The sequence below is a fragment of the Kitasatospora indigofera genome, assembly GCF_014655955.1.
Taxonomy (GTDB): domain Bacteria; phylum Actinomycetota; class Actinomycetes; order Streptomycetales; family Streptomycetaceae; genus Kitasatospora; species Kitasatospora indigofera.
On sequence record NZ_BNBO01000024.1, the window covers coordinates 70,730 to 123,425 of the forward strand.

44 protein-coding genes, 1 tRNA gene and 1 pseudogene (1 of these 46 only partly in view) are annotated in these 52,696 nt (G+C 74.6%); 14 read left to right on the forward strand and 32 right to left on the reverse strand.

Annotation, left to right across the window (positions count from 1 at the left end; genetic code table 11):
* Window positions 1–17, forward strand: a tRNA-Val gene (locus IE329_RS21105) (it extends 155 nt beyond the left edge of the window).
* A gap of 291 nt (window positions 18–308) precedes the next feature.
* On the opposite strand, the gene IE329_RS21110 is transcribed toward IE329_RS21105, so the two are convergent.
* Window positions 309–500, reverse strand: a complete 192-nt coding sequence (locus IE329_RS21110; RefSeq protein WP_190212500.1) for a hypothetical protein — start codon at window positions 498–500, stop codon at window positions 309–311.
* A gap of 645 nt (window positions 501–1,145) precedes the next feature.
* On the opposite strand from IE329_RS21110, the pseudogene IE329_RS21115 reads away from it, so the two are divergent.
* Window positions 1,146–2,366 (forward strand): annotated as a pseudogene (locus IE329_RS21115) (serine/threonine-protein kinase); the annotation flags it as partial.
* Window positions 2,367–3,102: 736 nt separating this feature from the next.
* On the opposite strand, the gene IE329_RS21120 reads toward IE329_RS21115, so the two are convergent.
* Window positions 3,103–3,909, reverse strand: a complete 807-nt coding sequence (locus IE329_RS21120) for a TrmH family RNA methyltransferase (protein WP_190212501.1) — start codon at window positions 3,907–3,909, stop codon at window positions 3,103–3,105.
* 229 nt (window positions 3,910–4,138) lie between these two features.
* On the opposite strand from IE329_RS21120, the gene IE329_RS21125 reads away from it, so the two are divergent.
* Window positions 4,139–6,913, forward strand: coding sequence for a SpoIIE family protein phosphatase (locus IE329_RS21125; protein ID WP_190212502.1), 2,775 nt, complete (start codon window positions 4,139–4,141; stop codon window positions 6,911–6,913).
* Window positions 6,914–7,001: 88 nt separating this feature from the next.
* Here IE329_RS21125 and cobA read toward each other — a convergent pair whose 3' ends face one another.
* From cobA to argC, 16 genes are all read right to left on the reverse strand, one after another.
* Complete coding sequence (cobA, locus tag IE329_RS21130) at window positions 7,002–8,258, reverse strand: uroporphyrinogen-III C-methyltransferase (protein WP_190212503.1); 1,257 nt, start codon at window positions 8,256–8,258, stop codon at window positions 7,002–7,004.
* Between the two features lie 97 nt (window positions 8,259–8,355).
* Complete coding sequence (gene cobT, locus IE329_RS21135; protein ID WP_190212504.1) at window positions 8,356–12,162, reverse strand: nicotinate-nucleotide--dimethylbenzimidazole phosphoribosyltransferase; 3,807 nt, start codon at window positions 12,160–12,162, stop codon at window positions 8,356–8,358.
* Window positions 12,163–12,623: 461 nt separating this feature from the next.
* Window positions 12,624–13,985 (reverse strand): precorrin-6y C5,15-methyltransferase (decarboxylating) subunit CbiE, encoded by a 1,362-nt coding sequence (cbiE, locus tag IE329_RS21140; RefSeq protein WP_190212505.1) that lies wholly within the window; start codon window positions 13,983–13,985, stop codon window positions 12,624–12,626.
* A gap of 163 nt (window positions 13,986–14,148) precedes the next feature.
* Window positions 14,149–14,790, reverse strand: coding sequence for a GNAT family N-acetyltransferase (locus IE329_RS21145; RefSeq protein ID WP_190212506.1), 642 nt, complete (start codon window positions 14,788–14,790; stop codon window positions 14,149–14,151).
* Between the two features lie 198 nt (window positions 14,791–14,988).
* Complete coding sequence (locus IE329_RS21150) at window positions 14,989–15,825, reverse strand: MetQ/NlpA family ABC transporter substrate-binding protein (RefSeq protein ID WP_190212507.1); 837 nt, start codon at window positions 15,823–15,825, stop codon at window positions 14,989–14,991.
* Window positions 15,826–15,925: 100 nt separating this feature from the next.
* Window positions 15,926–16,657 carry a methionine ABC transporter permease gene (locus IE329_RS21155; protein WP_190212540.1) on the reverse strand — a complete coding sequence of 244 codons (732 nt, stop codon included), beginning with the start codon at window positions 16,655–16,657 and terminating at the stop codon, window positions 15,926–15,928.
* Window positions 16,658–16,665: 8 nt separating this feature from the next.
* On the reverse strand, window positions 16,666–17,691 hold the full coding sequence (locus IE329_RS21160) for a methionine ABC transporter ATP-binding protein (RefSeq protein WP_073921517.1): 1,026 nt from the start codon (window positions 17,689–17,691) through the stop codon (window positions 16,666–16,668).
* Between the two features lie 545 nt (window positions 17,692–18,236).
* Entirely contained in the window at window positions 18,237–18,737 is a 501-nt protein-coding gene (locus IE329_RS21165; RefSeq protein WP_190212541.1) for a GNAT family N-acetyltransferase, read from the reverse strand.
* A 274-nt stretch (window positions 18,738–19,011) separates the two neighbouring features.
* A complete protein-coding gene (locus IE329_RS21170; protein ID WP_190212508.1) occupies window positions 19,012–19,488 on the reverse strand; it encodes an RNA polymerase sigma factor in 477 nt (158 codons plus the stop codon).
* 294 nt (window positions 19,489–19,782) lie between these two features.
* Window positions 19,783–21,207, reverse strand: coding sequence for an argininosuccinate lyase (gene argH, locus IE329_RS21175; protein WP_190212509.1), 1,425 nt, complete (start codon window positions 21,205–21,207; stop codon window positions 19,783–19,785).
* Window positions 21,208–21,295: 88 nt separating this feature from the next.
* Complete coding sequence (locus tag IE329_RS21180) at window positions 21,296–22,489, reverse strand: argininosuccinate synthase (RefSeq protein WP_190212510.1); 1,194 nt, start codon at window positions 22,487–22,489, stop codon at window positions 21,296–21,298.
* Window positions 22,490–22,758: 269 nt separating this feature from the next.
* Window positions 22,759–23,307 (reverse strand): arginine repressor, encoded by a 549-nt coding sequence (locus IE329_RS21185; protein WP_073921522.1) that lies wholly within the window; start codon window positions 23,305–23,307, stop codon window positions 22,759–22,761.
* 18 nt (window positions 23,308–23,325) lie between these two features.
* Window positions 23,326–24,534 carry an acetylornithine transaminase gene (locus IE329_RS21190; RefSeq protein ID WP_190212511.1) on the reverse strand — a complete coding sequence of 403 codons (1,209 nt, stop codon included), beginning with the start codon at window positions 24,532–24,534 and terminating at the stop codon, window positions 23,326–23,328.
* Window positions 24,531–25,463, reverse strand: a complete 933-nt coding sequence (gene argB / locus IE329_RS21195) for an acetylglutamate kinase (RefSeq protein WP_190212512.1) — start codon at window positions 25,461–25,463, stop codon at window positions 24,531–24,533. The genes IE329_RS21190 and argB overlap by 4 nt, the downstream gene beginning before the upstream one ends.
* A 69-nt stretch (window positions 25,464–25,532) precedes the next feature.
* The gene (argJ, locus tag IE329_RS21200) at window positions 25,533–26,687 is read right to left on the reverse strand and encodes a bifunctional glutamate N-acetyltransferase/amino-acid acetyltransferase ArgJ (protein WP_190212542.1); all 1,155 of its coding nucleotides are present in this window, start codon (window positions 26,685–26,687) and stop codon (window positions 25,533–25,535) included.
* A gap of 14 nt (window positions 26,688–26,701) precedes the next feature.
* A complete protein-coding gene (gene argC, locus IE329_RS21205; RefSeq protein WP_190212513.1) occupies window positions 26,702–27,730 on the reverse strand; it encodes an N-acetyl-gamma-glutamyl-phosphate reductase in 1,029 nt (342 codons plus the stop codon).
* Window positions 27,731–28,013: 283 nt separating this feature from the next.
* Between argC and IE329_RS21210 the strand changes: the two genes are divergently transcribed.
* Window positions 28,014–28,385: a VOC family protein gene (locus tag IE329_RS21210; RefSeq protein ID WP_190212514.1), complete on the forward strand. Its 372-nt coding sequence runs from the start codon at window positions 28,014–28,016 to the stop codon at window positions 28,383–28,385.
* 32 nt (window positions 28,386–28,417) lie between these two features.
* Here IE329_RS21210 and IE329_RS21215 read toward each other — a convergent pair whose 3' ends face one another.
* Complete coding sequence (locus tag IE329_RS21215) at window positions 28,418–29,362, reverse strand: ADP-ribosylglycohydrolase family protein (RefSeq protein ID WP_190212515.1); 945 nt, start codon at window positions 29,360–29,362, stop codon at window positions 28,418–28,420.
* Between the two features lie 144 nt (window positions 29,363–29,506).
* Here IE329_RS21215 and IE329_RS21220 point away from each other — a divergent pair, with 144 nt between their 5' ends.
* Complete coding sequence (locus IE329_RS21220) at window positions 29,507–29,878, forward strand: RNA-binding S4 domain-containing protein (protein WP_073921526.1); 372 nt, start codon at window positions 29,507–29,509, stop codon at window positions 29,876–29,878.
* Between the two features lie 94 nt (window positions 29,879–29,972).
* Here the strand turns inward: IE329_RS21220 and IE329_RS21225 are convergent, their stop codons facing one another.
* Both IE329_RS21225 and IE329_RS21230 read right to left on the reverse strand, forming a co-directional pair.
* Window positions 29,973–30,482, reverse strand: coding sequence for an FBP domain-containing protein (locus tag IE329_RS21225; protein WP_190212516.1), 510 nt, complete (start codon window positions 30,480–30,482; stop codon window positions 29,973–29,975).
* A gap of 186 nt (window positions 30,483–30,668) precedes the next feature.
* Window positions 30,669–31,604, reverse strand: coding sequence for an SAM-dependent methyltransferase (locus IE329_RS21230; RefSeq protein WP_190212517.1), 936 nt, complete (start codon window positions 31,602–31,604; stop codon window positions 30,669–30,671).
* 129 nt (window positions 31,605–31,733) lie between these two features.
* On the opposite strand from IE329_RS21230, the gene IE329_RS21235 reads away from it, so the two are divergent.
* A complete protein-coding gene (locus IE329_RS21235; protein ID WP_190212518.1) occupies window positions 31,734–32,618 on the forward strand; it encodes a polysaccharide deacetylase family protein in 885 nt (294 codons plus the stop codon).
* A gap of 74 nt (window positions 32,619–32,692) precedes the next feature.
* Window positions 32,693–33,712 carry a ketopantoate reductase family protein gene (locus tag IE329_RS21240; protein WP_190212519.1) on the forward strand — a complete coding sequence of 340 codons (1,020 nt, stop codon included), beginning with the start codon at window positions 32,693–32,695 and terminating at the stop codon, window positions 33,710–33,712.
* Between the two features lie 87 nt (window positions 33,713–33,799).
* Here the strand turns inward: IE329_RS21240 and IE329_RS21245 are convergent, their stop codons facing one another.
* Window positions 33,800–34,618, reverse strand: coding sequence for an SDR family NAD(P)-dependent oxidoreductase (locus tag IE329_RS21245; protein WP_190212520.1), 819 nt, complete (start codon window positions 34,616–34,618; stop codon window positions 33,800–33,802).
* Window positions 34,619–34,850: 232 nt separating this feature from the next.
* Between IE329_RS21245 and IE329_RS21250 the strand changes: the two genes are divergently transcribed.
* The gene (locus IE329_RS21250; protein ID WP_190212521.1) at window positions 34,851–35,720 is read left to right on the forward strand and encodes a 3-hydroxybutyryl-CoA dehydrogenase; all 870 of its coding nucleotides are present in this window, start codon (window positions 34,851–34,853) and stop codon (window positions 35,718–35,720) included.
* A 256-nt stretch (window positions 35,721–35,976) separates the two neighbouring features.
* The gene (locus IE329_RS41570) at window positions 35,977–36,099 is read left to right on the forward strand and encodes a hypothetical protein (protein ID WP_268257306.1); all 123 of its coding nucleotides are present in this window, start codon (window positions 35,977–35,979) and stop codon (window positions 36,097–36,099) included.
* A gap of 453 nt (window positions 36,100–36,552) precedes the next feature.
* On the opposite strand, the gene IE329_RS21255 is transcribed toward IE329_RS41570, so the two are convergent.
* The 9 genes from IE329_RS21255 to infC all read right to left on the reverse strand — a co-directional run bounded on the left by IE329_RS21255 (window position 36,553) and on the right by infC (window position 46,474).
* The gene (locus tag IE329_RS21255) at window positions 36,553–37,284 is read right to left on the reverse strand and encodes a DUF7873 family protein (RefSeq protein WP_190212522.1); all 732 of its coding nucleotides are present in this window, start codon (window positions 37,282–37,284) and stop codon (window positions 36,553–36,555) included.
* 156 nt (window positions 37,285–37,440) lie between these two features.
* Window positions 37,441–38,277 carry a chitosanase gene (locus IE329_RS21260; RefSeq protein WP_190212523.1) on the reverse strand — a complete coding sequence of 279 codons (837 nt, stop codon included), beginning with the start codon at window positions 38,275–38,277 and terminating at the stop codon, window positions 37,441–37,443.
* A 430-nt stretch (window positions 38,278–38,707) separates the two neighbouring features.
* On the reverse strand, window positions 38,708–41,227 hold the full coding sequence (gene pheT, locus IE329_RS21265) for a phenylalanine--tRNA ligase subunit beta (protein WP_190212524.1): 2,520 nt from the start codon (window positions 41,225–41,227) through the stop codon (window positions 38,708–38,710).
* Entirely contained in the window at window positions 41,227–42,348 is a 1,122-nt protein-coding gene (gene pheS / locus IE329_RS21270) for a phenylalanine--tRNA ligase subunit alpha (protein ID WP_190212525.1), read from the reverse strand. Before pheS ends, pheT begins: the two co-directional genes overlap by 1 nt.
* Before the next feature lie 299 nt (window positions 42,349–42,647).
* Window positions 42,648–43,751, reverse strand: coding sequence for a sensor histidine kinase (locus IE329_RS21275; protein ID WP_190212526.1), 1,104 nt, complete (start codon window positions 43,749–43,751; stop codon window positions 42,648–42,650).
* Window positions 43,752–43,810: 59 nt separating this feature from the next.
* Window positions 43,811–44,677: a TrmH family RNA methyltransferase gene (locus IE329_RS21280; RefSeq protein ID WP_190212527.1), complete on the reverse strand. Its 867-nt coding sequence runs from the start codon at window positions 44,675–44,677 to the stop codon at window positions 43,811–43,813.
* Window positions 44,678–44,907: 230 nt separating this feature from the next.
* Window positions 44,908–45,303 carry a 50S ribosomal protein L20 gene (rplT, locus tag IE329_RS21285; protein WP_073921538.1) on the reverse strand — a complete coding sequence of 132 codons (396 nt, stop codon included), beginning with the start codon at window positions 45,301–45,303 and terminating at the stop codon, window positions 44,908–44,910.
* Between the two features lie 103 nt (window positions 45,304–45,406).
* Complete coding sequence (gene rpmI, locus IE329_RS21290) at window positions 45,407–45,601, reverse strand: 50S ribosomal protein L35 (protein WP_073921539.1); 195 nt, start codon at window positions 45,599–45,601, stop codon at window positions 45,407–45,409.
* Between the two features lie 141 nt (window positions 45,602–45,742).
* Window positions 45,743–46,474: a translation initiation factor IF-3 gene (infC, locus tag IE329_RS21295; RefSeq protein ID WP_190212543.1), complete on the reverse strand. Its 732-nt coding sequence runs from the start codon at window positions 46,472–46,474 to the stop codon at window positions 45,743–45,745.
* Window positions 46,475–47,022: 548 nt separating this feature from the next.
* On the opposite strand from infC, the gene IE329_RS21300 reads away from it, so the two are divergent.
* Window positions 47,023–47,403 (forward strand): DUF1844 domain-containing protein, encoded by a 381-nt coding sequence (locus IE329_RS21300; RefSeq protein WP_073921541.1) that lies wholly within the window; start codon window positions 47,023–47,025, stop codon window positions 47,401–47,403.
* 137 nt (window positions 47,404–47,540) lie between these two features.
* Here the strand turns inward: IE329_RS21300 and IE329_RS21305 are convergent, their stop codons facing one another.
* Window positions 47,541–48,299 carry an SseB family protein gene (locus tag IE329_RS21305; protein ID WP_190212528.1) on the reverse strand — a complete coding sequence of 253 codons (759 nt, stop codon included), beginning with the start codon at window positions 48,297–48,299 and terminating at the stop codon, window positions 47,541–47,543.
* Window positions 48,300–48,392: 93 nt separating this feature from the next.
* Between IE329_RS21305 and IE329_RS21310 the strand changes: the two genes are divergently transcribed.
* The 4 genes from IE329_RS21310 to IE329_RS21325 all read left to right on the forward strand — a co-directional run bounded on the left by IE329_RS21310 (window position 48,393) and on the right by IE329_RS21325 (window position 52,616).
* Window positions 48,393–49,391 (forward strand): serine hydrolase, encoded by a 999-nt coding sequence (locus IE329_RS21310; RefSeq protein WP_190212529.1) that lies wholly within the window; start codon window positions 48,393–48,395, stop codon window positions 49,389–49,391.
* A gap of 50 nt (window positions 49,392–49,441) precedes the next feature.
* The gene (locus IE329_RS21315) at window positions 49,442–50,695 is read left to right on the forward strand and encodes an amino acid deaminase/aldolase (RefSeq protein ID WP_190212530.1); all 1,254 of its coding nucleotides are present in this window, start codon (window positions 49,442–49,444) and stop codon (window positions 50,693–50,695) included.
* A 41-nt stretch (window positions 50,696–50,736) separates the two neighbouring features.
* Entirely contained in the window at window positions 50,737–51,207 is a 471-nt protein-coding gene (locus IE329_RS41575; protein ID WP_190212531.1) for a hypothetical protein, read from the forward strand.
* Window positions 51,208–51,716: 509 nt separating this feature from the next.
* Window positions 51,717–52,616: a lytic polysaccharide monooxygenase auxiliary activity family 9 protein gene (locus tag IE329_RS21325; protein ID WP_190212532.1), complete on the forward strand. Its 900-nt coding sequence runs from the start codon at window positions 51,717–51,719 to the stop codon at window positions 52,614–52,616.
* Window positions 52,617–52,696 lie beyond the last annotated feature (80 nt).

The window sequence follows — 52,696 nt, forward strand, 5'->3', positions numbered from 1 at the left end:
AATCCCAGTATCGCGCACAGTTCAGCCGAAGGCCGTGGTCCGTGAGGATCACGGCCTTCGTCGTGTTCCGGCGGCCACGGGCCGCGCCGGGAGCTGGCCCGGTCCCGCGTGCTGGTCGGCGGACGGCCCGGGCGGAGGGCCGGGTCAGGGGTGCCCCGGACATGGGAGAGCCGCGTACGGGTGCCCTCACCGGCATCCGTACGCGGCAACTCCGTCTGCCGAGGCGCTCAGCGCCCCGCTCCCCGCCCGTCCGCGTGTCACCGCGGGCGCGGCGCCTCGGCCGGCACCGACTCCCCGTCCCCAGGGGATCAGTGCCCGATCAGGTCGGCGACGGCCTGGGCCTGGGTCGCCATCTGCTCCCAGCCGCCGAACAGCATGACCAGCAGCACCGCGCAGGGCAGCGCCATCGCCAGGGCCACCGCCGGGTGCCTGGTCTGGGCGCCCGGGCGCCGGGCCGCAGCGGGCCGGCGGCGGGTTGGTCCGGTGACCTGCGGTGCCATCTGCCCTGCTCCTACCCGTTCCGGTGGTCGGTGGTGTGCTGTGCCGGCCGGGACCGGCCTGCCGTCGGTGCTGGTCGCGCTGTCGGTGCTGGTCGGTCCTCGGTGCTGGTCGTGCTGGTCCTGCCGTTCGTCCGGCCCGCAGCGCTCGCACCGGGTGCTCGCGGTGCCGCACGCGGGCCGCGGGTGCGGCCCGCGGCTGGCGCGGTGGACGGTCTACCTCGGGGGACGAGCCTCCCGCCCACCGCTAAAGGCAACGCTATGGCGCAGGGGGGTGGGCGCGCGTCATGCCCGCGTACGGTTCGCCGGGCATCCCGGAGGATGACGACCGGCGCGGCGGCCTACTACCGAAGGCGGAGATGACGGGGATCACACCCCCGAGGGAACCCTGAGAACGACCCCGAGGGAGCGCGCGGGGAGCCCCTGGAGCGGCCGCCCGGCGGTGCCCGGGCGATCATCGCGGAGCAGCTCCCGCAGCTGGTCAGCGCGGGTGCCGCGGCCGCGAACGGGGGAAGATCCGACAATCCCACGGGCCGTTGGGGTGTTGCGTATCAGCACACCGCAGCGGGCAGTCCGTAAGCTGTGCCGGACAGGATCTGACGATGCCCCAACCGACGGGGTCTCACCCACGGGCTGACGGGAACGAAGATGGCGATGATGCGGCTGAGGCGTGAGGACCCCCGCATCGTCGGACCGTACCGCCTGCACCGGCGGCTGGGGGCCGGCGGCATGGGCGTGGTGTTCCTCGGCTCCGACCGCCGGGGGCAGCGGGTCGCGCTCAAGCTGATCCGCGCCGAGCTGGCGGAGGACGCCGAGTTCCGGACCCGCTTCGCGCGCGAGATCGCGGCGGCCTCCCGGATCCGGGGCGGCTGCACGGCGCGGGTGATGGGCTCGGACATCGAGGCGGACCGGCCCTGGCTGGCCACCGCGTACGTCCCCGGGCCCTCGCTCTACAAGCGGGTCGGCGACGAGGGACCGCTCGGCTGGCCGGAGGCGGCCCGGATCGGCGCCGCGCTGGCGGACGGGCTGGTCAAGGTGCACGAGGCCGGGGTGGTGCACCGCGACCTCAAGCCCTCCAACATCCTGCTGTCCCCCAAGGGCCCGCGCATCATCGACTTCGGGATCGCCTGGTCGCGCGGCGCCAGCACGCTCACCCACGTCGGCACCGCGGTCGGCTCGCCCGGCTTCCTGGCGCCCGAGCAGGTGCGCGGGGCGGCGGTCACCCCCGCCACCGACGTCTTCGCCTTCGGTGCGACCCTCGCCTACGCGCTCACCGGGGACTCCCCGTTCGGCTCCGGCGCCTCCTCCGAGGTGATGCTCTACCGGGTGGTGCACGAGGAGCCCGACCTGTCGGCCGTGCCGCCGCAACTGGCGCCGCTGGTCAAGGCCTGCCTGGCCAAGGAGCCGACCGAGCGGCCCGGCGCCGCCGCGCTGCACGAGCGGCTCAGCGAGCTGGCCGCGCGGGGGGCCGCCGCGACCGGCGGCGGACGCACGGCGCCGGCCCGCCCGGCCGCTCCCGTACCGCCGGCCGTACCGGCCCCCGGGCGGGCCCCCGGACCGGCCGTCGGGGCCCGGGTGCGGGCCGGTGCGGAGCGCCCCGCGCCCGGCCGGCGGCCCTACGGCCAGCCGGACACCTCGCCGCTGCCCCGCGCCGACGCCGTGCAGCGCACCCGGCCGCTGAGGCCGCGCCAGCAGACCCCGCCGCCCGGCCGTGCCGGCGCCCCGCGGGACCGCCAGCACACGCCCGCACCCGGCCGCCCGAGCGGCTCCCGGCGGCGGCTGCTGCGGCAGCGGGTGATCGTCTTCGTCACGGTGACCGTGGGGGTGGCCCTGGCCATCGCCGCGGCCCAGGGCTGCGAGAACCGCGCGGACCAGAGCCTCGGCCGGCCCGGCGCGGTGCCGGCCGCGGCCTCCGCCCCGGCCGCCCCGGCCGGGCTCTCGGTGGACGTGGCGGCCACCCAGCCGGCCGGCGGCACGCCGTCGCCCGCCGCACCGACGCCCGCGGTCGCGCAGCCGCCCGCCGCGCAGTCCACGGCGGCCCTCGCCGCCGCGGCGCGCGGCAACCCGCCGGGCCCCGACGCCGGGCTCGGCCCGGCCGTCGGCGCGCTGCCCGCGGTGGACTGGCCCAACCGCAGCTTCCCCGACCCCGCGGGCGGCAGCGGCATCCGGCTGCGCGACGGCCGCTCGGCCGGCGACGGCCCGCAGGTGGCGCTCAGCGCCGTGCTGCCGGCCCAGTACCGGGGCGCGGCGGCGGCGCTGGTGGTGCTGCGGCGGGCCGAGGGGTCGGTGCCGGTCGACCTGGTGCAGCTCTTCGGCTTCAGCGGCGGCGCGCCCGTGGCGCTGGCCGCCCGCTCCTCCGCCGCGAACCCGCAGGCGGTGGCGAGCTGGCGGATCGACAGCGGCTCGCTGGTGCGCGAGGAGCGGGTCTCGCAGACCGGCGCGGTCTCGTCCACCCGCTACACCGTGCGCGGCGACGGCACCTGGGAGGAGTCCTGGCCGGGCGCCGGAGTCTCCGGCGGCACGGGCGGCTGAGCCCCCGTACCGGCCCCGGCCCGGCCGCGCCGGGCCGCCGCGCCCGGAGGCACGGAGCGGAGGGCCCGCGCGGTCAGCCCGCCGTGACGGTGTAGAAGGCGACCGCCGCCGCAGCACCGACGTTCAGCGAGTCGATGCCGTGCGCCATCGGGATCCGCACCTGGTGGTCGGCCGCCTCCAGGGCCCGGCGGGTCAGGCCGTCGCCCTCGGCACCGAGCATCAGGGCGGCCTTGGGCAGCCGGCGCGGCGCGGCGTCCGCCAGCGAGACCGCCGACTCGGCCGGGGTGAGCGCGAGCAGCTGGAACCCCGCCTGCCGGACGGCGTCCAGGGCGGCCGGCCACGGTTCGAGCCGGGCGTACGGGACGGCGAACACGGCGCCCATCGAGACCTTGACGGCCCGCCGGTAGAGCGGGTCGGCGCAGTCCGGCGAGAGCAGCACGGCGTCCATCCCCAGGGCCGCGGCGCTGCGGAAGATCGCGCCGAGGTTGGTGTGGTCGACCAGGCCCTCCAGCACGGCGACCCGGCGGGCGCCGGCCAGCACCTCGGCGGCGGACGGCAGCGGCTTGCGCTCCATCGAGGCGAGCGCGCCGCGGTGCACGTGGTAGCCGGTGACCTGCTCGGCGAGGCCGGCCTCGACCACGTGCACGGGGGCCTCGGTGCCGGCGATCAGGTCGCCCATCACCTCCAGCCACTTCGGGGTCAGCAGCATCGACCGCATCCGGTAGCCGGCCGCCAGCGCGCGGCGGATGACCTTCTCGCCCTCGGCGATGAACAGGCCCTCGGCGGGTTCGCGGCGGCGGCGCAGCTCGACGTCGGTCAGACCTGTGTAGTCGGCGAGGCGCGGGTCGGCGGGGTCGGTGATGGTGCTGGGTTCGGACACCCTGCGATCTTGCCCGGTCGCGGTGGCGAAGGCCAAACGGGCGCCCGGCCGGGGTGCGGCGGGCGGGCGGGCGGCTCCGGCGGGCACGCGCGGTGACCGGGCGGCGGGCCGCCGGGCCGTCCACCAAGGGGCCCGGGGCGCCTGTGCACAGGGCGTCACCGGTGAATGCGCGGTCCGGCGCGCCGCGGCTCCCTTGGCCTGCTCGCCGAAGGCAGTGTAGACATGGCGTATGGCCCGAATTCCGGGCCGGTCCGGGGTGCGCCCGGCCGCTGGCTCGGCCGGCGGCAACCCGTCGGGCCGGCCTGAGCAGCCCCGCGCGTCGCGCGATTCCTCGGGACGCCCGGGCGGAACGGGTCCGGTCCGGGCGACCAGGCGCTGGATCCGGTCGGCCCCGTCCCGGCTCAGCGTGGCCGGCCAGGTGTTCGCCCTCCAGGTGGTGGTGGTGCTGCTGCTGGTGGCGGCGGCCGTGGTGGCGCTGGTGGTGCAGTCCAACCGGGACAGCGTCGAGGAGGCCAAGAACCGCTCGGTGGCCGTCGCGCAGACCTTCGCGAACTCGCCGGGCATCGTCGCCGCGCTGCAGAGCCCGGACCCGACCGCCGTCCTCCAGCCGAAGGCGCAGTCCGTCCGGATCCAGACCGGGGTGGACTTCGTCGTGGTGCTGAACACCGACGGCATCCGCTACACCCACCCGCTGCAGGACCGGATCGGCAAGAAGTTCGTCGGCAACATCGAGCCGGCGCTGGGCGGCGGGGTGGTGGTCGAGCAGATCACCGGCACGATCGGCCCGCTGGTGCAGGCGATCGTCCCGGTGCGGGCGCCCAGCGGTCAGGTGGTCGGCCTGGTGTCGGCCGGCATCACGATCGACCGGGTGGTCAGCGCCTCGGACCGGCAGCTGCCGATCGTCCTCGGTGCCGCCGCGGGCACCCTGCTGCTGGCCACCGGGGGGACGGCGCTGGTCAGCCGGCGGCTGCGGCGGCAGACGCACGGCCTGGACCCGGGCGAGATGACCCGGATGTACGAGCACCACGACGCGGTGCTGCACGCCGTCCGGGAGGGCGTGCTGATCTTCAGCGGCAGCGGGCGGCTGGTGCTGGCCAACGACGAGGCCCGCCGGCTGCTCGGCCTGCCGCCGGACGCGGAGGGGCGGCCGGTCGGCGAGATCGGCCTGGACCCGGCGATGGCCGCCCTGTTCGCCTCGGGCCGGATGGTGACGGACGACGTGGTGCCGGCCGGCGAGCGGCTGATCGCGGTCAACATCCGGCCGACCGACCGCGACGGCGGACCGCCCGGCAGCGTGGCGACCCTGCGCGACTCGACCGAGCTGCTCGGCCTGGCCGGACGGGCGGACGTGGCCCGGCGCCGGCTTCGGCTGCTCTACGACGCCGGGGTCACCGTGGGCACCACGCTGGACGTCACCCGGACCGCCGAGGAGCTGGCCCGGGTGATGGTCCCCCGGTTCGCCGACTTCGTCAGCGTCGACCTGGCGGAGCAGGTGCTGGAGGGCGACGAGCCGCCGGCCGGCATCAGCCGGATGCGCCGGGCCGCGCTCGGCGCGGTGAACGCGGACGCGCCGTTCAAGCCGGTGGGCGCGCTGTTCGACGTGGTGCCGGACACCCCGCTGGCCGCCAGCCTCAGCGGCGGGCTGGCGGTGCTGGAGCCCGACCTGGCCGGGGCCGACCACTGGCGGACGCAGGACCCGGAGGGGGCCGCCCGGATCGTCGAGTACGGGGTGCGCTCGCTGATCAGGGTGCCGCTGCGGGCCCGGGGCGTGCTGCTCGGCGTGGTGCGGTTCTGGCGCCTGGAGCAGACCGAGGCCTTCGAGGGGGACGACCTCTCGCTGGCCGAGGAGCTGGTCGCGCACGCCGCCGTCTGTGTCGACAACGCCCGGCGGTACACCCGGGAGCACGCGATGGCCGTCACCCTGCAGCACAGCCTGCTCCCCCGCTCGCTGCCGCCGCAGAACGCGCTGGAGGTGGCGCACCGCTACCTGCCCGCCCAGGCGGGGGTCGGCGGGGACTGGTTCGACGTGATCCCGCTGGCCGGCACCCGGGTCGCGCTGGTGGTCGGCGACGTGGTCGGGCACGGCCTGCACGCGGCCGCGACGATGGGGCGGCTGCGGACCGCGATCCACAACTTCTCGGCGCTGGAGCTGCCGCCCGACGAACTGCTCGGACACCTGGACGAGCTGGTCAACCGGATCGACCAGGACGAGGCGGCCAACCTCGGCGACTCCGCGGTCACCGGCGCGACCTGCCTGTACGCCGTCTACGACCCGGTCTCCCGCCGCTGCACGCTGGCCCGGGCCGGCCATCCGCCGCCCGCCGTGGTGCACCCGGACGGCACGGTGGAGTTCCCCACCCTGCCCGCCGGGCCGCCGCTCGGCCTGGCCGGGATGCCCTTCGAGACGGCCGAGCTGGAGCTGGCCGAGGGCAGCCTGCTGGTGCTGTACACGGACGGGCTGGTCGAGGACCGCACCCGGGACATCGACGTCGGCCTGGACCTGCTGCGCGCCGCGCTGGCCCACCCGGGCCGCACCCCCGAGGAGACCTGCACGGAGGTGCTGGACGCGATGCTGCCCAGCCACCCCACCGACGACATCGCGCTGCTGGTGGCCAGGACCAGGGTGCTCGCCGACGACCACGTAGCCGAGTGGGAGGTGCCCTCGGACCCGGCGGCGGTGTCGGGGGTGCGGGCCGCCGTCAGCGGGCAACTGGCCGACTGGGGGCTGGAGGAGGCGGCGTTCGTCACCGAGCTGATCCTGAGCGAGCTGATCACCAACGCGATCCGCTACGCCACCGGCCCGATCAGGGTCCGGCTGCTCCGCGACCGGTCGCTGATCTGCGAGGTCTCGGACACCAGCAGCACCTCGCCGCACCTGCGGTACGCGGCCACCATGGACGAGGGCGGTCGCGGGCTCTTCCTGGTGGCGCAGTTCGCCGAGCGCTGGGGCACCAGGTACACGGGCTCGGGCAAGGTCATCTGGACCGAGCAGCCGCTGGCGTAGCGCCCCGCCCGGCGCACGGCGGTGGGGCACCCGCCGGGCGGGACCGGCGCGCGCCCCCGGCCCCCGCGTGGGGGGCCGGGGGGAAGGCTCAGAGCCGGAAGGCGTCCGCGAGGACGCCGACCACCTCGCCGATCACGATCACGGCGGGCGGGCGGACCTGCTCGGCGAGGACGGTCTCGGCGACCGTGCCGAGGGTGGCGTCGATCCGCCGCTGGCCGGCGGTGGTGCCCTCCTGGACGACCGCGACCGGGGTGTCGGCCGAGCGGCCGGCCCCGATCAGCCGGGCCGCGATGGCGCCGATCTTGTCCACGGCCATCAGCAGCACCACGGTGCCGGTCATCCCGGCGACGGCGTCCCAGTTGGTCAGCGAGCGCTCGTCCGGGCCGACGTGGCCGGAGATGACGGTGAACTCGTGGGTCATCCCGCGGTGGGTGACCGGGATGCCGGCGGCCGCCGGGACACTGATCGAACTGGAGATGCCGGGGACGACGGTGACCGGCAGGCCGGCCTCCGCGCAGGCCAGCAGCTCCTCGCCGCCGCGCCCGAAGACGTACGGGTCGCCGCCCTTGAGGCGGACCACGAACTTGCCGGCCTTGGCGTGCTCGATCAGCGTCCGGTTGATCGCCTCCTGGGCCATGTAGCGGCCGTAGGGGATCTTGGAGGCGTCGATGACCTCGACGTGCGGGGCCAGCTCGGCGAGCAGCTCGCGGGGGGCGAGGCGGTCGGCGACCACCACGTCCGCGTCGGCCAGCAGCCGGCGGCCGCGCACGGTGATCAGGTCCGGGTCGCCCGGGCCGCCGCCGACCAGGGCCACCCCGGGGAGGCGCTCGCGGTACTGGCGGGCGGCCAGCGAACCGTCCCGCAGGCCGTCCACGATGGCGTTGCGCAGGGCGGCCGAGTGGCGGGGGTCCCCGGTGAGGACCGCGACGGTCGCACCGCCGTCGTGGCCGGAGGCCGGGGTCCACGCGGTGGCGGCGGCGGCGTCGTCGCTGCGGGCGCAGAACACGCGCAGCCGCTCGGCCTCGGCGCTGACCGCGACGTTCACGGCGGGGTCGTCGGTGGCGACCAGCACGTACCAGGTGTCCGCCAGGTCGCCCGCGGCGTACGGGCGGGCGTGCCAGGTCAGCTCGCCGGCGTCGGCCATCGCCTGCACGGCGGGGGTGGTGGTCGGCGATATCAGCTGGATGTCCGCACCGGCGGCGATCAGGGCGGGCAGCCGGCGCTGGGCCACCTGGCCGCCGCCGACCACGACCACCCGGCGGCGGTCGAGGAGCAGGCCGACGGGGTACGGGGTGCGGCCCTCGGTGCCGGGGTGCGGGTTGGGCGCTGGGGTGGGCGCGGTCATGGGCGGGGCTCCTGGGTGGGAGGGAGGGTTTTCGGGTACGGCGGCGGGCCCCGTACCCGGCGCGCCCTCGGGCCGGGTACGGGGGACTGCGTCCGGGTCAGGCCTTCTCGGTGACCCCGGCGGAGTCGAACGTGGCTACATCGTGCATCGAACGGGCAGCACTCTGCACCAGCGGGAGCGCGAGCAGCGCGCCGGTGCCCTCGCCGAGGCGCAGGTCCAGGTCGATCAGCGGACGCAGGCCGAGCTTGGCCAGCGCGGCCTGGTGCCCGGGCTCGGCCGACCGGTGGCCGGCGATGCAGGCCGCCAGCACCTCGGGGGCGATCGCCTTGGCGGCCAGCGCCGCCGAGCCCGCGATGACGCCGTCCAGGACGACCGGGGTGCGCAGCGAGGCGGCGCCGAGCATGAACCCGGCCAGGGCCGCGTGCTCCAGGCCGCCGACGGCCGCGAGGACGCCGATCGGGTCGCTCGGGTCGGGCTGGTGCAGGGCCAGCGCGGCGCGGATCACCTCGATCTTGTGGGCGTGCATCGCGTCGTCGATGCCGGTGCCGCGGCCGGTCACCTCGGCCGGGTCGAGGCCGGCGAAGACCGAGATCAGGGCGGCCGAGGCGGTGGTGTTGCCGATCCCCATGTCACCGGTGATCAGCACCTTGTTGCCGGCCGCGACCAGGTCGCGGGCGGTCTCGATGCCGACCTCGATGGCCTTCAGCGCCTCCTCCCGGCTCATCGCCGGGCCCTGGGTCATGTCGTCGGTGCCGGGCTTGACCTTGCGCGGCAGCAGGCCGGTGGTGCGGCCGGACTGGATCGCGTCCGGCAGCTCGGTCTTCACGCCGACGTCGACGACGACGACCTCGGTGCCGATCTGCTTGGCGAAGGAGTTGATCACCGCGCCGCCGGCCAGGAAGTTGGCCACCATCTGGGCCGTGACCTCCTGCGGCCAGGGGCTGACGCCCTGGGCGTGCACCCCGTGGTCGCCCGCGAAGATGGCCACGCAGCCGGGCTCGGGGATCGGCGGCGGGCACTTGCGGGACAGGCCGCAGAGCTGGGCCGAGATGATCTCCAGCATGCCGAGCGAGCCGGCCGGCTTGGTCATCCGCTTCTGGCGGTCCCAGGCCTCACCGAGCGCCTTGGCGTCCAGCGGCCGGATGCCCCGCAGGGTGTCGGCGAGCAGGCTGTGCGGCTCCTCGCCGGGCAGCGCCCGGTTCCCGTACTGCTCCTCGTGGACCACCCAGGACAGCGGGCGCTTCTTCGCCCAGCCCTGCTGCTGCAGCTCCGGCTCGGCCGGGAAGGAGTCGACGTACCCCACGCACAGGTACGCGACCACCTCCAGGTGCTCGGGCAGGCCCAGCTCACGGACCATCTCGTCCTCGTCGAAGAAGCTCACCCAGCCGACGCCCAGGCCCTCGGCGCGGGCGGCCAGCCAGAGGTTCTCCACCGCCAGCGCGGCCGAGTACGGGGCCATCTGCGGCTGGGTGTGCCGGCCCAGCGTGTGCCGCCCGCCGCGGGTGCGGTCGGCGGTGACCACGATGTTCACCGGGGTGTCGAGGATGGCCTCGATCTTGATTTCCTTGAACTGCTTGGCCCGGCCCTTGGGCAGCGAGTCGGCGTAGGCCACCCGCTGGCGCTCCGCCAGCTCGTGCATCTTGCGCCGGGTCTTCGCCGAACGGATGACCACGAAGTCCCAGGGCTGGGAGTAGCCGACGCTCGGCGCGGTGTGGGCCGCCTCCAGGACGCGGATCAGCACCTCGTGCGGGATCGGGTCCGGGCGGAAGCCGTTGCGGATGTCCCGGCGCTCCCGGATCACCTGGTGCACGGCCTCCCGGCCGGCGTCGTCGAAGCCCTGGGCGGCCGGCGGGCGCGGGACGGCGGGGGCCTCCGGCTGCGGCTCGGCCACCGTCCCGGCGGCGGCACCGTCGACGACGGCGTCGGACGGCTCGACGGCGGGGTCGGCTACGGAGGCGGCGGGGTCGGTGCGGTCGGCGATGGCGGTGCCCTCCTCGGGCTCAGGGGCGGCCTCGGCCCGGGGCTGGTCGGCGGTCTGCTGCTCGGTCTGCGCCTGCGGGCCGGCCGGCCCCTCGGGCCCGGCCGGGGACTGTTCCTGGGACGGCCCGGACTGCTCCGACTGCTCGGCCGGCGCCTGCTCGTGGAGCTGCACCTGGACCGGATCGGCGGCGGCGTCCGGCGCCGGCAGCACGTCGGCGGCCTGCGGGTCGACGGCCTGCGGGTCGACGGTGGCGGGGTCGACCGGACGGCCGGACGGCATGTCGCCGGTCCCGGCGGCCGTCTCGGGGGCGGCCTCGGCGGGCTGCGCGGCAGCCGGCTCCGCTCCCCCGGCGGTCTCGGCGGTCTCGACGGCCTCGACGGCCTCGGCACTCGCGACGGCCTCGGCGACCGGGTGCGGCTGCCCGTCCTCGGGCTGCGCGGGCTGCCCGGGCAGCTCCTGCGCGACCACGACGGGGCCCTCCTGCTGCTCCGCCGGCGCCGCGACGACCGGCTCCGCCACGGGCTGCTCGGCGGCGGGCTGCACGGCGGCGGGCTCCGGGGTGGCCTGCTCCGTGCCGGCCTGCTCGGGCACGGCCTGCTCGGGGACCACCGGCTCGGGGGCCACCACAGGAACGGACGGCTCCGCCGTGGGCTGCTCCGCGGCCGGCTGCGGGGCGACCGGCTCGGCCGGCACCGGGGCGGCCACCGGCTGGGCCTCGACGGTGGGCAGGCCGTGCGGGGTGGGCGCGGCCAGGAAGGCCGAGATCCGACCCCGCGGCGGCGCGGGCGCGGCCACCGGCTGCGGCTCCGGCACCACGGCGGGCGCCGCCTCGGCGACCGGCTCGGGCGCGGCCACCGGCTGCGCCTCGACGACCGGCTGCGCCTCGACAACCGGCTCGGCCGGCTCGGGTGCGGCCGTCACCGTCCCGGCCTGCGGCGCGTCCGGCGCCGGGGCGGGCGCCCCGGCGGCGGCGCCGTCCAGGACGGGCGCGGCCGCGACGGGGGTCTCCACCACGACCGGCGTCTCGGCCACGACGGGGGCCTCGGCCACCGGAGCGTCCGCGACCGGGACGGCCTGCGCCACGGGCGGCTGCTGGGCCGCCACCGGCGCGGCGGCCGGCGGCTGCTCGACCGGAGCGACGAGCCGTACGCCGTGCGCCGGGGTGCTGCCCTGGGACGGGCCCCGGTCGGCGAGCGAACGGACCGGCACGTGGCCGGTCATCAGCGACGGGTCCGGGATCGGCGGGCCCGCGTGCAGGGGGCGGCGGGGCTGCTGAACCGCCGTCAGCTGGTCCTGGGCCTGGAGGGGCGCGGCGGCGGGCGCGGCCTGGACCGGCTCCGCGGCCGGCTCGGCGCCGGCCTGGGCGGCGGCCAGCAGCGCGGGCGCGGCGAGGTCCTGGCCCGGCGCGGCCATCACCGGCGGCGCGAGCGGCGGCCAGGAGGGCTCGACCGGCGTCCCGGCGGCTGCCCGGGCCGGCTCGGCGGCGGGCTCCTGCTCGCCGAGGGGACGCAGGGCGACGGTGTCCACCCCGGCCGGGACCTCGGCGGCGAGCATCGGCGGCTCGGCCGGGATGTGCGCGAGGGGCTCGCCCCAGGAGCCCTGGGGGCCCGGCATCAGCAGCACGTCGTCCTCGTCGTCGAGCCCGTCCTGCGGGTCGGGCTGGTCCAGGAAGGTGAAGCCGGGGCGCTGGAGCAGGCCCTCGCCGCCGGGCGGGACCGCGCCGTGCAGGGTCCCGCCGTGGAGCGTCGCGCCGTGCGCGTGCGCCGGGGCCGCCTGGACGGGGAAGCCGGGGATGCCCTGCTCCGCCGCTCCCGGTGCCGGGGCGACGGGTACCGCGACGCCCTCCGGCCGGCCGGCCGGGTGGGACCCGGCGAGCAGGTGCTCCGGCAGTCCCTCGCTGGGGACGTGGCCGCCATCGGTCATGTCAAAGCTCCTTCCAGGCCGCTGCCGCGCCCTCGGCGACGCGATCACCGACCGCAGCGCCCACATCCGCTCACGAGCCGGGCCAGGTTCCGGCCCGCCCCTCAACCACTCGCGGCCGCCGCGCCTGGGGCGCTGCGGCCGTTGATCTCCGGCGCGCTGCGGCACCCCGGCCTGCGCCCCACCCGTCAGGAGTGGTGCGCCATCTGAATTAACGACAACCCTGGGCAACCGGCACGATCGCACCGGACCCTACGGCATTCTCCCGGTCCGGCGCGCGACCCGTCGAATTGCCCACACTTCGAGCCACAGCGGGTTGCACCACGTCAAAAAGGCGACAAACGCACCAGATCGGGCATGGTGCGGCTGCCACGGCCACCCAGGACGCCACACTACCGGCCTGGGGCGGCCACCTCTCGAATCCGTGTCCGGATGCGACCGGGATCACCGCGCACCGGCCGGGATCACGCCCCCTGCTCGCCCCAGAGGAGCACCGTCTGCGTCCCCGCGCCGAGCACCAGCCCGGCCGCCGGGCCGGCCTGCTCCCTCACCGGCACCGGTCCGGACGGGGCCGAGCGGGGTGGGGCGGGCACGAACGAGCCGCTCCGGGCCACGGCCGGACGCACCGGCGCCGGCTGGGCGGGCGCCGACTGCAGCGGGGTCGACTGCAGCAGCGCGCCCTCCGTCCGGTAGCCGGCGCCGGCGATCGCCGCACGGATCTCCTCGGCCTCGGCGAACGTCCGGGCGACCGCGACGATCCGCTCCGGGCGGCGGGCCAGCACCGCCCGCACCGCCTCCGCTCCCCCGCTCTCGACCACCGCGGCGTCCGGTTCGGGCAGACCGCCCAGGGCCTGCGGGCCCGAGCCGTGCACCGTCTCCACCTCGACGCCGAAGCGGCGGGCGTTGACCGCGATCCGCGCACAGGCCGCGCTGTCCTCCTCCAGCGCGACCACGGCCGCGCCGAACCGCGCCACCTCCACGGCCAGCGCGCCGCTGCCGGCGCCCACCGCCCAGACCAGGTCGCCCGGGCCCGCGCCGAGCCGCGCGAGCACCAGCGCACGGACGTGCGCGGGGAGTGCGTCCGGCCCGCCCCCGCCCTCCCCCGCGCGCCCGGCGCCCGCGTAGGCGTCGGCGGGCAGCGCCCAGCCGCGCTCCGCGCCGGGGAATCCCACCGGGCGCCCGGCCAGCCAGCCGGCCGCCTCGCCGGCCGCGGCCTGCGGGCCGTTGCCGCCGATCACCAGCACCACGTTCGGGTCCCGCCAGAGGTGGTCGGCGACCCGGTCGGAGGTGAGCACGGTGACGTCCTCGTCGGGGGTGCCGATCCCCTCGCAGACCACGAAGGTGCGGTGCACGCCGCGCAGCATCAGGGCCAGCTCGCTGGGGCCGGCGCCGGCCGCGGTGAGCACCGCGACCTTGGGGTGGGCACGGCAGATGTTGGCGGCCCGGCGCAGCCGGCCGCCGTGCACGCTGACCACCTGGGCGTCCTCCCAGGGCATCCCGGCGCGGGCGAAGGCCGCGGCCACCGAGGAGACGGCGGGCAGCACCTCCAGTTCGAGCCCGTACTCGGGGCGGCGCAGGGTGCGGACGACGCCGAAGAACCCGGGGTCGCCCTCCGCGACCACGACGGCCGCGCCCCGGTGCTCGGCGATCCGACGGGCCGCCAGCTGCACGCTGCCGAGGGCGATCCGTTCGGCGCCGGCCGGCACCGGGAGGGCGTTGAGCTGGTAGGGCGCCCCGGCCACCAGGGTCGCCGCCGCGAGGGCCGCGCCGGCGGCCTCGGTCAGCGGTGTGCCGTCCCACCCGATGACCGTGATCCGGTCAGCCATCTGCGGCTGTTCTCCTCGACTCTGCGCACTGCGCGGAACGGGGTGGCCCACGGACCACCGGGACCCGGCCGGGTCCGTCCAGGAGCAGAGGCTACCCGGTGAGCCGGCCCCACCGGCGACAACTCGTACACATGTCCCCCTCGGCGGGGGCGGCCGGCGCCGGTCAGTCCCGCAGGACGTACCGCCCGGCCCGCGGGTCGGGCAGCTGCGGCACCTCTTCCATGTCCTCGGGGAGCAGGCTCCAGAGGATGAGGTCGCTGCGGCTCTCGCCCGTGGGGGCGGCGGCGGTGAGGGCTTCGTTCCCGCGCACTATCCAGGCGCTGCGCAGCACGCCCTCGCTGATGCAGCCGACCTTCTGGGCGACCTGCTGGGCGGCGGTGTTCCCGGCCGCGGTCCGCATCTCCAGTCGCTGGAAGCCGCGGTCCTCGAAGAGCCACTGGGCGACGCCGAGCACGGCCTCCCCCGCGTAGCCCTCGCCGCGTGCCCAGGGGGCGGTGACGTAGCAGATCTCGGTGGCGCGCAGCCGCCAGTCGGTGTGGCGCAGTTCGACCAGGCCGACCACCCGCTGGGTGAGGTGCTCGGTGACGGTGAAGCGGATGCCGTGCCCCTCGGCCCGGTGGGCGGGGGCGAGGGCGGTGGCCCACCGGACGGCGAGGTCCTCGGTGAAGGGCTGCGGGAAGTCCGTCCAGGCGTGCACCGGCTCGTCGGCCATCAGCTCGGCCAGCGCGGGGGCGTCGCCGACCTCAAGGGGGCGCAGCAGCAGCCGTTCGGTGCTGATGGCGGTCTCGGGGAAGCTCGCTGCCATGCCGTCTCTCCTCGCCGGGTCGTGGACACACCGTACGCCCCACCGGGTCCCGGGTGTCACGCGGTGCACGGACCGCACGACGGTACGTCAGAAAGGCCGTCCGTCACACCCTCACCCCCCGATACTGCCCGACCGGGCCCCCGCCGGCGTGCGGCGGGGGCCCGGTCGGGCGGGTGCGACGGCGCGGGGCCGGTCCGGTCAGAACGCCGGGATGACGGAGCCCTGGAAGGTGTCGTCGATGTACTTCTTGACCTCGGCGGAGTGCAGCAGCTCGGCGAGCTTCTTGACCCGCGGGTCCGCCTCGTTGCCCTTCTTCACGGCGAGGATGTTGGCGTACGGGTTGCCCGCGGCCTTCTCCAGCAGGATGGCGTCGGTGGCGGGCTTGAGGCCGGAGTCGAGGGCGTAGTTGCCGTTGATGATGCCGGCGTCCAGGTCGTCCAGGGCGCGCGGCAGCTGGGCCGCCTCCAGCTCCTTGAACTTGAGGTTCTTGGGGTTGGTGGCGATGTCCTGGACGGTGGCGGCGGTGCCGGCGCCGGCCTTGAGGGTGATGACGTTGTTGTCGGCGAGCAGCTTGAGCGCCCGGCCCTCGTTGGTGGCGTCGTTGGGCACGCCGACCTGGGCGCCGTCCTTGAGGTCGCCGACCGCCTTGACCTTCTTGGAGTAGACGCCGAGCGGCTCCAGGTGGACCGTCTCGACCGGGACGATGCTGGTGCCGTTCTTCTGGTTGAAGTCGTCCAGGTACGGCACGTGCTGGAAGTAGTTGGCGTCCGCGGAGCCGTCCTGGACCGCCGTGTTCGGGGTCACGTAGTCGCTGACCACCTTGACGTCCAGCTTGAGGCCCGCCTTCTCGGCGAGGTTGTCCTTCACGTACTGGAGGATCTGGGCGTGCGGGGTGGGGCTGGCGACGACGGTCAGCGTCTTGTTCGGGTCCGCGGAGGCGCCGGCCGGCGAGGAGCCGGAGCTGCCGCAGGCGGCGAGCGAGAGGGCGAGGCCGGCGGTGGCGAGGACGGTGGTGGTCTTCAGGACGTTACGCACGAAAAGTGCCTTTCTGCGGGGTTGCGGTCGGCCGTCCGGGCCGTTGGTGACGGACGTGCGGCCGGTTCTCGCCGGGCCCTGGGTCGGGCCGCCGGCGGGGTCAGTGGGAGGCGAGCTCGTCGTCGGCGGCGCGGCGGCGGGAGCCGAAGAGCAGGCCGAGCGGGCTGGGGTACGAGCCGCGGTGGGAGAGGCGGCGGGCGATCCGGTCGCCGATCAGCTGGAGGACCGTCACGATGACGACCAGCTCGGCGACGATCACCCACATGAAGGTGGTCTGGAAGCGCAGGTACCCGTAGCGGTACGCCAGGTCGCCGAGCCCGCCGCCGCCGACGGTGCCGGCCATCGCGGAGTAGCCGATCAGGGCGATCACGGTGGTGGTGACGGAGGCGACCAGGGCGGGCAGCGCCTCCGGCAGCAGCGTCTTGCGGACGATCGTCCAGGTCGAGCCGCCCATCGACTGGACGGCCTCGACCAGGCCGCCGTCCACCTCGCGGACGGAGGTCTCGACCAGGCGGGCGAAGAACGGGATGGCGCCGACGGCCAGCGGCACGGCGGCGGCCTGCCAGCCGAGCGAGGTGCCCACCACCCAGCGGGTGAACGGGATCAGCGCCACGATCAGGATGATGAACGGGATCGAGCGGCCGACGTTCACGATCACGCCGAGCACCCGGGCGACCGGCACGTTCTGCAGCAGGCCGCCCTTGTCGGTGAGGACCAGGAACAGGCCGACGGGCAGCCCGATCACGATGGTGGCGGCGGTGGCGATGCCGACCATGCCGAGGGTCTCCCAGGTGGCGGGCCACATCAGGTCCTGCATCTGGTCCCAGGTCAGGGTGCTGCTCATGCCACTGCTCCGTTCGCCGCGTCGAGCACGTCCACCTGCAGGCCCTGCTCGCGCAGGAAGCCGATCGGCACCACGTTGTCCTGGTGGGAGCCGGACAGTTCGACGCGCATCCGGCCGACCATCCGGCCGGCGATGGTCTCGACGGCCGCGCCGAGGATGTTGATGTCGATCTGGTAGGTGCGGGCGAGCTGCGAGACGAAGGGGCGGGCGGAGGTGTCGCCCTGGAAGGTGATCTCCAGCACGGTCCGGCCGGGGTGGCCGGAGCCGAACTCGCTCAGCGGGAAGAGTTCGCGGGCGAGTTCGGAGCCGGGGGTGGCGAGCAGGTCGGTGAGTTCGCCGGACTCGACCACCCGGCCGCCGCGCATCAGGGCCGCCGAGTCGCAGACGGACTTGATGACGTCCATCTCGTGGGTGATCAGCAGGACGGTGAGCCCGAGCTGCTGGTTGAGGTCGCGCAGCAGCTTGAGGATGGAGCGGGTGGTCTCGGGGTCGAGGGCGGAGGTCGCCTCGTCGGAGAGCAGCACCTTGGGGTCGCCGGCCAGGGCGCGGGCGATGCCGACGCGCTGCTTCTGGCCGCCGGAGAGCTGGCTGGGGTAGCTGCGGGCCTTGTCGGCGAGGCCGACCAGGTCGAGCAGTTCGGCGGCCTTGCGGCGGCGCTGGGCGCGGTCCAGGCCGATGATCTCCAGCGGGAGTTCGACGTTCTCCTGGGCGGTCCGCGAGGCGAGCAGGTTGAAGTGCTGGAAGACCATGCCGATCCGCCGGCGGGCCTCGCGCAGGGCGCTGCCGGCGCGCTGCTCGTGGCCGCCGAGGGCGGTGAGGTCCAGGCCGTCGACGGTGACCGTGCCGGAGCTGGGCCGCTCCAGCATGTTCACGCAGCGGATGAGCGTGCTCTTGCCCGCGCCGCTGGTGCCGACGACGCCGTAGACCTCGCCCTCGCGGACGTGCAGGTCGACGCCGGCGAGGGCGGTCACCTCGCGGCCTTGCGAGCGGTAGACCTTCGTGAGGTCCGTGGTGGTGATCACAGCTGCTTCCGTGGGTCGGGGGCGGACGTCGTGGGGCCACCCGGCCGGGTCTCGGCCGGGGGCGGGCGGCGACGCGCCGGTGAGGGTGTTTCCGGACCTGCCATCCCTTGATCCTTGCGGCTGGGCGGGCGGCCCGCGCGGGGGCGTGACCCGCACGGGTCAACGGCAGCAGGGCTCCCGCCCGGTCGGGCGGTGGGACGGGCGGGCACGGCGGCGCTCCGCGACGGGAGCGGCCGGGGTTCTCGCTTCGGGGCGCGAGGAGGGGGCTACCACCGGCCGGAGGCCGGGGAGGACAGTGGCCCTCAGCGGTGACACATTCGACGGCACATGGCACTCTCACCTGCCGGCATGGTGCCGGTGGGGGTCCATTTCGTCGTCGCAGTCATGAGAGCCAGTAAATCAGATCAACCGAATTAGTCCCAGATATCAGGACCCCGAGTCCGAAATGCGGACACGACCCTTTGCTGCCAAGCACAACGGCGCCCGGATCCGTCACGCACGCGACGGATCCGGGCGCCGGGGAGACCTCACGCGCCGGGGAGACCTCAGGCGGAGGCAGCCAGCTCGCTGTGCACCTGCTTCTCCAGCGCGACGAAGCTCAGCTCGCCGCGGACCGCCTCGACGCCGGTCTGCCGGTAGCCCTGCCGGGCGTAGAGGCGCAGGTTGCCCAGGCTGCGGTGCCCGGTGAAGAGACGGAAGACCTGCACCGACCCGTCCTCCAGCAGGCGCCGCTCCATCGCGTCCAGCAGCCGGCCGCCCAGGCCGTGGCGCTGCATCCGGGGGTGGACCACCAGACGCCCTATCCGGCCGACACCGCCCTCGTCGACCCGGCCGCGGACGGTCCCGACGACCTCGTCGCCGAGCCGGGCGACCAGCACGTGCCGCTCGGCCAGCTCGGTGCGCAGGCTCTCCAGGGTCTGCGTCAGGGGCTCGATGCCCCAGTCGCCGTACAGCTCGGCCTCGCTCTGGTAGCCGAGGTACTGGAGCTTGAGGATCTGCTCCGCGTCTTCCTTGTCCGCCACCGAGATGATCACACTCATGCCCATGTACAGGGGCCTCCCCATCGTTGTTCTCCGGCGCGCGGGTTCGAGGGTGTCGCACCGGATGCTCTGCCGGAGATGTACCCGGCCGGGGATCGGTCCTGACCGGGGTATGGCGCACGAACGTACCAGCCCGGCAGGATGCACCACAGCCCGCCGGGCCGGGCCGCGCTCACGCTCAGTATCCGTGTGATCGCGACACCGTCAAGAGGTGCGTTCGCCACCGCTCTACCCCAGCGTCAGCTCCTCTCAACCTCCCGGACGCCCGACGTGTCGAGCATCACGTCCGCAGGCCGTGCAGCAGGGTGCGCAGACAGGACAGGCAGCGCGAGCGGGTGGGCCCGATGCTGCCGCGCGGAATCCCGAGCAGACCCGCCAGGTCACCGTAGGTGAGCCCGGGCGCGTCGGCGAGCGCGGCGAGCAGGCCGGGGCAGCGTCCGGGCAGGGCGCCGACCGAGGCCCACAGGGCCTGCCGGCCCCGCTCGGCGAGCAGCTCCGCCTCCGCCGAGGGAGCCGGCGCGGGGCGTTCGGCGCGCTCCGCCGCGAGGCGCTCCCGGTCGGCCGTCCGGGTGAGGCGCCGGCACTCGCGCAGGGCCAGCGAGCGCAGCCAGGAGCGGGTGTCGGCGGGCAGCCGGCCGGCGGCGGCGCGCTCGCAGGCCCGTAGCCAGACCGACTGCTCCAGGTCCTCGGCGTCCAGTCCGTGGCGGTGGGCCAGCGCCGCGACGAGCGGGGCGAGGGCGGGTCGCAGCCCGGCCACCGGAACGGCGGCGGGGCGGGGCGGTCCGGCCGCCGGGGGGCACGGGACGGCGGGACCGCCCGGGTCGAGCGGGACCCGCGGGGGCGCGGGACTGTACGGGGGCGCGGACGGGCGGCCCGCGCCGGGCGCGGACCGGGGCGTGGACGGGTGGGCGACAGCGGGTCGGTCGGTGTACACACCGGGTACTACCGGCGGCGGGCCCGTCCGGACACGGCCGGGCCTCGCCACGGGCGGGCCGGGAACAGCACGGAGGGGGCGCGACGGTCACCCGTCGCGCCCCCTCCGGTCGGGACGTCAGCCCTGGACCCACTCCTGCTGGAGGGCCAGGTCGGCCTTGAGCTCGGCCAGCTGGACCGCGACGGCGGACGGCGCGGTGCCGCCCCGGCCGTTGCGGGAGGCGATCGCACCGTGCACGTTGAGCACCGAGCGGACCTCGGGCGTCAGGTGCCCGGAGATCGCCGCGAACTGCTCGTCCGTCAGGTCGGACAGCTCGATGCCCTGGCCCTCGCAGACCTTGACGCAGGCGCCGGCGACCTCGTGCGCGACCCGGAACGGCACGCCCTGCTTGACCAGCCACTCGGCGATGTCGGTGGCCAGCGAGAACCCGGCGGGGGCCAGCTCCTCCAGGCGCTCGCGGTGCACGGTGAGGGTGGCCATCATGCCGGTGAAGGCCGGCAGCAGCACCTCAAGGGTGTCGCAGGAGTCGAAGACCGGCTCCTTGTCCTCCTGGAGGTCCCGGTTGTAGGCCAGCGGCAGCGCCTTCAGGGTGGCGAGCAGCCCGGTCAGGTTGCCGATCAGGCGGCCGGACTTGCCGCGCGCCAGCTCGGCGATGTCCGGGTTCTTCTTCTGCGGCATGATCGAGGAGCCGGTGGAGAAGGCGTCGTGCAGCGTGATGAAGCCGAACTCCTTGGTGTTCCAGATGATCACCTCCTCCGCGATCCGGGAGAGGTTGATGCCGATCATCGCCGTCACGAAGGCGAACTCGGCGACGAAGTCGCGCGAGGCGGTGCCGTCGATCGAGTTGCCGACCGAACCGCGCTCGAAGCCCAGCTCGGCGGCGACGGCCTGCGGGTCCAGCCCGAGCGAGGAGCCGGCCAGCGCGCCGGAGCCGTACGGGGAGACGGCGGTGCGGGTGTCCCACTGGCGCAGCCGCTCGGCGTCCCGGCCGAGCGCCTGGACGTGGGCGAGCACGTGGTGCGCGAAGAGCACCGGCTGGGCGTGCTGGAGGTGGGTGCGGCCCGGCATCGCGGTGTCGGGGTGCGCCTCGGCGAGTCCGACCAGGGCGTGCTGGAGGTCCAGCACCAGGCCGCCGATGATCTTCGCGTGGTCGCGCAGGTACATCCGGAACAGCGTGGCGATCTGGTCGTTGCGCGAGCGCCCGGCCCGCAGCTTGCCGCCGAGGTCGGCCCCGAGCCGCTCCAGCAGGCCGCGCTCCAGGGCGGTGTGCACGTCCTCGTCGGCGATGGTGCCGGTGAACGCGCCGGACTCGACGTCGGCGAGCAGCGTGTCCAGGCCGGCCAGCATGCCGGCCAGCTCCTCGTCGCTCAGCAGCCCGGCCTTGTGCAGGACCCGCGCGTGCGCCTTGGACCCGGCGATGTCGTACGGCGCGAGGCGCCAGTCGAAGTGCACCGAGGCGGAGAGCTTGGCCAGCGCCTCGGAGGGGCCGTCGGCGAAGCGGGCGCCCCAGAGTCGGACGTCTGCGGTGGGGTCGGACGACATCGCGTGTGCTCCTTGCCGGGCTTACGGGGTACGGGTAGCGGGAGGTCCCGGCTGCGGGGCGCAGCCGGGACCGTGCGAGCGGGGTCGCTCAGGCGAGGTCGCGGCGGGCGGCGATCTTCGAGGAGAGGCCGAAGATCTCGATGAAGCCCTTGGACATCGACTGGTCGAAGGTGTCGCCGGTGTCGTAGGTCGCCAGGTTGAAGTCGTACAGCGACTGGTCCGACCTGCGGCCGTTGACGACGGCCCGGCCGCCGTGCAGGACGAGCCGGATCTCGCCGGAGACGTGCTGGTTGGCCTCGTTGATGAAGCCGTCCAGGGCGCGCTTGAGCGGGGAGAACCACAGGCCGTCGTAGACCAGCTCGGCCCAGCGCTGCTCGACCTGCCGCTTGTAGCGGGCCAGCTCGCGCTCGACGGTGACGTTCTCCAGGGCCTGGTGGGCGGTGATCAGGGCGATCGCGCCGGGGGCCTCGTAGATCTCGCGGGACTTGATGCCGACCAGGCGGTCCTCGACCATGTCGAGGCGGCCGACGCCCTGGGCACCGGCCCGCTTGTTCAGCTCCTCGATGGCCTGCAGCACCGTCACCTTGCGGCCGTCGATGGCGACCGGGACGCCCGCCTCGAAGGTGATGACGACGGTGTCGGCCTCACGCGGGGCGGCCGGGTCCTGGGTGTACTCGTAGACGTCCTCGATCGGGGCGTTCCAGATGTCCTCCAGGAAGCCGGTCTCGACGGCGCGCCCGAAGACGTTCTGGTCGATCGAGTACGGGTTCTTCTTGGTGGTGACGATCGGGAGGTTCTTCGCCTCGGCGAAGGCGATCGCCTTGTCGCGGGTCATCGCGTAGTCGCGGACCGGGGCGATGCACTTCAGCTCGGGGGCCAGCGACTGGATGCCGACCTCGAAGCGGACCTGGTCGTTGCCCTTGCCGGTGCAGCCGTGGGCGACGGTGGTGGCGCCGTGCTTCTGCGCGGCGGCGACCAGGTGCTTGACGATGGCCGGCCGCGACAGCGCGGAGACCAGCGGGTACTGGCCCTGGTAGAGGGCGTTGGCCTTGAGGGCGGGGAGGCAGTACTCGTCCGCGAACTCGTCGCGGGCGTCGGCCACCTCAGCCTCGACGGCGCCGCAGTCCAGCGCCCGCTGGCGGATCGCGTCCAGGTCCTCGCCACCCTGGCCGACGTCGACCGCGACGGCGATGACCTCGGCGCCGGTCTCCTCGGCGATCCAGCCGATGCAGACGGACGTGTCCAGACCGCCCGAATAGGCGAGTACGACGCGCTCGGTCACGGCTTTCTCCTTCACAACTGTGCGAACGGGGTGTGCGGTACGCGGGGTGCGCCGGCGGACTCCGGACTGAGCGGGTCCACCGGGGGCCGGTCCCATGCAGTGCTAGGCATAAGTATGCATGAGTCCGTATGGATTTCAAAACACCGGCCCGGTGAGGGTGCCGGTGCGGTCCAGGAAGGGGCCGTGGCGGGACCCCCGCCCCCGGGCACCGGTGCCGGTGCGTGGGGGCGGGCCCCGGAGAACGGCGGTGCGGGCCCGCAGGGGCGCCGCTACTGCGCCTTGGCCTGCGCCAGCTGCATCAGATGGTCGGCGAGCGCCTGGCCGCCGGCCGGGTCGCGGCTGATCAGCAGCACGGTGTCGTCGCCGGCGATGGTGCCGATGATCTCGAACACCTCGGCCTGGTCGATCGCCGAGGCGAGGAACTGCGCCGCCCCGGGCGGGGTGCGCAGCACCACGAGGTTGCCCGAGGCGGTGGCCGAGACCATCAGCTCGCCGGCCAGCCGGGCCATCCGGCCCTCGCTGGCCGACTCCCCCATCGGCGCCCGCGGCGTGCGGTCGCCGCCCTCGGCCGGGACGGCGTAGATGAGCGCGCCGTCCCGGTTGCGGATCTTCACCGCGCCCAGCTCGTCCAGGTCCCGCGAGAGGGTGGCCTGGGTGACCACCAGTCCGTCGTCGGCGAGCAGCTTGGCGAGCTGGCTCTGCGAGCGCACGGGCTGACGGGTCAACAGGTCCACGATCCGCCGGTGGCGCGCGGCACGGGTCTGCGGGACCTGTGACGTCGGCCCGGCGGCGGGCTGGCCGGAGTGGGGTGCGGTCATATGAATGATTCTCCCGGACTACGCGCGGCCGTCGGCGGGCGGGGCGCTCTGGTGCACCGAGCGCAGGATCGCGGGCAGTGCGGCGAGGAACGCGTCGGCGTCCTGCTCGGTGAGCACCAGCGGCGGCGCGAGGCGCACCGCGTCCGGCACCGCCGCGTTGACCAGGAACCCGGCCTCCTGCGCGGCGGCCTGGACCTTGGCCGACACCGGCTCGGTGAGCACGATGCCGAGCAGCAGGCCGGCGCCCCGCACGTGCGAGACCAGCGGGTCGCCGATCGCCTCGACGCCCGAGCGCAGCCGGTCGCCCAGCTTGCGCACGTGCTCCAGCAGCCCCTCGGACTCGATGGTGTCCAGGACGGCCAGGGCCGCCGCGCAGACCACCGGGTTGCCGCCGAAGGTGGTGCCGTGGTTGCCGGGCTGCAGCAGGTCGGCGGCCGGGCCGAAGGCGAGGGTCGCGCCGATCGGCAGGCCGCCGCCGAGGCCCTTGGCCAGGGTGACCACGTCCGGCTCGACGCCCTCGACGGCCTGGTGGGCGAACCAGTGGCCGGTCCGGCCGATGCCGGTCTGGATCTCGTCCAGGATCAGCAGGGTGCCGGTGGCCCGGGTGATCTCGCGGGCCGCCCGGAGGTAGCCGTCCGGCAGCGGGACGGCCCCGTTCTCGCCCTGGACCGGCTCCAGGAAGACGGCGGCCGTCTCGGTGGTGACGGCGGCGCGCAGCGCCTCGACGTCGCCGAACGGGACGTGGGTGACGTCGCCGGGCAGCGGGCGGAACGGGTCCTGCTTGGCGGGCTGGGCGGTGAGCGCGAGGGCGCCCATCGTCCGGCCGTGGAAGGCCCCCTCCAGGGAAACCAGGTGGGTGCGCCCGGTCAGCCGGCTGATCTTGAACGCGGCCTCGTTGGCCTCGGCGCCCGAGTTCGAGAAGAACACCCGGCCGTCCCGGCCGGAGAGCTCGATCAGCCGCTCGGCGAGCTTCACCGTGGGCTCGGCGAGGAACAGGTTGGAGATGTGGCCGAGCGAGGAGATCTGCTCGGTGACGGCCGCCACGATCGCCGGGTGGGCGGTGCCGAGCGCGTTGACCGCGATGCCGCCGATGAAGTCGGTGTACTGCTTGCCGTCGGCGTCCCAGAGCTTGGCGCCCTCGCCGCGCACCAGCGGGATCCGCGGGGTGCCGTAGTTGTTCATCAGGGCGTGCTGCCACCGCCCGGTCAGCTGCTCGTTGCCGCTCATGCCAGTCCCCCGGTCACCATCATGTCGTCGTCCGGCACGACCATCGTGCCGATGCCCTCATCGGTAAAGATCTCAAGCAGCAGCGAGTGCTGCACCCTGCCGTCCAGCACGCGGGCGGTGCCGACCCCGGAGCGGACGGCGTTCAGGCAGCCCTCCATCTTGGGGAGCATGCCGCTGGCGAGCTCGGGGAGCAGGGCCTCCAGCTCGGTCGCGCTGAGCTGGCTGATCACGTCGTCGGAGTTCGGCCAGTCGGCGTACAGGCCCTCGACGTCGGTCAGCACGACCAGCATCTCGGCGCCCAGCGCCACCGCCAGGGCGGAGGCCGCGGTGTCCGCGTTGATGTTGTAGACGTGGCCGTCGGTACCGCGGGCGATCGAGGAGATCACCGGGATCCGGCCGTCCCCGATCAGCGCCTTCACCGCGCCGGCCTCGATGTTGACGATGTCGCCGACCAGGCCGATGTCGACGTGCTCGCCGTCGACCAGGGCGTAGCGCTTGACCGCCGTCATGGTGTGCGCGTCCTCGCCGGTCATGCCGACCGCGAACGGGCCGTGGCCGTTGAGCAGCCCGACCAGCTCGCGCTGGACCTGGCCGGCCAGCACCATCCGGACCACGTCCATGGTCTCCGGGGTGGTCACCCGCAGGCCGTTGGTGAAGCTGGACTCCAGGCCCAGCTTGTCCAGTTGGGCGCTGATCTGCGGGCCGCCGCCGTGCACGACCACCGGGTGCAGGCCCGCGTAGCGCAGGAACACCACGTCCTGCGCGAAGGCCGCCTTGAGCTCCTCGTCGACCATGGCGTTGCCGCCGAACTTGATGACGACGGTCTTGCCGTGGAAGCGCTCCAGCCAGGGGAGCGCCTCGATGAGGGTGAGGGCCTTGGGCAACGCGGTGTTGTTGCGGGCCTGTTCACCCTTGGGTGCGATCTGCACGGTGTACGTCTCCGGCTCGGTGGTGGGTTCGGGCGGGGGCGGTGCGGGACCGCCCCCGGGCCGGCGGGATCAGGTCGAGTAGGCGCTGTTCTCGTGCACGTAGTCGGCGGTGAGGTCGTTGGTCCACACCGTGGCCGAGGCCTGGCCGGCGTTGAGGTCGGCGGTGATGACCACGTCGCGGCCGCTCATGTCGACCAGGTCGCGGTCCTCGCCGACGCTGCCGTCCTTGCAGACCCAGATCCCGTTGATGGCGACGTCCAGGCGGTCCGGGTCGAAGGCCGCCGAGGTGGTGCCGATGGCGGCCAGCACCCGGCCCCAGTTCGGGTCCTCGCCGTGGATGGCGCACTTCAGCAGGTTGTTGCGGGCCACCACCCGGGCGACGTCGACGGCCTCGTCCTCGGTGGCCGCGCCGGTGATGTCGATCCGGATGTCCTTGCTCGCGCCCTCGGCGTCACCGATCAGCTGCCGGGCCAGGTCGGCGCAGACCGTCCGGACGGCCTCGGCGAACTCGGCCGCGTCCGGGGCCGCCCCGGCGGCGCCGGAGGCCAGCAGCAGCACGGTGTCGTTGGTGGACATGCAGCCGTCCGAGTCCACCCGGTCGAAGGTGGTGCGGGTGGCGGCGCGCAGCGCGCCGTCCAGGCCGGCGCTGTCGACGTCGGCGTCGGTGGTGAGGACGACCAGCATGGTCGCCAGGCCCGGCGCCAGCATGCCCGCGCCCTTGGCCATGCCGCCCACCGTCCAGCCGGCCGGGCTGGTGACCTGCGCGGTCTTGTGCACGCTGTCGGTGGTCTTGATGGCGATCGCCGCGGCCTCGCCGCCGTCCTCGCTCAGCGCCCGGGCGGCCTGCCCGACCCCCGGCAGCAGCAGGTCCATCGGCAGCCGCAGGCCGATCAGGCCGGTGGACGCGACCGCGACCTCACCGGCGTTGACCTTGAGCTCCTCGGCGACCTTCTCGGCCGTGGCGTGGGTGTCCTGGAAGCCCAGCGGGCCGGTACAGGCGTTGGCCCCACCGGAGTTGAGCACCACGGCGGACAGCCGGCCGCCCTTGAGGACCTGCTCCGACCAGAGCACCGGCGCGGCCTTGACCCGGTTGGAGGTGAAGACGCCGGCGGCGGCCAGCGACGGCCCGTCGTTGACCACGAGGGCGAGGTCCGGCGTGCCGGAGGCCTTGATCCCGGCGGTGACGCCGGCGGCGCGGAACCCCTTGGCCGCCGTGACGCCGATGGTGGGGTTGTTCGTCACGGTGCGACTCCGTTCAGGGGCAGGCCCAGCTCTTCCGGCAGGCCGAGGGCGATGTTCATGCTCTGCACCGCGCCGCCCGCGGTGCCCTTCACCAGGTTGTCGATCGCGCTGATCGCGATGATCCGCCCGGCGTGCTCGTCCAGGGCGACCTGGACCAGCGCGGCGTTGGAGCCGTAGACCGAACTGGTCTGCGGCCACTGCCCCTCGGGCAGCAGGTGGACGAAGGGCTCGTCCGCGAACGCCTCGGCGTACGCGGCGCGGAGGGCCTCGGCCGTCACCCCGGGCTTCGCCTTGGCGCTGCAGGTGGCGAGGATCCCCCGGGGCATCGGGACGAGGGTCGGCGTGAAGGAGACGGTGACCGGCTCGCCCGCGACCGGGGTGAGGTTCTGCGACATCTCGGGGGTGTGCCGGTGGGCACCGCCGACGCCGTACGCGCTGACGTTGCCCATCACCTCGCTGCCGAGCAGGTGCGTCTTCGCGGCCTTGCCCGCGCCGGAGGTGCCGGAGGCCGCGACGATGACCGCCTCGGGCTCGGCCAACTGCGCGGCGTACGCCGGGAACAGCGCCAGCGAGACGGCCGTCGGGTAGCAGCCGGGGACGGCGATCCGGTTGCTGCCCTTGAGCGCGGCCCGGTGGCCGGGCAGCTCGGGCAGTCCGTACGGCCAGGTGCCGGCGTGCGCGGAGCCGTAGAACTGCTCCCAGTCCGCCGCGGCCTTCAGCCGGAAGTCGGCGCCGCAGTCCACCACCAGGACGTCCTCGCCGAGCGCCTGGGCGACGGCGGCGGACTGGCCGTGCGGCAGGCCGAGGAAGACCACGTCGTGCCCCGCCAGCACCTCGGGGGTGGTGGGCTCCAGCACGCGGTCGGCCAGCGGAAGCAGGTGCGGCTGCAGGAGTCCCAGCTTCGTCCCGGCGTTGGAGCCGCCGGTCAGCGCACCGATCTCGACCTCGGGGTGGCCGAGCAGCAGGCGCAGGACCTCACCGCCCGCATAACCACTCGCTCCGGCGACGGCGACTCGCAATGCCATGACGTTCCCTCCTAGGACTTGGCATGAATATACGCAGCACGGAACATTCATGCAAGGAGCCTGTCCGGCGCCTCTCCCCGGTGATCACGCTCCCGTCCCCAGGCTACGGGCCGCGGGCCCGACCCCGGAACCGCGCCGGCCGGCCCCGGGAGCCGTCCGGACCACCCCCGCGGGGCGGGCCCGCCGGACTGCGCGACCACCCCCGCGGGCGGACCATGGAGGGAGAGGCCGACCGCCCGGACCGCCGGCCGCGTCGCGGGCCGGGCCCGACGAGGAGTGAGCCATGTTCGGTCGGAGCAAGGCGTTCAGCGGCTTCGCCGTGGACGACATCGACAAGGCCAGGAGCTTCTACGGCGAGACCCTGGGAGTCGACGTCACCGAGGCCGACGGGCTGCTGCGCCTGCACCTCGGCAGCGGCGCCGACGTGCTGGTCTATCCCAAGCCGGAGCACACTCCGGCCACCTTCACCGTGCTCAACTTCCCGGTGGACGACATCGAGGCGGCCGTCGACGAACTCGGCCGCCGCGGCGTCCGGTTCGAGCGCTACCCCGGGCTGGAGGCGGACGAGCGGGGCATCTACCGCGAGGCGGGCCCGGACATCGCCTGGTTCACCGACCCGGCGGGCAACATCCTCTCGGTGATCAAGGAGAACTGACTCCGGCGCCCCGGGCGACAACGGCCGCCGGCCTACCGCGAGGGCGGCCCCTCGCCCAGCCGCTCCGCCAGGGAGAGCAGCTCGGGCAGCCGCAGCACCCGGCCGCCACCACCCGGCAGGGGTACGTGCAGCGGCTCCGTCCAGTGCGCCGGGATCGCGTCGAACCCGTAGCGGGCGCCCGCGAGGGCGCCGGTCACCGCGGCGACCGTGTCGGTGTCCCCGCCGACGTCCACCGCGGCGCGCAGGGCGTCCGGGAACGAGGAGGTGCCGCGCAGGGCCCAGACCGCGGATCCCAGACAGGGCCAGACCGCACCGTTCGGCTCGGTCGCCAGACCGGGGTGCCAGTCCGGGGCGAGCACGGCGGCGTACCGCTCCCGGTGCTCGGCGTCCACCAGCGCGAGGGTCGCCGGCAGCGCGTCGAGCGGGTCGCCGTCGGCCAGGGCCACCCGGACGAGTTCGTGCAGGACGGCGGTGCCCTCCCAGGCCGCGCGGTCGCCGTGGGTGAGAGCCGCGATCCGGCGGGCCGCGTCCATGGTGGCGGCCGGCCCGGCCGGCGCGAAGTACACGGCGGAGCCGGCCGCCCGCATCAGTGAACCGTTGCCCGCCGCGCGGAGGTTGACCTGGAAGTGCACGGCGGCGGCCAGGTCCCAGGGCATGCCGTTGGTGAGGACGTCCTCGGTCTGCAGACCGATGTCCTTGGGATCGTCGGCCGCCCAGCGCCGGAAGCGGGCGAAGACGTCCGGCAGATCGAGCCCGCCGCGCTCCAGCAGGGACTCGGCGAGGTGCACGGCCATCTGCGTGTCGTCGGTGGCCTCGCCGGCGTCCCAGCCACCGCCGGCCCGCATCCCGCCGGGCCCGGCCGCCGGCGGGAACCGCTCGGAGAAGGCCCCGGCGGGCCCGAACTCGTAGGGGGCGCCCAGCGCGTCACCGACCGCCGAGCCGACGACCGCTCCGGCCGCGCGCTGTGTCCGGTTCATCCGGGCAGGCTACCGGCCGGCGCCGGGGAGCATCCGGCCGTTCCTTCAGCTGCGGACCGGCCGGGCCCGCCGCCCGGCCGCCCCGCTGCCCCGCTGCCCCGCTGCCCCGCCCGGAACGGTGTCGGGCCGCTCTAGAGTGGTGGCATGGCTCCTGACGAGGGGAGCGTACGGGTGGACAGCTGGGTCTGGTCCGTGCGGCTCACCAAGACGCGATCACTGGCGGCGGCCGCCTGCCGGGCCGGGCACGTGCGGGTGAACGGTGAGCGGGTGAAACCCGCGCACGCCGTCCGGGCCGGGGACGAGGTGCGGCTGCGCCAGGACGGCCGCGAGCGGGTCGTGGTGGTCTCGCAGGTGGTGCGCAAGCGGGTCGGGGCGCCGGTGGCCGCCGAGTGCTTCGTCGACAACAGCCCGCCCGCGCCGCCGCAGAGCGGGGTGCCGACGGGCGAGCGGGACCGCGGCACCGGCCGGCCGACCAAGCGCGACCGGCGGGACATCGAGCAGCTGCGCGGCTGGTGACCGGCGCCGGGCGGCCGGGTCGGCCGGGCCCGGGTGAACGGCGGCACGGGTGACGAACCGCCCAGGTGGACGGGCGGCCCAGGTGACGGGCGGCTCAGACCGGCACGCCGGCGTCGAGGACCTGGTCGAGGAAGCGGTCCACGTTGGTGACGGTCCGGGCGATCTGCTCCTCCAGCGAGAGCGACTCCTCGGGCCGGCTGACCAGCGCCGACTTCTTGAGGCCGCGCAGGTAGAGCGAGCAGGCCAGGTCGGCGCACATGTAGGTGCCGACCGAGTTGCCCTGCCGGCCGGCCGCACCCGCCCGCCTGGCGGTGAGCAGCGAGACGCCGGAGCCCGCGTGCGTGGCGATGCAGAACGAGCAGACGTTCGTCCTGCTCAGGCTGCGGCGGACGGTGGGCACCCGGAGGGTGACACCGACCGGCCGCCCGTCCCGCTCGGCGACCAGGTAGCTGCGGTCCGGTGCGCCCGGGTCGCGCCAGCCCAGGAAGTCCAGGGCGTCCCAGGGCAGTTCGGCCAGGCCCTTGGGGAGATTGAGCCTGCGGGCCTCGCCCTTGGAGCAGTTGACGAAGGACGTGCGGATCTCGGTCTCGTCCAGCGGGTTCATGGTTCCGGAAAATAGCACGCGGACGAACCGCTGTCGCCGGAATTTCTCCCCGCCCGGGTGGCCCGGAGGTGTCCCCGGCCCCGCCGGGAACGTCCCGCCGGGAAACGCCCCGCCGGGAACCGCCGGGGCGGCCCGCGGGGCCTGCCGCACCGTCCGGGGCCGAGCTGCCCCGGACCACCCCCGGGCTCAGGCCTTGACGGCCACGCCCGCGTACGCCGAGACCTGCTGCCAGCCCTCCGGCAGCCCGTCCTGGTCCGCGCGCCACAGCGGCAGCTGCACCAGACCGGGCTCGGCCTGCGCGAAGTCGCCGAAGAAGCTCTCCACCCGGGCCCGCTCGCGCAGCACCAGCGGCGCGCTCGCCCTGCTGTAGACCCGGGCGCCGGCGTCCGCCATCTCCTGGGGAACGAAGTCCGGGCTGCCGTGCGAGAGGATCAGCGCGCTGCCGGGGGCGAGCGCGTCGCGCAGGGTGGCCACGATCTCGTCCACCCCCTCCTCGTCCCGGACGAAGTGCAGGACGGCGACCAGCATCAGCGCCACCGGCTCGGCGAGGTCGACGGCCTGCTTCAGCCCGGGGTCGCCGAGGATCGCGGCCGGGTCCCGGAGGTCGGCCTGCATCACCGTGGTGTGCCCGGCCCGGTGGCCCGCCAGCAGGGCCCGGGCGTGGGTGGCCACGATCGGGTCGTTGTCCACGTAGACCACCCGGGCGTCCGGGGCGACCCGGTGGGCGACCTCGGTGGTGGAGCCGACGGCCGGGATGCCGGTGCCGATGTCGAGGAACTGCCGGATGCCGAGGCCGGCGGCGAAGGTGACCGCCCGGCCGAGGAAGGCACGGTTGGTACGGGCCAGCAGCGGCAGCGCCGGGTAGGCCGTGATGGCCGCCTCGGCGGCCCGGCGGTCGGCCTCGAAGTTGTCCTTGCCGCCCAGGTAGTAGTCGTACATCCGGGCCGGGTGCGGCACCTCGGTGTTCAGCTCGGTGGGGGGCTGCCAGTCCTCGGACCGCGCCCACTGCCAGCCGCTGCCGGTGGCCGCTCCCCACTCGCCGGCGCCGTCCCGGGCCGGCTCGCCGGAAGGGCCGTGCGTCGTGTCGTCCCCCGCCACGCCCCGTGCCACGTCCTCGCTCATTCCGTACGCCCCCTAGCGTTCCGAACCCCGTGTCGCCGCGATGCTATCCAATGCGCGGGAGCCGGCACACCGGGACGGCCGAGCTGCTCGAATCGCCCCGATAATCCGTCATACCTATGCTGGTGCCCGATGACTGCCGACCGACGCACCCTGCTGCGCACCACCGCGAGACTCGCCGCCCTGACCGCCTTCGGCGCGACGCTGGCCGCCTGCGGGAACGCCCACGCCACCCGGCGGTCCGACCCGGCCGACCTCGCCGTACGGGCCGACGGCCCGCCCTCGGCCGGCCCGGTCGACCCTCCCCAGGACCCGGTGACCTCCTCCGCCCGGCCCACCCCGCCGGAGCCGGCCGGCCCCGCCACGCCGCCGCCCGTCGTGCCCTCCCCGCCCGCACCGCCGCCGCTGGCCCCCGGCACCCCGGTGGAGGTGGTCAACGGCCCCCGGGACCGCCGGCAGGTCGCGCTGACCTTCCACGGCTCCGGCGACCCCCGGCTCGCCACCTCGGTGCTGGAGATCGCCGAGCAGCGCGGCGTCCGGCTGACCGTGATGGCCGTCGGGAGCTGGCTCGACCAGCAGCCGCAGATGGCCCGGCGGGTGCTGGCCGGCGGCCACGAGCTCGGCAACCACACCCAGAACCACCAGAACATCACCGCCATGAGCCCGGACCAGGCGCACGCCGAGATCGCCGAGTGCGCCGACCGGCTGCAGCGGCTGACCGGCTCGATCGGCCGCTGGTTCCGGCCCTCGGCCGCCCAGTACGCCTCCCCCATGGTGCGCGAGCAGGCCCGGCTGGTCGGGTACGAGCACGTGCTCTCCTTCGACGTGGACCCGCGCGACTACAACGACCCCAGCGCGGACACCCTGCAACGACGGGTGCTCACCGCGGTACGGCCCGGCTCGGTGGTCGCGCTGCACATGGGGCACCAGTGCACCATCGAGGCGCTGCCCACCATCCTGGATGGCCTGGGCAAGGCCGGGCTGAGCCCGGTGACGGCCAGCCAGCTCTGCGCGTAGCGGAGCGCGGCCGCCGCGGGGCACCGGGCGGCCCCCGGTCCGCCGGGCCGGGCCGGCGTGCCATGCTCGGAGCCATGCGCTACGTCATCATCGGGGCAGGGGCCGTCGGCGGCACGATCGGCGCCCGGCTGTTCGAGAGCGGTCACGAGGTCGTCCTGGTCGCCCGCGGGGCGCATCTGGCGGCCCTCCGGGCCGAGGGGCTGACCTTCACCACCCCGGAGGGCACCCGGACCCTCGCGGTGCCGGCCGTGGACGGACCGTCCGGCGTCGAGCTGCGGCCGGGCGACGTCCTGGTGCTCGCGGTCAAGACCCAGGACACCGCCGCGGCGCTGGCCGCCTGGGCGCCCCGGCCGGTCGAGGGCGGCGGCACCGCCGCCGAGCGGCTCCCGCTGGTCTGCGCGCAGAACGGGGTGGAGAACGAGCGGCTCGCCCTGCGGCTGTTCCGGGACGTCCAGGCGATGTGCGTCTGGCTGCCCGCCACCCACCTGGAGCCCGGCCGGGTGAGCTGCCTCGGCGCCCCGCTGAGCGGGGTCCTGCGGCTGGGCCGTTACCCGTCGGGCGCCGACGGGACCACCCGGGCGATCGCGGCCGACCTGGAGGAGTCGCTCTTCGGGGCACCGGTCAGCCCGGACGTGATGCGCTGGAAGTACGCCAAGCTGCTCGGGAACCTCGCCAACGCGCTCACCGCCGTGGCCGGACCGGAGCTGGACGCCCCGCGCTCCGCCGTCCTGGCGCAGGTGGTCGCCGAGGGCCGGGCCGCGCTGGCCGCCGCCGGCATCGGGCACGAGGACCCGCGGGAACAGGCCCGGGCCAACGAGGAGCTGGTCCGTCAGGTGCCGGTGGAGGGCGGGCGGACGACCGGCGGCTCGTCCTGGCAGAGCCTGGCCCGGGGCACCGGCTCGATCGAGACCGACTACCTGAGCGGCGAGATCGTCCTGCTGGCCCGGCTGCACGATGTCCCGGCACCGGCCAACGAGGCCCTGCAACGGCTGGCGGCGGAGTTCGCCCGGACCGGCCGCGCCGCCGGCAGCCTGACCGACGCCGAGCTGGCGGCCCTGGTGGCCGTCGCGACCGGCGGGCCGGCCCAGCCCTGAACGGCCCGGCGCTGAACGACCGACCGCCGATCGGCTGACGGCCGACCCGCTGAATCGCCGCCCGGGCTCCGGGCCCTCCGGCGGGCCTCAGGCCACCGGGTCGTCCGGGCCGTACGGCCGCAGCCGCAGCGTCCGGGCGTCCGACTCCCGGATCGCCTCGGCCCGGCCGACCAGCTCCTCCAGGTTGTCCCGTCCGACGTGGATGAACCGGCCGTGCAGCGCGTCGAAGCGCCCGCGGGCCGCGTCGACCGTGACGGCCACCATGTACGGGATGCTCCCCCAGGTCTTCATGTCCCTGAACATGGGCATCCCGGCGGTCATGTCGGTGGGCACCGCCCCGGGGCTGATGTCCAGCACCACCACCTGGTGGGCCGCGAGCGAGTCGGCGATGTTGTCGGAGAGCTGCAGCAGCGCGCCCTTGGAGGTGGCGTACGCGCTGTAGTTGCCGTCCGGGCGCAGCGCGAACCCGGAGTTGAGGTTGACCACCCGGCCGCGCCGGCGCTCGACCATGCCGGGCAGGACGCCGCGCAGCATGTTGAAGGGCCCGCGCAGGTTGGTCTCCACCACCTGCCACCACTGGGTGGGGTCGGCCTCCCAGACCGGCACCTCGGCGCGGTCGACCTGGCCGGCGTTGTTGATCAGCAGGTCGATCGGGCCGAGGTCGCGTTCGACCACCCGGACGGCCTCCCGGACGGCACCGAACCTGGTGACGTCCGCGGTCACCGCGACGCCCCGGGCACCGTGCCGCGCGCATTCCTTCAGGGTGTCGATCAGGGTCTGCTGGGTGCGGCCGAGCAGGCCCACCGACATGCCCTCCGCGGCGAGGCCGACGGCGAGCTCCCGGCCGATGCCCCGGCCGGCCCCCGTGATCAGCGCGACCTGGCCCACCAGCGATCCCGTCGGCATCCCTGCTCCCTCCTCGGCGTCACCGCATTGTGCCGCCGGGCCCGCGGCGCACCGCCCGGCCACACGGTCGGAGGTGATCCATCTCATCCGATCGGCCCAGTGCCGGAGCGGGTGGCTCACGCGGCCGTTCGGGGTAGTACCGTCGTCGGGGCGGCGCACCGGGCCACGACACCCGGTGGGCGGCCCGCTGAACAGGACGCTGGGCACCCCAGCACCACCGAAGGGCAAGTGAGTGAGCGACATCGCGCGCGTCGGAGTGATCGGCTGCGGTCTCATGGGTTCGGGCATCGCCGAGGTGTTCGCCCGGGCCGGACTGGACGTCCTGGTCGCGGAGGCGGGCAACGAGGCCCTGGAGCTCGGCCGGACCAGGCTGACCAACTCCCTGGACACGGCGGTCACCCGCGGGAAGCTGACCCCCGAGCAGCGCGACGACGCCCTCGCCCGGCTGGCGTTCACCACCGACCTGGCCGACTTCGCCGACCGCGACCTGGTGGTCGAGGCCGTCGCGGAGCGCGAGGACATCAAGGTCAAGATCTTCCAGACGCTGGACCAGGTGGTCGAGCGCCGGGACGCCATCCTCGCCTCCAACACCTCGTCCATCCCGATCGTGAAGCTGGCCGCCAGCACCTCGCGCCCGGAGCAGGTCATCGGCCTGCACTTCTTCAACCCGGCGCCGGTGCAGAAGCTGGTCGAGGTCATCCCGACCCTGACCACCTCCACCGAGACCACCGCCCGCGCCGAGGCCTTCGCCGTCCAGGTGCTCGGCAAGGAGCCGATCCGGGCCCGCGACCGGGCCGGGTTCGTGGTGAACGCCCTGCTGGTGCCGTACCTGCTGTCCGCGGTGCGGATGTTCGAGTCCGGGGTGGCCACCGCCTCCGACATCGACAAGGGCATGGAGGCCGGCTGCGCCCACCCGATGGGGCCGCTGCGCCTGTGCGACCTGATCGGCCTGGACACCATCGTCTCCATCGCCGAGTCGATGTACGACGAGTACAAGGAGCCGCTGTACGCCGCTCCCCCGCTGCTCTCCCGGATGGTCGACGCGGGCCTGCTCGGCCGCAAGTCCGGCCGCGGCTTCTACGACTACACCGCGAGCGCCTGACCCGCGCCCCGCTCACCCGCGTCCCCCGCGGACGCGAGCGGCCCGGCCGGACCGACGAGGTCCGGCCGGGCCGCTTCGGCGTTCCGGCGGCCGGCCGGCGGGGAGCGGGCGGGGAGATCCTTCCCGGGCCCCGCCGCGGAGCCGGTGAAACCCGTCGGACGGCGCGGCGTCCGGTTCTCGGTGGCGGCCAAGCCGCTGCCGCACCTCGCCCCCTCCGCCTGGCTGATGAGCGCGGCGGCGATCGCCCGGGGGCGCGGTGGCGGGCCGGGCGCTGGCCCGGCGGGTGCCGGAGCGCGGCGCGCGGCGGCTGGTGCTGCTGCTCGCGCTGGCCGGCGGGCTCGGCACGCTGGGCAAGGGACTCTGGGACCTGCGGCCCTGAGGCGCTCCGAACGGCCCCGGGCGGCGGCCCGCTCGGGCCGGGCGGCACGCGGGCCCCGGACATGGTGACGGGACCCGGGAGCGGTATCCGGCTCCCGAGCCCCTCGCTGCCACCCAATTGCTGTGCGCCAGCACGTTTAAGAGCGGTGGATCATTCTCATAGCGTCGTGCTCTGCCTTTGAACTACCGTGCCACGAAGAGGCACAGACGGGACTTGAACCCGCATCCGATGCTCTTGGTCCACCCTCGGTCGATCTGGCGCCCGGCGGCGAATACTGAGACTTGAGCGAGAATCTGAGTCTGATCGGGGCTGCCTCTACCCTTGGGCCACCCCGGCACGTGGTGCCAGGGGGAGGATTCGAACCTCCACCGTTACCCCTTCTTCAGCTTCAACGTCAGTTTCAGCTTTGCGCTTTCGCGCACCCCTCGCGCTCGACGAGGGGGGTTCATGGGGCTACCCGAAGAGGTAGCCGAACACCGCCTCGCCGACCCGCTGGTCGGTGACCTCGGTGCCGTTGGCCTCCTCGCGGGCGAACTGCACGGCCTGGCGGAGCTTCTCCACCCGCTCCACCAGCTCGTTCACCCGGCGGGCCGGCAGCGCGCCGGAGAACTTCACGGTCGTCCAGTACCCGACCGGGATGTCCTCGTAGTAGACCTCGACCTGGGCCGGGTGCTTCTCGGTGGCCTCGGCCTTCACGTGGTTGCGCGGGACCTTCTTGGTGCGGATGGTGCGCACCGGGTCGGTCTTCCAGGCGTCGGTGGAGGCGTCCAGGCTCCAGGCCTCGGAGGCGTCCAGGACCGGCAGCTTGCGGACGAAGGTGTGCAGGTCGGTGAGCTGCTTCTCCAGGAAGAGCAGGTACGTGACGGGCACGTCGGCCAGCAGGGTCCGGCCCTCCAGCACGACGTCGGCGCGGGCCGAGCAGTTGGCCCAGTCCTTGGTGGCCGTGACGTCGAACAGCCGGGTGAGGGTGGTGGCGGTGGTCCGCAGGATGTCCTCGGCCTGGGCCTGCACCCGGGTCGACTCGGGCGGCAGTTGCTCGCCCTCCTCGTCCTTCGGCTGGTACGTCCGGGAGATCCCGGCCAGCAGGGCGGGCTTCTGCAGGCTCTGGTGAGCCTGCGTCAATTCCTGGAAGGACTTGGACTTGACGCCCTTTTCGACGGCGATGATCTGATTCAGCTTTGCCACGCTCCGGAAGCTATCAGCCGGGAGCCGCGCTGTCGTTCGATTATCCGGAGCCGCCCCGGGGCGGGAGACTCGCCCCGGGACGCGAGGCCCGGCCCGGGGCGGGAACGACCGCGGGGGCGGCCCGTCCGGGCCGCCCCCGCGTCACAGCAGCCGGACTCAGCTGTTGATGGCGTAGCTGTCGCCGTAGACCTTCCACTTCAGCGGCGGGTTCAGGTCGAAGTTCTTGGCGTTGAGGAAGACCCGCTGCTCGGTGTCGACACGGCTGGTGTCGGAGTGCGCCTCCTCGGTCTTCATCGCGGCCTTGCGGGCGTCCAGGAAGGCGTTGAGGTAGGTGGCCTCGTCGCCGCCCTGGGCGGGGGTCTTGGCCTTCTTCATGGCGGCCTTGCGGATGCCGCCGAAGCTGACCGCGTCGGTGCCGGGGCCGTGCATCACGATGGCGTCGTAGTAGGCGAACTGGCCCAGCGCGCGCAGGCCGTCGGCCTTGGCCTGGCTGACCGCGGGGGTGAAGTAGACGCGGTCGCGCTCGTCGTTCTGGGCCGTCTGGAAGACGGTGTCCTTGGCGGCGGTGGCCCAGTCCTTCTCGAAGGCGGTGCCGAGGCCGGTGTGCGACTCGGTGCCGTTGACCTTCTTCAGCGCGGGGAGGTACTTGGCGAGGACGTTGCCCGGCTTGAGGTCGGTGTAGTGCTGGACCAGGTCGAGCATGTCGCCGGTGCCGGAGCAGAAGCCGATGATGCCGGCGGTGTAGCCTCGGCCGTCACCGATGTCCTCGATGTACTTGTACTGCGCCTTCCAGTCCAGCGAGGAGTTCTCCGCGCTGGACACCAGCTGCATGGCGATGTCCTTCTTGTGCGCGTCGTCGAGGCCGACGGCGGCGGCCGACACGACGGTGGCCGTGGCCGCCGCGTGGCTGACGCTCGCGGCGGCGATGCTGGCCGGCGCGGCGACCAGGATCGCCGCGAGGGCGATGCGGACGGTCCGGTTCTGGGGCTTCATGTGACGCTCCGTCTTCTGTCGACGCCGTCGGAGGTGCCGGCGCTTCGGGGGGAGGTCGAGGCGCGGGCATGGGGGTGCCCGATTGCTCTCGTTAGGAAACTTTCCTAACTGATTCAAGCGCTCATCTCCCCCGCACCGCAAGGGCCTTGCGGAGATCTTCTGCGGGCGGCCCCGGTGACGACCGGGCCCGGCGCGGCCGCGACGGGGGGAAAGGGCAGCTCAGGGCGGCCGGCGGGGGGTCACGGACGGCGATGCGGCCGACATCCGCCACCGTCACCCCTGCTCGACATGGCGTGAACCTGCCAGCATAGGTCCGCCGTCACCGCCACCGTCACCGGCGGCGCCCGCCGGCCCGCCCGCCCGGCGGATGCGAAAGGCCCCGCTCCCGGACCCTTGGTCCGGGAGCGGGGCCCCTGTCGGCCGTACCGGCTCAGACGCCGCGCAGCACGGCGCCCGTACGGGCCACCGCCTCGGCCACCGCGGCCTCGCGGGCCGCCGTCGCCTCGTCGGCGGTCAGCGTGCGGTCGACGGCCCGGAAACGCAGCGCGTACGCGAGCGACTTCTTGCCCTCACCGACCTGCTCACCGGTGAAGACGTCGAACAGCCGGATGGCCTCCAGCAGTTCGCCGGCGCCGGCCCGCAGCGCGGCCTCCACGTCGGCGGCCGGCACGGCGGAGTCGACGATCAGCGCGACGTCCTGGGTGGCCACCGGGTAGGCGGACACCGTCGGGCCGGTGACCCGCTCGGCGCCGTCGGCGGTCAGCAGGTCGAGGTCGATCTGCATCGCGCTGGTGCGGTCCGGCAGGCCGAGGGCCTTGACCACCCGCGGGTGCAGCTCACCCGCGTGGCCGACCACCCGGTCGGTGCCCGCGACCAGCAGCTCGGCGCAGCGGCCCGGGTGCCAGGGCATCAGCTGGCCCTGGCGGACGGTCAGTTCGACACCGGCCGCGCGGGCCACCGTGCGGCCCGCCTCGACGGCGTCCGCCCAGCCGGCCTGCGCACCCTTGCCCCACCAGCCGGAGGGCAGCCGCTCGCCGGCCAGCGCGACGGCGACCCGGCGCGGCTGGTCCGGCAGGGCGGCGTCCAGCTCGGCGAGCTCCGCCTCGGTCGGGCGGCGGTCCACGGCCGGGCGCGGCGCGACGGACAGCTCGTCCTTCGGCAGGAAGACGGTGCCCGTCTCGTAGATCGCCAGGTCGGTGTTGCCGCGGCCGACGTTGCGGCGCAGCGCCCCGAGCAGGCCCGGCAGCAGCGTGGTGCGCAGCGCCGGCTCCTCGTCGTTGAGCGGGTTGACCAGCTTCACCGTACGGCGGCGCCGGTCGTCCTTCTCCAGGCCGAGCGCGTCGAAGGCGGCCTCGCCGACGAACGGGTAGTTGTTGACCTCGACGTAGCCGGCGGCGGCCAGCGCGACGCCGACCCGGCGGTGCATCCGCTGGGCCTCGGTCAGGCCCTTGCCCGGCGGCACGGTGGGCATCCGGGCGGGGACGTTGTCGTACCCCTCCAGCCGGATGACCTCCTCGACGAGGTCGTACGGGTCGGTGAGGTCGGGGCGCCAGGTCGGCGGGGTGACCTCCAGGACGTCGGCGCCCGCGACGGAGCAGCCCACCTCCTGCAGGCGCCGGGCGACCGTCTCGCGGCCGTACACGGTGCCGGCCACCCGGTCGGGCAGGTCCGCCGCGATGGTGATGGTGCGCAGCGGGTGCGGGGCCGCGATGTCGGTGACCCCGGCCTCGGCGGTGCCCCCCGCGATCAGGACCAGCAGGTCCACGGCGCGCTGGGCGGCGGCGCGGGCGGCCTCCGGGTCGACGCCGCGCTCGAAGCGCTTGGACGCCTCGGAGGGCAGCTTGTGCCGCTTGGCGGTGCGCGCGACCGAGACGGAGTCGAAGTGCGCCGCCTCGATGATCACCTCGGTGGAGCCGGTGGACTCGCCGGTCTCCGGGTCCAGGACGGCGTCCAGGATCTCGGTGCTGGCCCCGCCCATGACGCCGGCCAGGCCGATCGGGCCGGAGTTGTCGCAGATCAGCAGGTCCTCGGCGGACAGCTTGCGCTTGACGCCGTCGAGGGTGGTGAGCAGCTCGCCCTCCTGCGCCCGGCGGACCTGGATCGGGCCGTCGACACGGCCCCGGTCGTAGGCGTGCAGGGGCTGGCCGACCTCCAGCATCACGTAGTTCGTGATGTCGACGGTCAGCGAGATCGGGCGGATGCCGGCCTTCTGCAGGCGGCGCTGCAGCCAGATCGGCGACTTGGCGCCCGGGTCGATGCCGACGACCGTACGGGCGACGAAGCGGTCGCAGCCCACCGGGTCGGCGACCTTCACCAGGTAGCCGTAGCTGTTGGCCGGCGGCACGTCCAGCAGCGCCGGGTCGGCGAGCGGCAGCCCGTACGCGGCGGCGGCCTCACGGGCGACGCCGCGCATCGAGAGGCAGTAGCCGCGGTCGGGGGTGACGGCGATGTCCAGCACCTCGTCGACCAGCTGGAGCAGCTCGATCGCGTCGGTGCCGGGCTCGTACTCCGGCGGGAGCACGATGATGCCGTTGTGGTCGTCGCCCATGCCCAGCTCGCGGGCGGAGCAGATCATGCCGGCCGAGGTGTGGCCGTAGGTCTGCCGCGCGGCGATCGGGAACGGGCCGGGCAGCACGGCGCCCGGCAGCACGACGACGACCTTGTCGCCGACGGCGAAGTTGGTCGCGCCGCAGACGATCTCCTGCGGCTCGCCGGTGCCGTTGGCGTCGCCGACGTTGACGAAGCAGTGCCGGATCGGCTTCTTGAAGCCGGACAGCTCCTCGATGGACAGCACCTGGCCGACCACCAGCGGACCCTTGAGGTCGCCGTTCAGCTGCTCGACGGTCTCGACCTCGAGGCCGGCGCGGACCAGCCGGGCCGCCACGTCACGGCCGGTCTCGCCCGCCGGCAGGTCGACGTACTCACGCAGCCAGGAAAGCGGGACGCGCATCAGATCTCCATCCCGAACGGGAGGGTGAAGCGCACGTCACCCTCGACCATGTCGCGCATGTCGGCGACGCTGTGGCGGTTCATCAGGATTCGCTCCAGGCCGAGGCCGAAGGCGAACCCGCTGTAGCGGTTCGGGTCGACACCGGCGGCGATCAGGACGCGCGGGTTGACCACGCCGCAGCCGCCGAGCTCGATCCAGCCCTCGGAGGAGCAGGTGCGGCAGGGGCGGTCCGGGTTGCCGATGCTCTCGCCGCGGCAGACGAAGCACTGCAGGTCGATCTCGGCGCTCGGCTCCGTGAACGGGAAGTACGAGGGCCGCCAGCGCAGCTCCAGGCCGTCGCCGATGAGCTTGGCGACGAGCAGCTCGATGGTGCCCTTGAGGTCGGCGAAGGTGATGCCCTCGTCCACCGCCAGGCCCTCCAGCTGCCGGAAGACCGGGGTGTGGGTGGCGTCCAGCTCGTCCGTCCGGTAGACCCGGCCGGGACAGATCACGTAGACCGGGGGCTCGCGGTCGAGCATGCTGCGGATCTGGACCGGGGAGGTCTGGGTGCGCAGCACCACGCCGGAGTCGGCGGAGCCGTCCGGGGCCTGGACGAAGAAGGTGTCCTGCATCGACCGGGCGGGGTGGTCCGGGCCCAGGTTGAGGGCGTCGAAGTTGAGCCACTCCGCCTCGACCTCAGGACCCTCGGCGACCTCGTAGCCCATCGCGACGAAGGTGTCCTCGATGCGCTCCGCGAGGGTGGTGAGCGGGTGCCGGGCGCCGCGCGGTGCGCGGTCGAACGGCAGGGTGACGTCCACCGCCTCCTCGACCAGCACGCGGGCGTCGCGCTCCGCCTCCAGCTCGCCCTGGCGCCGGGCCAGGGCCTGGTTGACGGCGCCGCGCGCCTGCCCGATCAGCTTGCCCGCCGCCGCCTTGGCGTGCGGCGGGAGGGCGCCGATCTCGCGGTTGGCGAGGGACAGCGCGGAGCGGTCGCCGGTGTGGGCGACCTTGGCCTGCTTGAGCTCGTCGAGGGAGCCCGCCGCGGCGAAGGCCGCCAGGGCCTCGTCGCGGGCCCGCTCGACCTCTTCGGGCTTGAGTGCCTCGACCTCTACCGGGTCGTACGACTTATTGGGTGCCGACATCTCTATCTTTCCCGTGCTCCTGCTCGTCCGTGCTCAGGTAATGGGGCTGTTCCCGCCTCTGCGGTACGCCCGGCGTGGCCGGGGCGCGGGCAGCCGGTCCCCGCAGGTGGAGGTGGGTGTCCGCGGCTCGGCCGCGCAGGGCGTCCCCTACGACGCCAAGGGTCGAGTGTAGTCGCCTGCCCACGGGGATCGGCTCGCCCGGGCGTGGGGCCGGGTCGCCCGGGCGGGGCCGCGTCGCCGGGCCGTCGGGCGCCGGGGGCTTGGTGTGGTGGCCCGCCGGGCCGGTCCGCCGATGCTGGTTACAGCATGAAGTCGGGGACGCCGGCGGGCAGGATAAATCGGAACCGGGCGCCGCCGCCGGGCGCGCGGTCCACCCGGATCGAGCCGCCGTGGGCCTCGACGATGCCCTTGACGATGTAGAGGCCGAGGCCGGTGCCGCCGCGCTTGCTGCCGCGCCAGAAGCGGGTGAAGACGCGCGGCATGGACTCCTCGGGGATGCCTCCGCCTTCGTCGCTCACGGTGACCGCTGTGCCTTCCAGGACTCGGGGCGGGGTGCCGGGGCGCTCCCAGACGGGTGCCTCGACGACCTCTTTGGCCGGTGCCACTTCGATCGTGACAGTTCCCTCGCCGTGGCGCACCGCATTTTCCAGCAGGTTGCCGAGCACCTGGTCGACCTTGTCGGGGTCGGCCCAGAGCTGGGTGAGCGGTTCGGTGATCCGGATGTCGAAGCGGTCCTCGGGGATGCCCGCCGCGACCTTGCCGTCCACGTGCCGGCGCACGGCGGCCGCGAGGTCGACCACCTGCTTGCGGACCTCCAGCCGGCCGGCGTCGATCCGGGAGATGTCCAGCAGCTCGGCGATCAGCCGGGTGACCCGGTCGGCGTCCGCGTCCACCGTCTCCAGCATCAGGCGCTTCTGGCCGTCGGTGAACCGCTCCCACTTGGCCAGCAGGGTCGCGGTGAACCCCTTGACGCTGGTGAGCGGGGAGCGCAGCTCGTGCGCGACGGTGGCGATCAGCTCGGCGTGGCTGCGCTCGGTGCGGCGGCGCTCCTCGGTGCCGCGCAGCGCGATCACCACCCGCAGCAGCGCGCCGCACGGGCGCTCGCGGACGTACCGGGCGGAGACCAGCACCTCACGGCCGCCGGGCAGCAGCAGGTTCCGCTCGGGCTGGCCGGTGCGGGTGGCCAGCCCGCCGTACGGGTCGGTGAGCTGCCACCAGCGGCGCCCGTCGAGGTCCTCCAGCGGGAGCGCGGCCGCCAGCGGGCTGCCGAGGGCGGCGCCCGGGGCGATGCCGGTGAGGCGCGTGGCGGCGCTGTTGAAGCACACCACCCGGCCGTCGGCGCCCGCGATCACCAGCCCGTCGGGCAGGTCGTCCGGATCGAGCTCTGCCCCGCTGCCGGCCATGGGTGTCCTCCCCGATTACCCACCGTGTACTTCCCCCCACCGGAGTGACCCTAGCGTCCCTACCCCTGTGCGCGACACCCTCCGGGCGAGCGCTGGGCCCGGGCGGAGGCATAGAGGCAGACGGCGGCGGCCGTGGCGAGGTTGAGGCTCTCGGCGTGCCCGTGGATGGGCACGCGCACCACCTCGTCGGCGAGCGCGCGGGTCTCCTCCGGCAGACCCCAGGCCTCGTTGCCGAACACCCACGCGCCGGGCGCGCCCAGGGTGCCCTCGTCGAGCTCCTGGTCGAGGTCGCGCTCCCCCGCGCCGTCGGCGGCGAGCACCCGCACGCCGGCCTCGCGGAGCCGTCCGACCGCCTCCTCGACCGGGACGCCGACGGCGACCGGGAGGTGGAACAGGCTGCCGACCGAGGCCCGCACGGCCTTGGGGTTGTACAGGTCCACCGAGGCGTCGGTCAGCACCACGGCGTCCGCGCCGGCGGCGTCGGCGGTGCGCAGCACGGTGCCGGCGTTGCCGGGGTCGCGGACGTGGGCCAGCACGGCGACCAGCCGGGGCCGGGCGCGCAGCACGTCCTCGAAGGGGGTGTCGATGAAGCGGCAGAGCGCCACGATGCCCTGCGGGGTGACGGTGTCGCAGATCTCCGCGATCACCTCGTCGGTGGCGGTGAGCACCGGCAGTCCCTCGGCGCGGGCGGCGTCGACGATGTCGGCGTGCCGGCCGGCGGCCTCCTGGGTGAGGTAGATCTCGACCACCGCGTGCTCGGACGTGCCCGGCAGCTGCCCGTACGCGACGGCCTCGCGGACGGCCTGCGGGCCCTCGGCGAGGAAGCGGCGCTCCTTGGTGCGCTGGTTGCGCCTGGCCAGCCGGCGGGCGGCGACGACGCGGGGCGAGCGCAGGGAGGTCAGCAGGGGGAGGTCGGTGCTCTGCATGGTCTCGTCTCCGGGCAGGGTTGCCGTGGGAGGCGCGCGCCGGGCGGGCGGGCGCCGTCGGATGCGGTCGGACGCCCCTCGGCGGCCCGTCTCCGGGCAGGGGTGACCCGCCCGCGGGCGGCGGTGGGCCCCGGGTGCGGCCTCGGGTGAAAGCGAATCGGACCCGCAGGAGCGTGCCTGCGGGTCCGATCGGTGAGCTACGCGGTGCCGGGGCACCTGATCCGGGAGGATCAGGCGGCGTCGGCGGCGGCCCGGGGGGCGTTGACGTCGGTCGGCAGCGCCTTCTGGGCCACCTCGACGAGCGACGCGAAGACGGCCGGGTCGTTGACGGCCAGGTCGGCCAGCATCTTGCGGTCGATCTCGACGTTGGCGGCCTTCAGACCCTGGACGAAGCGGTTGTAGGTGATGCCGTTGGCACGGGCCGCAGCGTTGATGCGCTGGATCCAGAGCTGACGGAAGTCGCCCTTGCGCTTCTTCCGGTCGTTGTAGTTGTAGACGAGCGAGTGGGTGACCTGCTCCTTGGCCTTGCGGTACAGGCGCGACCGCTGGCCGCGGTAACCGCTGGCCCGCTCGAGGATGACCCGGCGCTTCTTGTGGGCGTTTACTGCCCGCTTGACGCGTGCCACTTCATTACTCCTTGGATTGGACCACGGACTACTTCACGTGGTCCGTCTTTCGAATGGGTCGGGAAGGATCAGCTGGTCCCACGGCGTGGCCGCGGGAGGGCGATCACTTGCCGAGAAGCTTCTTGACCTTCTTGGCATCGGCCGGAGCGACCACGACCGTCCCGGCGAGCTTGCGGGTCAGGGTCGAGGGCTTGTGCTCGAGCAGGTGGCGACGGCCGGCACGCTCGCGCAGCACCTTCCCGGAGCCACTAATCTTGAAGCGCTTGCTGGCGCCGCTGTGCGTCTTTTGCTTCGGCATGTCGCCGTCTCTCCTCGTCGGTCCCGTTCCTGCCCGCGCGGTGATGCCGCGCGGGCAGGCACTGGATTGATCTGTGGTGGCCGGGCGGGTGCCCCGCCACCTTGGTGACCGGTCCTCCCGGACGGTCCCGAACCCTGGGGCTCAGGCGTCCTGGGAGACCTCGGTCGGCTGCTCGACCTCGGCGTCGGTCTCGTCCGCGTCCTCGGCGTCGTCGGCCTCGTCGGCCTCCGCCTCGGCTGCGGCGTTCTCGGCCTCAAGCGCTGCGTCGTCGTCCGCGGCGGCGTCGGGGCCGGTGTTGCGGCCCTGACGCTCGGCCTTACGGGCGTCCGCGATCGCGCGGGCCTCGGCCATCGCCTCGGTCTTCTTCTTGTGCGGGCCAAGCACCATGATCATGTTACGGCCGTCCTGCTTGGCCGAGGACTCCACGAAGCCCAGGTCCTGGACGTCGTTCGCCAGCCGCTGCAGCAGTCGGAAGCCCAGCTCGGGGCGCGACTGCTCACGACCGCGGAACATGATCGTGATCTTGACCTTGTCGCCCTGCTTGAGGAACCGGACGACGTGACCCTTCTTGGTGTCATAGTCGTGCGGGTCGATCTTCGGCCGGAGCTTCATCTCCTTGATGACCGTGTGCGCCTGGTTCTTGCGCGCCTCACGGGCCTTCATGGCCGACTCGTACTTGAACTTGCCGTAGTCCATGAGCTTGCACACCGGCGGCCGGGCGGTCGCCGCGACCTCGACGAGGTCGAGGTCGTACTCCTGCGCGAGCTCCAGCGCCTTGGCAAGCGGCACGATGCCGACCTGCTCGCCGCTGGGACCGACGAGTCGCACCTCGGGGACGCGAATCCGGTCGTTGATGCGGGGCTCGGTGCTGATGGGGCCTCCTTGGTTGCACCTTTTCCGATGCGGCCGTCGGACGGCGGTCGCACGTAGTGGACTCGACCACTGGGCGGGGCTTCATTCGTGCTGCGCTGCCCACTCGCTGGTTGGCTGCACGCACCGCGACACGAAAAAAGCCCCGCTCGGTACAAGCGGGGCTCCACACATCCGGGGGCGACGCCCTGGTGAGGGACGTTGCTGGCGACTGCACGCCCTGCGGCGTACGTCGCGGACCGGGACCCGTCGACCGCGAGGCCGATCAGGTGGGAGACTTTCGCGGTTGCCCTCTCGGGCCTCCTGGGTGGAGCCTCCACTTGCTGGCCGGGGACCCTTGCGGGTTCCTGGCCGGTCAGTCTCGAAGCATACAGCGTTTGCCCGGCCATGGGTATTCCGCCCTCCCCCGGCCGCCGCCGCGCGGTGCGGCCGGCCCCAGCCAGGGCCGCCCCGGAGCGCCCGCCGGGCGCCACCCCGGCCCGCGCGGGTCCCGCTCGCCCCCTTGTACGCTCCCTTGTGTACGTACACCGGCACGACGGAGTGAGTCCCCCTTGAGCAGCGAGCCCACCGACACCAACGCCTCCGAGGACGAAGGGGCGATCGGCTTCGACGACCTCACCCGTGACATCGCCGAGGTCCCGGCCGTCGAGGTGATCACCACCGTGGCGGTGCACCTGATGAGCGCGGCCGCCGTGAAGTGCGGCCTCGCCGAGGGCGGCGCCGCGGACAAGGACCTCGACGAGGCCCGCAAGCTGATCACCGCGCTGGCCGGCCTGGTGACGGCGGGCGCCCCCGAGATCAGCAACTTCCACGCCGCCCCGCTGCGGGACGGCCTGAAGTCGCTCCAGCTGGCCTTCCGCGAGGCCTCGCTGGTGCCGGACGCCCCGGGCGCCGGCCCCGGCGAGAAGTTCACCGGGCCCGTCTACTCCTGAGCCGCGCCCGGCCCGGACGCCGCGATGCCCCCGAGCGGTCCTGCCCTCGGGGGCATCGGCACGTCCGGGGGCGGCGCGTCCGGGCGCGGTGTCCCGGGCGCGGTGTCCCGGGCGCTGCCCGGGCCGGGAGGTGCGCCTCAGCGCCGGTAGAGGGGCTCCTGGGGCAGTTCCGCCCGCAGCAGCGCCAGCTCCAGCCCGCGGTCCAGGCGGACCCGCAGCACCGGGTCGCCGACCAGCGCCGCGACCAGCCGGTCGACCGTGGCCCGCAGCTCGCCCTCCGCGGTGTCCGGGGCCAGCACCAGCGCCAGCGTCCCGTCCCCCGCCCCGCCCGCGCCCAGGTACCCGGTGACCACCGACGGCTCCGCCGCCAGCACCCGGCGCACGGCCTCCCGCACCTCGGGGTCGGCCGGCGGCGGCAGGTACTCCCGGTTCTCCGCCACGGCCCGCATCCGCGCACCGGTCAGCTGGTACGTCACCGGACCCGCCGGGTCGATCAGCAGGGTGTCCGCCCGCTCCGCGTAGGCGGCGAGGACGGCCTGCGGCGCCGCCACCGGGGCCGGGCGGGCGTCCGCGCGCCAGCGGGCCAGGGTCTCCAGCGAGGTGAAGGCGGGCAGCGCCCGCCGGCCGTCGGCGGCCTCGATCACCGGGACGGCCATGTCGCTGGTCTTCTCGTGCCGCAGGCCCCGCTCGTCGGTCCCGACCTCGCCGAGCAGGGCCACGATCGGGACCATCAGGCGGCTGGGCGTCAGCGCGACCAGCACCTCGCGCTCGGCGGACGGGTCCGGCCGCTCCGCGGACCTGTCCCGCGACCAGCGGTCGAGCGCCCGGGTGAGGGCGGGGTCGGCGGTGCCGTCGTCGTCGGCGAAACCTGGGTTCGGAATGTTCTTGCGGTCCACCCGGCGAGCCTATGCCACCACCCGGTCGGCTCTCTCAGCGCGCGTTCACCGCGGGCTCATGCTTCCCCCAGCCGCGAGCGCCACCATGGAGGCATGAGCCCCCGACACCGCGCCCGCCGGCGACGGCACCGCCCGCTGCGGACCGGCCTGTTCACCCTCGTCGCGGCGGTCGCCGCCGCCGTCGCGCTGACGCTGGGCACGGGCGGCGGGCAGCTGGTGGCCCGCCCCTCCGCCACCGCGCCCGCGGTGGGCACCGGCAGTCCGTCCGCGACGGCCGCCGCCCTGCCCGGGGCGAGCACCCGGGCGGCGCGGACGGTCGGGCAGGCGGTGGCCGACGCCGGGGCGGACGCGGAGGGCGCGGTGGCGGTCTCGGTGCTGGACCTCGGCTCCGGGGTCACGGCCGGCTCGGAGCTGCCGGGGCCCGACGCGACCGGTGCCGCCGGTTCCGCTCCCGCGGCCGACGCGGAAGGCGACGCCACGGGCGGCCACGCGTTCATCACCGCCAGCATCGTGAAGGCGGACATCCTGGCGGCCCTGCTCCGGCAGTCCGGCACCGCCCTGGGCGCCGCCCAGCGGGCCCAGGCCGAGGCGATGATCGAGCAGAGCGACAACGACGCCGCCGGCGAGCTCTACGAGGCGATCGGCGGGGCGGACGGGCTCGACGAGGCCAACCGGGCCTTCGGCCTGACCGGGACGACGGCCGGCCGCGACGGCTACTGGGGCCTCACCACCACCACGACCGAGGACCAGCTCCGGCTGCTCCGGGTGATCTTCACCGACGACTCGCCGCTCGACGCCGACGACCGCGCCTACCTCCAGGACCTGATGGGCCTGATAGCGCAGGACCAGGCCTGGGGGGTCTCCGCCGCGGCCGGCCCGGACGGCACCGCGAAGCTCAAGAACGGCTGGCTGTCCCGCAGCGCCGACGGCCTCTGGGCGGTCAACAGCATCGGCCTGGTCACCCGCGACGGGCACGACCTGCTGGTGGCCGTGCTGTCGGACGGGAACAGCACCGAGGAGAGCGGCATCGGCCTGGTGGAGTCGGTGGCGGTGGCGGCGGTGGAAGCACTGGTCGGCGGCGGCACGGATTGACCGCCCCATGGCCCTACCCACCGGTAGGCCCGGTGTGGCAGTCTGCGGCCATGGCCAAGCCCGAAGCCCCCGCCCGTACCGTCGCGCCCGCGAGCCCCGGGCCGGCGGGGCCGTCACCCACCGCCGACCGCGCCCGGTACGACCGGGCCACCGCCCACCTGGACGCCCCGGTGGCGATCGTCGACCTGGCGGCCTTCGACGCCAACGCCGACGACCTGGTCCGCCGGGCGGCCGGCAAGCCCGTCCGGGTGGCCAGCAAGTCGGTGCGCTGCCGGGCCCTGCTGGAGCGGGTCCTGGCCCGGGACGGCTTCGCCGGGATCATGAGCTTCACCCTGGAGGAGTCGCTCTGGCTCGCGCGGGCCGGCTTCGAGGACATCCTGCTCGCCTACCCGTCCGCCGACCGGGCCGGCTACGCCGAGCTGACCGCCGACGCCGCCCTCGCCGGCGCGGTGACCGTCCTGGTGGACGACCCCGCCCAGCTGGACCTGATCGACCGCTCCCGGGGCGGCACCCAGGAGGTCAGGGTCTGCCTGGAGCTGGACACCTCGTTGGAGCTGCTCGGCGGCAGGATCCGGGTCGGCGCCCGGCGCTCGCCGCTGCGCACCCCCGACGAGCTGGGCGCGCTCGCCGAACTGGTGCAGCGGCGCCCGGGGTTCCGGGTGGTCGGTCTGATGGCCTACGAAGGGCACATCGCGGGGGTCGGCGACAGCGTCGCCGGGCGCCCGCTGCGTTCGCGGATGATCCGGCTGATGCAGGCGAAGGCGCGCACCGAACTGGCCTCGCGGCGGGCCGCGGTGGTGCGCCGGCTGCGGGAGGTCGCGGACCTGGAGTTCGTCAACGGGGGCGGCACCGGCAGCGTGGAGTCGACCGTCGCCGAACGGGCGGTCACCGAGGTGGCGGCCGGGTCCGGCCTGTACGTGCCGCGGCTGTTCGACAACTACCGCGCCTTCCACGGCCGCCCGGCCGCGCTGTTCGCCCAGCCGGTGGTGCGCCGGCCCGGCCTCGGGGTGGTGACGGTGCTCGGCGGCGGCTACCCCGCCTCCGGCCCCGCGGGCGCGGACCGCTCCCCCGTCCCCCACCTGCCGGCCGGGCTCTCGTACGACCCGATGGAGGGCGCCGGCGAGGTGCAGACGCCGCTGCTCGGCGCGGCGGCCGACGACCTGCTGATCGGCGACCGGGTGTGGTTCCGGCACGCCAAGGCGGGCGAGTTGTGCGAGCGCTTCGCCGAGCTGCACCTGATCGAGGGCGACCGGGTGGTGCGCAGCGTGCCGACCTACCGCGGCGAGGGGAAGACCTTCCTCTGACCCGCCGCTCCGGTGGCCTCCGTTGCCCTACCGTGGTGCGGGTGCACACGGGCGAGGGGACGGGGGCTGCCGTGGAGGCGGAGATCGTGGCGTTGGCGACGTCGGGGGCGACGACGCTGGTCGGACTGATGGCCACCGACGCCTGGACCCAGGCGCGGAGCAGGTTCGCCGTGCTGCTGGGCCGGGGCCGCACCGACCGGGACGCCCTCGTGGGGGACTTGGACGAGGCCCGGGCGGAGCTCGTCCGGGCGCGGGAGGCCGGGGACGACGCGGCGGCCGGGGAGGCCGCCGCCGAATGGCGCGGCCGGCTGCGCCGGGTGCTCCGCGACGACCCCGCCGCGGTGGCCGAACTGCAGGAGATCCTGGCGGAGTTCAGCCCGCAGGCGGTGGAGCCGGTGCGCGCGGAGGTGCACAACTCGATCAGCGGCACCGTGGGCACCGCGGTGATGGGCAGGGACCTGAGCAACTTCACGATCGGCGCGCCCGCGCCGCGCCCGCGGCGCGGGCGGTAGCCGGTTCGAGCGGTAGCCGGGCCGGGCGCCGGGCGCGGTCACCGGTGGATGCGGCGCGGGACGGCCGGGCTGTCTGAAGCCGCCCTCAGCCGGGCATTAAGAGGACCTCAAGCGGGAACCGCGCGGACGCCGTTCCGGCCGCCCGCCGCAGGGCGCCACCCGCACCCGGCGCGGGCCGCCGGACCGCCCGGCGGCCGCCTCGCCGGCCCCGCCCGGCGCACCGCCCTGACGGACAACTCCGTTCACCAGCAGGAACGTTGGGCGAAGCTCCGGCGGTCCCGCCAGTCGTCCCGGCGCAGCTCCTCGCCGTGGAGCACCGGCCGCCGCACGGGCCGGCGCGGCCCCGCGGCCTTCTCCCGCCGATGGCGAACAACCGTCAGAAACTGTCCAGCGCTGGGCTATTGCCACCTGGTCCAGACCAATCATACGCTCGGGCCAAGGTCGCGACCTCGGGCAGACGTGCCCGTCCCCCACATCGTTCGACCTCGAAGCACCGTCAAGGAGTCCCCATGTCGCTCCACCGCAGAGCGCTCGCGCTCGGCGTCGTCGGATCCACCGTGCTGCTCACCGCCCTCACCTCGGCCGGCACCGCCGGCGCGCACGGCTCGATGTCCAACCCGGTCAGCCGGGTGGCGGCCTGTTTCGCCGAAGGCCCCGAGCACCCGCAGTCCCAGGTGTGCAAGGACCTCGTCGCGCAGAGCGGCACCCAGCCGCTCTACGACTGGAACGAGGTCAACATCGCCAACGCCAACGGCCAGCACCAGGCACTCATCCCGGACGGCAAGCTCTGCTCGGCCAACCGCGACAAGTACAAGGCCCTCGACATGGCCCGCACCGACTGGCCGGCCACCGCCGTCGCCGCGGGGCCGTACAACTTCAAGTTCCGGGTCACCGCGGCGCACATCGGCCTGATGACCGTCTACATCACCAAGGTCGGTTACGACCCGACCAAGCCGCTGAAGTGGTCCGACCTCGACCCGACCCCGGTCGCCCAGACCCAGGTGACCCGGACCGCGACGGACGGGTTCTACAACTTCACCGGCAACCTGCCGCAGCGCACCGGCCGCCAGCTGCTCTACATGACCTGGCAGCGCAGCGACAGCCCCGAGGCGTTCTACAGCTGCTCGGACGTGGACTTCGCCGCCGCGCAGCCGAAGCTCGCCGCCGCCCCGGCGGCCCCGTCGGACCAGCAGATCGCCGCGGCCGCGGCGAAGTCCACCGTCGACCACTACGGCCACGGCGGGGACACCGCCCCGGACGCGCCCGCCGTCCAGGCCCAGGCGGCCGCCGTCGGCGGCAGCTCGCAGGCCGGCCCGCTGATGCTGGCCGGTGCCGTCGCGGTCAGCGCCGGCTGGGGTGCGCTGGTGCTCCGCCGCCGCCGCGCCGACGCCGCCCGCACCGCGGCCTGACCTGGCCCGGCAGCGGGCCCTCGGGCACCTGCCGGACAGCGCCGGACGCCGGACGGCCGGCCCGCCCCCGTACTTCCGGG

What these genes read in the sequence shown, in the direction of transcription:
- IE329_RS21110 (WP_190212500.1), bottom strand. Translation starts at nt 500, where the DNA reads ATGGCACCGCAGGTCACCGGACCAACCCGCCGCCGGCCCGCTGCGGCC.
- IE329_RS21125 (WP_190212502.1), top strand. Translation starts at nt 4,139, where the DNA reads ATGGCCCGAATTCCGGGCCGGTCCGGGGTGCGCCCGGCCGCTGGCTCG.
- cobA (WP_190212503.1), bottom strand. Translation starts at nt 8,258, where the DNA reads ATGACCGCGCCCACCCCAGCGCCCAACCCGCACCCCGGCACCGAGGGC.
- cobT (WP_190212504.1), bottom strand. Translation starts at nt 12,162, where the DNA reads ATGACCGATGGCGGCCACGTCCCCAGCGAGGGACTGCCGGAGCACCTG.
- cbiE (WP_190212505.1), bottom strand. Translation starts at nt 13,985, where the DNA reads ATGGCTGACCGGATCACGGTCATCGGGTGGGACGGCACACCGCTGACC.
- IE329_RS21145 (WP_190212506.1), bottom strand. Translation starts at nt 14,790, where the DNA reads ATGGCAGCGAGCTTCCCCGAGACCGCCATCAGCACCGAACGGCTGCTG.
- IE329_RS21165 (WP_190212541.1), bottom strand. Translation starts at nt 18,737, where the DNA reads ATGGGCATGAGTGTGATCATCTCGGTGGCGGACAAGGAAGACGCGGAG.
- argH (WP_190212509.1), bottom strand. Translation starts at nt 21,207, where the DNA reads ATGTCGTCCGACCCCACCGCAGACGTCCGACTCTGGGGCGCCCGCTTC.
- IE329_RS21185 (WP_073921522.1), bottom strand. Translation starts at nt 23,307, where the DNA reads ATGACCGCACCCCACTCCGGCCAGCCCGCCGCCGGGCCGACGTCACAG.
- IE329_RS21190 (WP_190212511.1), bottom strand. Translation starts at nt 24,534, where the DNA reads ATGAGCGGCAACGAGCAGCTGACCGGGCGGTGGCAGCACGCCCTGATG.
- argC (WP_190212513.1), bottom strand. Translation starts at nt 27,730, where the DNA reads ATGGCATTGCGAGTCGCCGTCGCCGGAGCGAGTGGTTATGCGGGCGGT.
- IE329_RS21210 (WP_190212514.1), top strand. Translation starts at nt 28,014, where the DNA reads ATGTTCGGTCGGAGCAAGGCGTTCAGCGGCTTCGCCGTGGACGACATC.
- IE329_RS21215 (WP_190212515.1), bottom strand. Translation starts at nt 29,362, where the DNA reads ATGAACCGGACACAGCGCGCGGCCGGAGCGGTCGTCGGCTCGGCGGTC.
- IE329_RS21220 (WP_073921526.1), top strand. Translation starts at nt 29,507, where the DNA reads ATGGCTCCTGACGAGGGGAGCGTACGGGTGGACAGCTGGGTCTGGTCC.
- IE329_RS21225 (WP_190212516.1), bottom strand. Translation starts at nt 30,482, where the DNA reads ATGAACCCGCTGGACGAGACCGAGATCCGCACGTCCTTCGTCAACTGC.
- IE329_RS21230 (WP_190212517.1), bottom strand. Translation starts at nt 31,604, where the DNA reads ATGAGCGAGGACGTGGCACGGGGCGTGGCGGGGGACGACACGACGCAC.
- IE329_RS21235 (WP_190212518.1), top strand. Translation starts at nt 31,734, where the DNA reads ATGACTGCCGACCGACGCACCCTGCTGCGCACCACCGCGAGACTCGCC.
- IE329_RS21240 (WP_190212519.1), top strand. Translation starts at nt 32,693, where the DNA reads ATGCGCTACGTCATCATCGGGGCAGGGGCCGTCGGCGGCACGATCGGC.
- IE329_RS21245 (WP_190212520.1), bottom strand. Translation starts at nt 34,618, where the DNA reads ATGCCGACGGGATCGCTGGTGGGCCAGGTCGCGCTGATCACGGGGGCC.
- IE329_RS21260 (WP_190212523.1), bottom strand. Translation starts at nt 38,277, where the DNA reads ATGAAGCCCCAGAACCGGACCGTCCGCATCGCCCTCGCGGCGATCCTG.
- pheT (WP_190212524.1), bottom strand. Translation starts at nt 41,227, where the DNA reads ATGCGCGTCCCGCTTTCCTGGCTGCGTGAGTACGTCGACCTGCCGGCG.
- pheS (WP_190212525.1), bottom strand. Translation starts at nt 42,348, where the DNA reads ATGTCGGCACCCAATAAGTCGTACGACCCGGTAGAGGTCGAGGCACTC.
- IE329_RS21275 (WP_190212526.1), bottom strand. Translation starts at nt 43,751, where the DNA reads ATGGCCGGCAGCGGGGCAGAGCTCGATCCGGACGACCTGCCCGACGGG.
- IE329_RS21280 (WP_190212527.1), bottom strand. Translation starts at nt 44,677, where the DNA reads ATGCAGAGCACCGACCTCCCCCTGCTGACCTCCCTGCGCTCGCCCCGC.
- rpmI (WP_073921539.1), bottom strand. Translation starts at nt 45,601, where the DNA reads ATGCCGAAGCAAAAGACGCACAGCGGCGCCAGCAAGCGCTTCAAGATT.
- IE329_RS21310 (WP_190212529.1), top strand. Translation starts at nt 48,393, where the DNA reads ATGAGCCCCCGACACCGCGCCCGCCGGCGACGGCACCGCCCGCTGCGG.
- IE329_RS21315 (WP_190212530.1), top strand. Translation starts at nt 49,442, where the DNA reads ATGGCCAAGCCCGAAGCCCCCGCCCGTACCGTCGCGCCCGCGAGCCCC.
- IE329_RS21325 (WP_190212532.1), top strand. Translation starts at nt 51,717, where the DNA reads ATGTCGCTCCACCGCAGAGCGCTCGCGCTCGGCGTCGTCGGATCCACC.